This window comes from Vreelandella nigrificans, assembly GCF_002374315.1.
GTDB classification, from domain to species: Bacteria; Pseudomonadota; Gammaproteobacteria; order Pseudomonadales; family Halomonadaceae; genus Vreelandella; species Vreelandella nigrificans.
On record NZ_NWUX01000005.1, the window covers coordinates 173,015 to 215,865 of the forward strand.

The following is a 42,851-nucleotide window of genomic DNA, read 5'->3' on the forward strand; positions in this document are numbered from 1 at the left end:
GACCCCGACGGCTACACCTTGCTGCTAGCCCGCGTGGGCATGGCACTGTCGCCAGCGGTAAACGAAAACAACAGTGTTGATTGGGATGAGTACACCTTTATCAGCCCGCTTGAAGCCACACCGATGATTCTTGCCGTCGCCGATGACTCCCCCTATGAGAGCGTGGAAGATTTGCTGGCAGGCATCGAAAACGACCCTGGTGCGATGAGCTATGCAGCCTCTGGGGCGACCGCTATTGATGGCTTTACTGTTCAGTCGCTATTGGCTGACGCGGAAATGGACCCACTAACAGCGGCAACGTTGATTCCTTACCGTGGTGGTGGCGAGCTGGCGACGTCGCTACTGGGTGGGCATGTTGATTTTCTTGCCATCGCGGCAGCATCACTGATGCCTCATATCGAGAGCGGTGATATGCGCCCGTTAATGGTGTTCTCACCTGAGCGTATGGAAGCGCTGCCTGAAGTGCCTACTGCTGAAGAGCTGGGTTATGAGCTAGCGGGGCAAGTAATTGGTTGGAGCGCGTTGTATGGCCCGCCAGATCTACCTGAAGACGTCGTGAATACCTGGGCAGAGGTAATGGAACAGGTTGCAGAGGACGAGATGTGGCTCAGTCGTGCTGATGATCGTGGCTCAATTTCCACTATCGGTAGCGTCGATATGGAGGCCTACGCAAAAGAGCAGTATGAGTTTTATCGCACCTTAGCGGAACAGTTTGGCTATCTGGAGTGAGCTAGCGCTAAGCATCTTGTCGCCACTGCATACATCATTTCATCACTGGAGGGGTCATGGGTATAACACGCGGTTTAGTTATTACAGCACTGTTCGGTATCGTTCTGTTTTTACTGATCCCAGCCTATGTGCCCCGCCCACGCTTTATTCCTGGGTTCGCGCCGCCACCCGATATGTGGCCACGCACAGTTTCCATGCTTGGCATGGCGCTAGGGATACTGCTCGTGGGGCTGTCTTTTTCACGCAAAACCGAAGCAATCGCCGACCCTGAAAATGCCAGCGCTATCCGTGGAGATACACCACTTGCCACGCTACTCACTCGCTTCGGTTGGACGATACTTGCCTTTGCGCTCTTTATCGGCTCAGTGATGCTGCTAGGTTTTTTGCTATCGAGCATCTTACTGTTAATGGCGATGTTGCTACTGACAGGTTATTGGCGCCACAAAGTGGTGGCGGCAGCCGTTGCCGTGGCACTTCCGTTGGTTCTCTACCTATTTTTTTCCAGCGCACTCAATACGCGTTTCCCTGTCGGCAGCCTGTTTAGGGCTATCGGTATTTAACCGACCGCGTATAGGACTGACTACTATGCTCAACGACCTGTTGGTTGCCTTCCAGGCGGTTGCCACCATTGAGAATTTTTTGATCATGGCCGCAGGCATTTGGGGTGGCGTGATTATCGGCGCGATACCCGGCATGACCGGCACCATGGCGGTGACGCTGGCGCTGCCGTTTACTTTCTATATGCAGCCGATTCCAAGTATTTTATTACTCGTTGCACTTTATAAGGGTTCAACCTACGGCGGCTCGGTATCCGCGATTTTGATCAAGACACCAGGTACCGCTTCGGCCGCCTGCACCACCCTTGACGGTTACCCATTGGCCCAACAAGGCAAGGCGGGTAAAGCCCTTAACATGGCGCTCTATTCGTCCTGTACCGGGGACTTTATTTCCAACCTCTCGCTGATTTTTATCGCTGCGCCACTGGCGCTTCTCGCGCTGCGTATTGGTCCCCCCGAATATTTCATGCTGATGATATTCGCGCTCACCACCGTGGCTGGGGTTTCAGGGCGTTCGCTGCTACTTGGGCTTGTATCGGCGTGCTTAGGACTGCTGTTAGCCACCGTGGGCGAAGATATGTACGGCTCATTCCGCTTTGATCTAACCGTGGATATGCAGAGCGGTCTTGCCGTTGCGCCCGTGCTTATCGGCCTGTTTGCGATCCCTGAACTGCTTAAGATTATTGTCTTTCGTAACAACCAGAGCCATAAGCCCATGCAGCTGGGCGATAACCGCGTAACGCGAGACGAGCTGCGGCGATCCTTAAAGGCAATGCTCAAAGGCAGCATGATTGGTGTTGTGATGGGCGCCATCCCAGGTATTGGCCCCTCGGCAGCGGCGTTCTCCTCCTACGGGGAAGCGCAGCGTAGCTCAAAGAATCGAGAGAACTTTGGTAAGGGCGAGCTAGAAGGGATCGCGGCATCAGAGTCCGCCAATAATGGTTGCTGTGGCTCTACTATGATTCCTTTATTAGCGCTGGGCGTGCCGGGCGATGTGATTACTGGCGTAATGCTGGGCGCCTTTATGATTCACGGCATGACCCCAGGCCCTATGCTGTTTGAGAACAACCTTAACGAGGTTTACATGCTGTTTATCGGCATGCTGTTCTCGTCTATTTTGCTGTTTGGTGCTGGCAAAGCAACGATGCGCTTTTTCTCGCATATTTCGCGGATTCCTCCCGGCTTAATGGCGCCGATCGTACTTGCGCTCTGCCTATTCGGCATTTTCTCGATCTCCAACAGTATGTATGACGTCATCGTACTGCTGGTGATGGGCGTATTTGGCTTTTTCATGTTCCTGTTCGCCATTCCCGCCGCCCCCTTTTTGATTGCCTTCATTCTTGGCCCGATGTTGGAAGAGAACCTACGTCGCTCCCTTGCACTCTCTCGTGGTGATCCAAGCATCCTGGTGTCGTCGCCTATCACCTGGCTTTTCGCTTCGCTGGCGATATTCGTGGTGGTAGTGACGATTCGTCAGCAGCTTAAGAAGGCCAAAGCCTGAGCCAAAGATTCCCTTATTGCCAAGGATTTAACGCTATGCAAGCTAACGCTCACCCGCAGCTGGAAGCCGCGATATCTCACCTCGCGGATCTGATCGCTTACGACACAACAAGTGCGCACTCTAATCTGGAGCTCATTCGGCATCTTGAGAAGTTCTTCGCTACTCTTGGTGCTGAGGTCACGGTACTGCCGGATAAGAGCGGCGAAAAAGCCAATTTAGTCGCCCGCCTGGGCCCAGCCGACGTAGCCGGCATCGTCCTCTCTGGTCATACCGATGTGGTACCCGCCAATCCAAAAAATTGGCAAAGCGACCCTTTCAACATGGAGCAGCGCGGCAGCCGCTTGTTTGGTCGGGGCACCTGCGACATGAAAGGCTTTGCAGCCTGCGTCATGGCAGCAGCACCAGCTTTTGCCAACGATGAACTGCGGCGCCCGTTCTATTTCTGCTTTTCTCACGATGAAGAGGTGGGCTGCCTGGGAGCGCCCGCCATCGCACGCTACTTGGCTGAGCTTAAGGTACCACCAGCCCTGGCAATTATCGGCGAACCCAGCGAGATGAAGCTGATCAACGGCCAGAAGGGCAAGATTGCAATGCGAGTAACGGTGCGTGGTGAAGGGGGCCACTCGTCCTTCTCCCCTCAACACGTCAATGCGGTGGAGTATGCCTCACGCATTATCACTATGATCGCCGAGCGATCACGACGATATGAACAAGAGGGCCCCTTCGACCAAGACTTTACCGTCCCCCACGCCACAACGCTGACCACCATCATAGAAGGCGGTGTAGCGACCAACGTTACTCCCGACACTTGCAGCTTTATCTTTGAGCTACGCAGCATTGATCAAGAGGCGGCCGCCACAGATATCCAAGGGCTGATCAGCGATATTGAGGCAACCCTACTCCCCGAAATGAAGCGTCAATCAGCAGACTCCGCTATTGAGTGGCAAGCGTTATTTGCCTACCCCGCCATGGGCGATGCCACCGGCTGCGAGACATTTAAACAACTTGAGCCTATTCTTCCCGAGCGTGGCGGCAAGGTTTCGTATGGTTCAGAAGGCGGCGTGTTCGAGATTGATGGTGGTATTCCCTCGGTGATTCTTGGGCCCGGCTCTATTCGCCAAGCCCACAAGCCCGATGAGTTCATAGAAATTGATCAACTTAGCCAGTGCCTAGCATTCTTCGATGAGTTAAATGCTTGGATGAAAGGCTAGCGCCCGTATGGGTGGAGGTGGATTACTTGGCACTCACCCGATGTATATCGCCTTCGCCACTTTCAAAGGCGTCGATATTCGCCAGCGTGGTTTCGGCAATATTGGTTAGCGCCTCGGTAGTGAAGAAAGCCTGATGACCGGTAATCAGCACATTGTGAAAGGTCGTCAGGCGCATAAACTGGTCATCATCAATCACTTTGTGCGATAGATCCTCGAAAAACAGCTGCTCCTCTTCTTCGTATACATCCAGCCCCAGGCGACCAATATGACCACTTTTTAAGCCAGCAATCACCGCTTGGGTGTCAACCACTCGCCCGCGTCCGGTATTAATCAGCATCACCCCCTGTTTCATTTGTGCGATGGCCGCGGCGTTAATCAGGTGATCAGTATCTGGTGTTAACGGGCAGTGCAGAGAAACAATATCGGCCTGGGCATAAAGTGTTTCAAGAGGCACATACTCTACAAACGCCTTAGCCTGTGGGTTAGGGAGTGGGTCATGAGCGAGAATACGACAACCAAAGCCATGCATGATGTCAGCAAAAATCAGCCCAATATGCCCAGTGCCAATCACTCCGACAGTTTTACCATGTAGGTCGAACCCTAGCAGGCCATCAAGTGCAAAATTGCCTTCCCGTACGCGGTTATAAGCGCGGAAGGTCATACGGTTCAGGCTCATCACCAGCGCTACAGCATGCTCAGCAACTGCATGGGGCGAATAAGCAGGCACTCGTGCCACCGTAATCCCCAGCCGCTCGGCCGCTGCTAAGTCAACATGATTAAATCCCGCCGAGCGCAGCGCAACCAGCCGTGTACCGCCTGAATAAAGCTGTTCAAGCACCGCAGCATCTAGGTGATCGTTAACAAAAACGCATACGCCATCAAACCCTTTGGCTAAAGGGGCAGTCTCAACAGTCAGACGCGCATCAAAGAAGCTTAGATCGTGGTGCTTAGCCGCACTGGCACGACTAAGAAAGGTTTGATCGTAAGGTTTGGCGCTAAAAACAGCAATGCGCATAGGGGCTCTCCTGGCGTGTGGTAGATGCTCAGCATAGGCAATACGATCAGCATCTGCCCTGACACAGCGCATATTTGTTATGTGAGGAGCATATGTGGGGAGTATAGAAAGGCGGCGCTAGAAAAAAGAAAGCCGCTCCAAAGGAGCGGCAAAAGACCGTGACTAGCAATGAGAGGGAGAAACCATGACAGGAAACTGGCGGTTTCTGTCGTGGTCTGTGGCGTCTCATCAAACGCCGACCATCACAATATAATCATTCTCATTTACCCCGTCAACACAAATGCGAATACTTTTTATTTATTTTTAAATCAACCCACCAATTTCAGCCAAAAGGGTAGCGTCACCATCGCCATTAACGTCTGTCCGGTAATAATCGCTGCCATTAGCTCAGCATCCCCCCCTAGCTGACGAGCGAGAATATAAGCCGACGTCGCGGTGGGTAACGCAGCAAATAGGAGCGCTACATCGCGGCTAACGCTGTCTAGCCCCAGTAACCACGCCAGCAACAGCACCAATGTGGGCATTAACAGCAATTTAATGGCATTGGTGGCAACAACGCCTCGATCAAAGCGCAGCAGCGCTGCAGGTCGTAGCGCCACACCAACCGCCACTAACCCCAGTGGTAGCGCTGCGCGCCCTAGCAGCTCTACAGTATCCTGACTCCAACCCGGTAGCCCAACCCCAGACAGGTTCAAACCAATCCCCACCAAACAGCCTAGTATTAGCGGGTTTTTCGCTAGCGCTAAGGCGCTTTTACCCAAGCTGGAGCTGCCCAGCGTGCCTGCGGCCACAAAGCTTGCCACACACATCACGTTGACCACCGGCACCATTAACGCCACCGCTACCGCTGCCGTGGTGGCTCCGGCACTGCCATGTAGTGCTGCCGCACCGGCGACACCTACATAGGTGTTAAAGCGCACAGCCCCTTGAAACACCGAGGTAAACGCCGCTGGCGATAACCGCAGCCAAGCACGGAAATACCACAGTACTAGCCCAAAGAAACCCATTGCGACTAGTAGCACCAGGGCTAACCGACCTACTGGCACTTGGCTTACATCCGCCGTAGCGAGCGTGCCCACCAGCATTGCAGGAAACAACACAAAGTAAATTAAGCGCTCCATGTGCGGCCAAAACGTTGTGCTCGGCCAGCGCAAGTAACCAATTACGACGCCTAACAGAATTAACAAAAACAGCGGCCCCAGCGCTCCGCTAATGCTTTCCATGACGGCTCCTTATTAAGTGCGACATCCCAGCACAGCGGACATCTGAGAGATTGCTGTTACCATAAACTAAACTCCCGCCTTACGGCCTGCGTAGCGACTATTTTGCCATGAAGAAACTGCCCACACCTGCCTCCTTTACGGGTTTCCCAGCACTTAAAGTGCTTATCCTTGTGACCTGTTTGGCCCTAGCAGCTTGCGCGTGGTATGTCTTTGCCAACTGGTTACGAGACGATGGTGATGTGATGTGGTTCACCCCTACCCAGGGATGTGATTTACACGCCCAGCCTTGCTCTGCCATGCTAGGCGATAAAGGCCGGATCACACTAACGGTCAGTGCTGACGGCCGCATTGATGCCCTGGAAATTGTGCCACTGGAAGTAATGGTAGAAGGCATCGACGCTGACCAGGTCAGCGTTGACTTTATCGGTAGGGATATGGAGATGGGCTTGCACCGATTCAGTTTAACTGCGGCGGCTCCTGGCCTCTTCCATGGTCAAGGCCAAGTAGGTATTTGCACCCAAGCCGTAATGCCCTGGCGAGCACGTGTCATACTGGAGACCCCAGAGGGCAAGTTAGGCAGCTGGTTCGATTTTGACGTGATTCGGAGTTAACGAATATGGCAGCTAAAACAAACAAACGTAAAGTACTGTGGCTGGGGTTAGGGCTGCTAGTCGCTCTACTGGTGGTTGGTCTTATTGGCCTCTATCAAACAGCCACTAGCACCGACAGTGACGAGCCTGTGGGCGGACCGATTGAAATGCCTTCCACTCAAGGCGATTTCTCGTTAGCCCAGCTTGAGGAAGGTGACATTGCCATCGTCTCGTTTGGTTATACCTACTGCCCTGACGTATGCCCCATCAACCAAGCCGTTAAACGCCAAGCACTTGCCCAGTTAGACGAAACCCAACGTGAACGCGTAGTACCACTGTTGATTACCGTTGATCCCGAGCGCGACACACTTTCGCGTATGGAAGAGTACATGCAGTTTTTCGGGAGCGAATTTATTGGTTTGGTGGGCAGCCAGACACAGCTGGAAGACGTTGCAGCACGCTATGGTGTTATTTGGCGGCGCGTCGAGGCACCTGACTCAGCAATGTCATACACTATCGATCACAGCGCATCACTGTTTCTAGTCAACCGGGAAGGCGAGATTTTACAGCGAGTGCTCTACTCGCCAACGCCCCACGGGCTTATTTCGGCGTTGGAACACGAACTGGCTCGGTAATTCAGGCTGTTTTGTTAAGAGTGTTTCACTCTTGCCGTTCTAGCACCTCCTGCTGCACTAGAGCACTCTGCAGCCTATCCAGCATGGCCATTAAGGCTCTAACCTGAGTGCCTTCGCGGGTATCGTGAAGTGGGCTTAGTTGCCAAGTGCTTTCGGCAAAGCCCCACCAGTCCCAACACCCTTGGGGGTTAGCCATGCTGCTTTTGGCTTGAGGGTATAGTACTAACTGCCCATACTCTTCAGCCCAGTGGTTTAGGCCGCTGTGGCGAATAAAGGTATCACCAATGGCGTCGGCGCTCATTTGACAGCCATGCAATGCTACGGTGACCGGGCAGCCACCCGCCTCGCACACTTCGGGTATAAATACATAGCCAGTATTCGCCAGCCCTTTTACCGCGAATTCTGACTGGTCAAATGCTACCAGTTCACCTTCGCTGGCAGCGGGCTGGCGTTCAGGGTAAAGCCAGCCAAGCATTTCACTTGCCACATCCTCGTTACAGGCTAATACATGGCTGCCACCACCTTGGCGGCAGCCACCCAATGACTGAGGATCGATGGCTGCTTCTCGGGGCAATCGTACAGGCCAGCCATGCCCAGTAGCATCACTACTAACAGCACGAAGCTGATTTGGCGAGCCAAGCCAAGCCTGCCACTGTTCTGCCAGCAGGCTGCCAAGTTCTGGCACGACCACCTCGTCCTCCGCACCATGCCATACAAACGCACGTAACAAGCTTAAATCTTCCTGGCTACCCACCTGCTCTTGGGACGCATAGCGCTCTCTACGCGCATCCAGATCATCGAGGGAGGGTAAGCCACGACGAGTGGTCATACATTGATTAAGCGCTAGGCTTAATGCCCCTTGGGCACAGCCCCAAGGCCCGGCAGCTAATACGCCTACACCGCTAAAGCGCTCTGGCCATGCTACTGCCAGCTGTGCTGCCATGTAGCCGCCTGACGATACACCTACAACGCTGGCCTGGTCGCTGGTAGCGCTTAGCTGAGGCAGCGGTGCAGGCTTTTCAGCGTAGGCTATGCTGGTGACCAGCATAGCAAGCACACCGGCAGAACTACGTATGCCAGGGCTACGCATGGCAAAGCTACGCACAAATGGGGCTGAGCTCATAGGTTACTCGACGCCTAAAAGTTCAACGCGGAAGGTCAGCATTTCATTGGGACCGATGGGGCCTTGGCCACTAGCTCCATAGGCCAGCTCAGCGGGGATATACAGCATCCAGCTATCGCCCACGCTCATTAATTGCAGTGCTTCCTGCCAGCCTTCAATTACCTGGTTTACCTGGAAGCTCACCGATTGGCCACGCTCAAAAGAGCTATCGAACACGGTGCCATCTAGCAGCATGCCTTCGTAGTTAACCTCAACCGTGTCTTCCGGGCCCGGCGTTGCGCCATCGCCAGACTCTAGTACTTCATACTGCAGGCCAGACTCTGTAACAGTGACTTCATCACGCTCAGCGTTCTCAGCTAGAAAAGTGTCTCCTTCTACACGTTTCATCATCGCCAGCTCTTCAGCTTCCCGCTCACGTGCCTGCATGGATTGCTCTTGAAAAGCAACCAGCGCTTCCATCATCTCTTCTTCGCTAAGCGCTAAATCATTACCCTCAAATACGTCACGCATGCCACCTGTAAAGGCATCGATATCAAGATCTTCAATATCGGCCTGCATGCTTTCACCTAAAGTAACGCCTAAGCTATAGGCAAGGCGCTGTTCATCGGTTTCAGGCGTCGCCGCTGCAAATGGAGCGACTAGCAGTAAACTCGTTAGGGCCGCGGAAGAGAGCAGTGCTTTCATGAAAAAAAACCTTATTCAGAGGCGCTGTACGCCAAAAATTTAGTGCCTTAAAGACTAACACCCGCCGCTCCAGGCTGCATTAGCTGAAACGGCAGGTGTTGATCAGACCACAGATACCAAGAGAGGTTTAAGGCCTGTTGATACCAATAGGCCTTAGTACGTTATACCACTAGCGTAGGACAGTGTGCCGCACCCGCTACACGCTGAGAAACGCTGCCAAGCAGCAGGTTTTTCTCACCATTGGTGCCCTGGGCACCAATCACTATCAGGTCACACTCACGTTTATGGGCGAAGCGCACAATGGTACGCGATGGTCGACCGCCTTTAACAAACGCTCTGACCCGAACGCTATCGGCACCCAATTCGATCGCGTGAGCCTTCGCATGCACCGCGATTTCCGTGGCGTATTCTTTCAGTGCGTCATCGGGTATGTCGAGTTTATTTGGCCGCACCATGGAAAGCGATGCCTCCAACAAGCTGTGGTGCTTAAATACACACAGCAAGTAGAGTTCCGCGCCAGTTAGCAGATGCAGCCCAACAGCCTTCTCCAGTGCTCTAATTGCCCCTTTCGAGCCATCCACAGGCACTAAAATGCGATTAAACATGTGCGTTATCCTGGTGGTGGTTTAGCGGAAAGCAAGGTCGCGCAGGAACAGTGCAATCTGCGGATACGCGATAATCAGGCCGGCGGCAGTTACCAGCATAATAATAAAGGGGGGTGTCCCTTTTATTACTTCCCAGTAAGGCCGCTTAAATATCGCAATGGCCGTGAATATATCGCACCCAAAGGGTGGCGTTGCCGAGCCTATCGCAACTTGCAACGTGATCAGCACGCCGACCAATACAGGATCAAGCCCTGAGGCTGCAATTGCAGGCGCAAAAATCGGCGTGAGTACTAAAATCACCACAATGGGATCAACGAACATACAGGCGACAAAAAAAGCAATGGAAATGGCGATCAATACGCCTACCGGACCCGCTTCGTTAATCCCAAAAGTACCTAATATCGCTTGGGGAATTTGAGCAAACGAAATAACCCAAGAGAACCCATTCCCTGCCGCCACCAGAATAAAGACCACCGCAGTAATCAAGCCGGTTGATTTGGCAATGGTGAACATATCCGGAAGCTTTAAAGAACGGAAAATAACAAACTCAAGCAATACCGCGTACAACACACAAGCTGCCGCTGCTTCAGTAGGGCTAAATACTCCGCCGTAGATGCCGCCCACAATCAAAACCGGAAAGCCCAGTGGCCACAGTGCTTTCTGTACCGCTACAGCACGCTCTTTCCAGGTCGCTTTTGGCTCGGTAGGTACCTTATTAACAATGGCATAAATAATGCAGTAGACCGAGAACATCGCCAAAATCAACAACCCCGGTCCAATACCAGCAATAAACAGTTCGGCAATCGAGGTTTGGGAAATAACCCCGTAAATAATCATGCCAATGCTAGGGGGAATCAAAAAGGCAATATCGCTGGAGTTAATAATCAGCGCTAGCGTAAAAGGGTCTTTATAGCCCGCTTTAAGCATGCGTGGACGCAGCGGTGACCCTACAGCAACGACGGTAGCCTGGGTCGAACCAGACACCGCCCCAAACAGCGTACAAGACGTTGCCGTACTGACCGCTAGTCCGCCTTTTATATGCCCAACAAAGGTCATCACCATGTCAATCAGGCGATTTGCTGATTGGCCCCTGGTCATAATATCTGCAGCCAGGATAAACATGGGTACAGCAATGAGTGCGGTAGGACTAATCCCACGCATCATCTGCTGAATCATGGTTTCCATTTGTCCAAGGCCGCCAAAACTCATAAAGAAGCCCACAAAGGCGGCGGTCATCAATGGAATCATCATCGGGAAGCCGAGCAGCAGCAGCACGATCATGATGGTAATTATCGTTGCAGTCATGTGTCGTTCCTCGCGGCCTACACTTCCGTTTCGGTATCTTTATAGCCATCTACAACATGGGTCGAGAGATAGACATCCTTCGATATCATGTTGGTATAAGCTGTCATCAGGTACTGAATTCCCGTTACGGCAAACCCAACCGGCACCCATACATACATCCACCAAGCAGGAATACCGGTAGAAGGAAGACTGCGTCCACGCCCCATAATGGTTGTGATGTAACCCACCGAGTAGTAGCACAACACAAACATCACCAACGACGTGAACAGGCAAATAAAAATCATCAGCCAGCGACGACCGCCCGTGGGCAGCGCATCATAAATTGCTGACATACGAATATGCCGCCCGTGGCGTGCGGCATAGCCGATCCCGGCAAAGGTAACCAACACGATTAACATGCGGTTTACTTCCTCGGAAAAGTGCAGACTTTCCCCGAATACAAACCGCCCAATAACGTTAGCCACCGTATTAATTGCCATTAAGATAATACCGGTTGCAAGAATGACCGCTTCACCTTTGCTGATCCAGGTGTCAATCACCCCAAGCGGCCCCGGTAACATGGAGCGATAGTTTTTTTCAACAACATCGTCTTCGCTCATATCCATCGCAATTGCTCCTCTTGGCACCCATTGGGCTCTTCATCACTGTAGCGGCTATCAAAGCGATATCATTCAACGCTGATTGGCCGCACAGAGGATTAATGAAAAAGGGGCAGCCTGCGGCTACCCCTTATTAAGCTCAACGCTAACCAATATGATTAATCGTTGTTGACCGCTTCCAGGTCTTGTTTGAACTGCTCAAGTAGCGCGGCACCACGCTCGCCTGTCATTTCGACAAAGCGCTCTTCTACTTGCGGAGCACGGTCACGGAAGGCTTGAATCTGCTCTTCGTCAAGGCGGGTCACAGTAACGTCGTCAGACGCTTCCTGGATTTTTGCCAGCGACTCGTCTGCTAAGCCCGAGATATGCTCAATGATATGCTCGTACGCAGCTTCGGTAGCATCGCGTACCAATTGCTGGTCATCTTCAGACAAGCCTTCATAAAAGTCCTGGTTAGCCATCATCGCGGTAGTGAACCAGCCATGGCCAGTGAATACCAAGTTGGGCGATACTTCGTAAAGACCACCTGACTCTATCCAGAAAATCGGATTCTCCTGACCCTGCAAAATATTTGTTTGCAGGCCACCATAAACCTCACCCCAGGGTAGCGGCGTTGGGCTAGCACCAAAGGCACGGTACGTTTCTGCCAGCAGCGGGTTGGTCATGGTGCGGATATTTTTACCGCGCAGTTCTTCAGGCGACGTAATTGGTTCATTAACCGTCAGTACCATTTCACCTTCCGGATACATCTTCAGCAGCTCTAAGCCCTGCTCAGCATAAAGTTCTGGGAAAGTTTCATGGATAGCGGTGCTGGTGTTAAAAAACTCGATGACAGTTTCTTCATCGGTTGGCAGCAAGTAGGGTACGAAGAAGATTTGTGCTTCGGGAATCAGCGCCCCGGTGAAGCCTGGAGATTGGTTAACGAACTGGAGAATGCCCGCTTGGGTCTGCTCCATAATATCGTCTGACTCACCTAACTCACCGAAACGGTATACCTGAACGGTGTGATCAGAATTCTCTTCGACATACTCTTTGAATGCCATGGCGAAGACATCTTGCACATCGCCTTCGTACTCTTCGTGAGCGTAACGCCAATTGTCCGCCTGTGCAGCGGCGGTCATACCCAGCAGTAGTGCGCCTACGCTAGCCGTCGTCATTAACTTAGTGGTTAGTGAGCGAGTCGAAAAAGATTTGCTTGCCTTCATGCAGAGTTCCCCTTGCAGTGGTAAGCGCGCTATGCGAGTGCGCCAGAATCTAATTTTTGTATAACGCGAGCTGTATTCTGCTGTTGTGCCATCCGCTAACATACAGAAATGTTTCTGATATGCGTGGTTTATAAACTTAGTTCATAAAGCTTGTTCATAGAACCTGTTCATAAGACTTGCTCATAAAACCTGTCCGTAAAAACCTGCTCATAAAAACGTGTTCTTAAAGCTCATTCGAAGCCAGCCCATAAAAACTTGTTTATAAACAATCTTTATAAAAAATCGTGCATAAACACACTTATAACTGTGAATTAGCGAGCGAAAATAGATCGCCAATACGCGTTATTCAAAAATAGCTTAATTTTAGGCTAGCGTGATGGACTCAAGTGGTCAAGCTGGCAAGCCAGCACCTCAAAAGCGCGTAGCACGCTTTCGCGCGAGCGTTGCTCACTTTCCACATGAGTGTCAAATAGCGCATTAAAAAGCGTATCGTGCAGCCATTTGTCTACATCGTGCAGCCTAGGCTCTATATTTATTAACCGCCGATCATGCTCTGAGGCTTGCCAAGCCCACGCTTGCCAGCGTTGAAGATTTTCACGCTCTGCTTGCAGCTCAGCCTGCTGAATAGTTTTTCGCAGTGCAGCAATTGGGCCACTTTCTGCCGCCAGTGGCTTTAACTCACGGCGCAGTTGGCGCAGGGCCTCAGTTACCTGCTGCTGCCAGCCTAAACGCTCTTCGCGTATGACTCCCAATGCATCAGGGGCTGCTTGTATACCATGCTGATAAAGCCAGCAGTGGAACAGCAGCTCACATACATCAAGGCCAGCATCATCCTGCAATGTCAGGCAGGCGTGTTCAACGCCTGGCTTGGCATAGAGTTCCAGCGCAAAATCCCACAGTGAAGTCTGCCGCAAGCGCTGCAATCGGTTAGAATCGAGCATTGATTTACCCATTTTTTCGGGAGAAAGCATGATCGCACTGCGCCAAGTCGCCCTGCAACGGGGCACACAAACGCTACTCGATAGCGCAGACCTTACGCTACATAACGGCGTCAAGGCAGGCATTATTGGGGCAAACGGTGCCGGTAAGTCGAGCCTGTTTAAACTGCTGCTAGGAGAGCTGGGGCCTGACCAGGGCGACATTGAAATGAGTGGTGGTCAGCGTATAGCCCATATGGCCCAAGAAGTAGACGCCCTTGACCGCCCCATTGTCGAATATGTTTTGGACGGCGACCTTGCGCTGCGCCAAGCACAAAGTGATCTGCTTGCCGCCCGTGAAGCGGACGACGCCCACCGCGAAGCCGAACTACACGGGCTAATCGAGACCCTGGATGGCTATAGTGCTGAATCACGAGCAGCCCAGCTGCTCGTGGGACTTGGCTTTGTGCAAGCCGACCTGACCCGGCCACTATCAGACTTTTCTGGTGGTTGGCGCATGCGGGTAAACCTAGCCCGCACGCTGTTTATGCCCTCAGACTTACTGCTGCTTGACGAGCCAACCAACCACCTGGACCTGGATGCTTTGCTATGGCTAGAGCAGTGGCTAACCCGCTACCCAGGCACACTCTTGCTGATCTCCCACGATCGGGATTTCTTAGATGCGGTGTGTGATCATATTGTGCATATGCATCACAAAACCCTGGAGCTATATCGCGGTAATTACTCACGTTTTGAGCGCACCCGTGCCGAGAAGCTCGCCCTACAGCAGGCTGAAGCCGCCAAACAGCAGGCACGCCGCGAGGAAATTGAACGTTTTATTGCACGTTTTCGTGCCCAGGCAACGAAAGCTAAACAGGCGCAAAGCCGTGTAAAAATGCTGGAGCGTATGGGTGAGATTGCGGTAGCACACACGGATTCTCCATTTCACTTCTCCCTGCCTGCTGCCGACAAAACATCCCATCCGCTACTGGTGCTAGATCAAGCTACCCTTGGTTACCGTAGCGACGCGGGCGAAATCGCTCAGCTGGAGAAGGTCAATATCACGCTGCTGCCCGGTAGCCGCATTGGTCTGTTAGGCCCCAATGGAGCGGGCAAATCGACGCTGATCAAGTCACTGACCGGTGAGCTTGCGCTGCTAAACGGCAAGCGTGTCCCAGGTGAGCATTTAGCGATTGGTTACTTTGCCCAACATCAGTTAGAAGGGCTTGATGTCACTACGACACCATTTGTCCACGTACAGCGGCTCTCTCCGACGGCTAGCGATCAGGATATTCGCAACTTCCTGGGCGGCTTTGGATTTAAAGGCGACGATGCCTTTGGCAACGTAGCCACCTTCTCTGGCGGTGAAAAAGCACGCTTGGCACTGGCACTGGTCGCTTGGCAAAAACCTAACCTGCTGCTACTCGATGAGCCCACTAACCACTTGGATCTAGAGATGCGCGAAGCGCTAACTGAAGCGCTTGCCGGATTTGAGGGCACGGTAATTCTGGTCTCCCACGACCGTCACCTGCTACGCGCCACGGTGGATGAGTTTTGGCGGGTTGCTGACCACCGTGTAGAGCCTTTCGACGGTGATTTAGACGACTATCGCGTGTGGTTAAAGGCCCGCTTGGAAGAGAGCCGCCGGGATGTGCGCAGCGAAAAAAGCGAGCGCCAGGGGCAGCAGCCCAGCGGTGACCGTAAAGCCGCCCGTAAGGCCGCTGCGGAGCTGCGCGAAAAACTGCGCCCATTAAAAAAGCAGCGCGACCAAGCTGAAAAAGCCATGGAAAATGCACAACAGGCACTTGAAGATGTAGAAGCAGTACTCGCTGACCCAGCGTTATACACTGACAGTGCACGAAAGGCCGAGCTGACCCAAGCACTTGCCCAGCAAGCCGAGATTAAGGCCCGCCTAGATCGTACGGAGCAAGCTTGGCTTGCCGCCGAAGAAGCGCTAGAGGCCATGGAAGCCGAGCTGCTGGCAAACGAGAACGCATGACTGCGGGCATCAGCCCTTAGCTTTCCAGCAAAAAAGTGACCGGCCCGTCGTTAACCAGCGCTACCTGCATGTCAGCGCCAAACCGGCCGGTCGCCACTTGAGGCCACGCTGCGTAGGCTCGGCTAACCAAGTACTCAAACAGTCGCTCGCCATCTGCAGGCGGTGCGGCACTGGAAAAGCTGGGGCGCAGCCCTTTGCGGGTATCAGCGACCAATGTGAACTGGGAAACCAACAAAAGCCCCCCTTCAGCCTGCTGCAGGTTGTGGTTCATCTTATCGTCAGCGTCGCTAAATACGCGGTAATTCAGCAGTTTGTGAAGCAGTTTATCGGCATCTGTCTCGCTATCGCTCTTCTCCACCCCTACCAGCGCCAGCAACCCGTGGTTAATTTCGCCAACCACCTCGCCTTTTACGGTGACACTGGCATTTTTTACCCGCTGAATTAATGCTTTCACACTTGCCCCTTGGGATGTTTTCTATAGTGGGCACAGTGTAATCGTCGTCAGGCGATTCAACCAAAACTCGTCGCTAGACTAGTGGGGCAAAAGCATATGACAGAAGCCTTCTTCTAGCAGGCGCTCGACATATCACTGTCTCACCAGGCACGGCACAACATCAAATCGCAATGGGGTTCATTAAGCAGCATCTCGGCTAACTGACTGGTGTGATGTGGCTGGCCGCGGCTGCCCACCATGACTAGGTCAGGAGAGTGGCGCTTCATATAGTCATGTAATACATCGCAAGGCTGGCCTTGCTCCAGCACTAGCTCTACCTCAGGCACGCCGTCAAGCTCACGCATCAAGCCCTCTACCTCGCTATCAAGCGCTTCACGCAAGCGAGTTACTTCATGGTCGCGCCACTGGGCGTAGTAGGTTTGCGAACCTAACTCCCGCTCGCCAGGTAGGCTCCATGCATGCAGTAGTGTCAACTTGGCCTCAGGAAAACGCACCAATGCCTCTTTTAGGGTTTGACGAGCGGCAAGTGAAAAATCTATCGGCACCAGAATATGCTGCCACGGCTGAGTGGGAAGGTAAGACGCTACCACTACAGGGCAAGGAGCGCTGCGCAACACTCGCATGACAGTGGTGCCCGAAAGCAGGTCTTTTTGGCCGCGCTTACGGTGCATCCCCATAATAATCAGCGAGGCATGACGTTCATGGGCTTCTCTGACGATCTCCACATGAGGAGAGCCCACTAACGTCTGAATCATCAGCGCCGGGGCCTCTAGGGCATAATCCTCGCGTAGGTCCGTCAGCGTTGCGCTAATGTCTTCGCTGACGGCACGTTCAACCTCGTGGAGCACACGATGGGGCAAGTAAGGGTCGAGCACATGCAAAATATCAAGGTGGGCGCCCTGGGCGTAGGCAAGGCGCAGGGCGCGGGCGAAGGCGGCACGGTTATCCTGGGAGAGGTCGGTGGCAAATAGCAGGGTCTGAGACATAACACAACTCCTTGGCCGAGCACTCGGCACAGTCGTGAAGCAAGCAGCACTCTTCAGCATGGTGCCCGAATGCGCATACCGCAAGCAGTCTCGCCTTTCTATTGTGCAATGCAGACCTATTCGCTGAGCCAGGTCAACCTATTGCCATGGGCAGCGCTTACTGCTGCCAGCTGGTTACCACCATGCATGAAAATGATGGACCGGGCCACGGCCTTTGCCAACGCTTAACCGCGTGCTCGCTTCTAAGGCCGCATGCAGCCACCTTTTTGCCTCACTAATCGCCTCAATAGGCGCATCAGCGGCAGCGTCCTCAGGTAGCGCTGCCAAGCAAGCGGCAATCGCTGAAGAGAGCGCACAGCCCGTGCCATGCAGGTTTTCAGTCGCAATACGTGATGCAGGCAGCCATGTATGGGCATTGGGCGATGCTAATAAATCGGGACAGGTTGCGCCCCGCAAATGTCCACCTTTGAGTACCACATAAGGGGCGCCCAGTTGCGTTAGCCCTGGCAACATGGCTTCCATCTCATCCAGCGAGGTAGGCGCCTGGCAGCCCAGCAGCACAGCAGCCTCAGGCAGATTAGGGGTAATCACGTCTGCTAACGGCACCAGAATATCGCGCACCGCACGAATACCTGCATCGTCTACCAAAATATCACCGCTTTTTGCCACCATCACTGGGTCCAGTACAATCCAGCGTGGCCGGTGCTTGCTCAATACCTCCGCAATCACCTCAGCAACATCACGGCTAGCTACCATGCCGATTTTTACAGCATCTATGCTGACATCACCCAGCAGGTGCTCTAGCTGCTCACGTATCACCTGAGGTGGCACCGGATAGACGGATGCCACGCCACAGGTATTTTGCGCAATGACAGCAGTAATCACGTTGGTGCCGTAGACCCCCAACGCTGAGAAAGTTTTTAAATCGCCCTGCAGACCTGCTCCACCAGAAGGATCGGAGCCTGCGATAGTCAGTACATTGGCAACGTGCGTCATACCGCTTCCTCTTTACAACACTGATGGTAGCCAGGTGGCGAGTCCTGGGAAAAAGGCCAGTGCCAACAGCATGCTTAACTGTAGAAGAATAAAGGGGATCACCCCTTTATAAATGGCCGAGGTAGGCACGCTCTGGGGGGTTACGCCACGCAAATAGAACAGCGCAAAGCCAAATGGCGGAGTCAAAAACGAGGTCTGCAGATTCACCGCAATCATGATGCCAAGCCAAATGGGGTCGACGCCCATGGCCAGTAATACCGGTCCGACAATCGGTACAACAACGAAAGTAATTTCAATAAAATCAAGAATAAAGCCCAGCAGGAAAATTACCAGCATGACCACGAGCGTAGCGCCTACCACCCCGCCGGGCATGGATTCAAACAGATCGGTAACAAGCTCTTCGCCCCCATAGGCACGGAAGACTAGCGAGAAGAGCGCCGCCCCAATCAAAATCAGAAATACCATGCTGGTAACTTGCGCAGTCGAATACAGCACCTCTTTCAGCATAGTGAGGTTCAGGCGGCGGTTAGCCGCAGCCAAAAGCAGCGCACCAAACGCACCTACAGCTGACGCTTCGGTGGGCGTGGCAAACCCACCTAAAATGGAGCCTAAAACGGCGACGATAAGCAGTACGGGGGGTAATAAACCTTTTAATAGCAGCGGCCAAATGCTGCCAGTATGGCCCAACTCCGCTTTCAAGGCGGCACGGTCTGCTGCAGGTGCTGCTGAGGGCTTCAGCCAAGCCACTATTAACAGGTAGATGATATATGCAATGACCAGCAGCAACCCGGGAACCAAGGCACCAATAAACAAGTCGCCAATAGAGAGCGTTTTTGGACTCCATACCCCCATCGACAGCTGCGCCTGCTGGTAAGCATTAGACAGCACATCGCCCAGCAGAACGAGCGCAATAGAGGGTGGAATAATCTGCCCTAAGGTGCCTGTTGCACAGATAGTTCCAGTGGCCAAAGAAGGAGAATAGCCGCGTTTCAACATGGTAGGTAGCGATAGCAGTCCCATCGTTACCACAGTCGCGCCCACAATACCGGTGGAGGCTGCCAACAGCATGCCTACAATCACTACTGCGATACCTAGCCCGCCCCGCAGTGCGCCGAATGCCATTGCCATCGCATCAAGCAGCGTTTCCGCTACGCGGGACTTCTCTAGTAGCACTCCCATCAAAACAAACAGCGGCACAGCCAACAGCGTTTGGTTGGTCATAATGCCGTAAAGCCGGTTAGGCATTGCGTTCATCATACGGGATTCAAAAGGCACTGCGACGCCCATGGACTGCAGCATTAAGCCAAAACCTGCAAACGCTAATGCGGTACCCGCCAACGCTAACGCCACCGGATAGCCAAGCATAAGGACCGCACACACGGTGGCAAACAGCACCAGTGGCATAAATTCCAGTAAGGTAGCCAGCACTAGAGAACCTCCTCATGTTCGTGGGAGGCGTTGGATAGCTTGCCGCGAATAATGAGTGTCTGGCGCATCAACTGCGCAACCGCCTGCAGCAGAAGTAGCCCAACCATAACTAGAATCAGCGTTTTTAAGAGGAATACGCCCGGAATACCACCATCGGGTGAACGCTCCATCACGGCCCAACTGCTGCGCACATAGCTAAAACTGCTAATCGCAATAAATAGCGCTACGGGAATAAGCAGGAAGAGCGTACCTAGCAGGTCAACCCAAGCACGGCCACGCTCTGAGAAGCGTCGATAAAAAATGTCGACCCGTACATGGCCATCACGCTTAAGTGTCCAGGCCGCACCCAGCATGAAAACAGCGGCATGCATATACATAACCGACTCTTGCATCACAATACTGTTGATACCTATGAAGTAGCGCATCACCACAACAGCGAATTGAATCACCATCATGATAATCACTAACCAGGCAATGGCCCGGCCTACCCCTTCGGTCAAGCAGTCGAGCCAACGCAATAGACGTGGCTCCTGGGCATTTGCGCACATTGGCGATGTCCTGCATTAATAAAACGGCCCAGAATCATCGCTGATTCTAGGCCAGACGTCATCCCCTTAACACATGATTCGTCGCCAAGCAGTAATTTATACGCTGATTAGTCGTATTAACCCTTGTGGGCTAAACGTGCAGCCTCTGCGTCGGCTAAAGAATTCAGGCAAGCACTGGGAAGCGGTAAATCTACGGCAATCGGCAAGTGGTCAGAGAACAAGTGATCCAGCACGCGTACTTCAGCGGCTTCGAGTGTTTGTGAGAGCAAAATATGATCCAGCGCTCGACGTGGCTGCCAGGAAGGATAGCTTAACAGCGGTTTGACAGGGTGTAGCGGCAACGAGGTACTAAAGCGCGCGTGGGCATGCAACTGCTCAGGCGTACAATTCAAATCCCCCATCACTACCACATGACGAAGCGGCTCGATAATGTCGCTCAGGTAGTTAAGCTGACGCACACGTCCACGATGACTCAACGCCAAATGGGCCACAAAGATGTGCAGTGCGTCTGGCCCATCGCCATAGCGCACATGTATCGCGCCACGACCAGGCAACGCTCCTGGTAAACGGTGCTCTTCAATACGGCTAGGCACTAAACGGGAAAGCAGGCCGTTACTGTGCTGGGCAAGACGCCCAAGATTACGGTTCAACTGCTGGAAGTAGTGGGGAAACCCCGCCTGGCAAGCGAGGAATTCCACTTGGTTAATACTGCCAGAGCGGAAGCTTCCACCATCGACTTCCTGCAGCCCAACAACATCAAACTGACCGAGCACCTCCCCCATCATCGCCAGCCGTTTTAAGCGCTGTGGATGGGGCAAAAAATGCTGCCAGCTACGGGTCACGTAGTGGTGATAAGCAGAGGTTTGAATACCTACCTGCAAATTAAATGTCAGTAGCTTCAAATGGCCCTCATCCAATAGCGATTTCCCACTATTGGAAGCGAGGCCACCTGTTAAGCCGCCTACATGACCTTTCTCTAACACTGTTATTCTGCACGCTCACTGCGTACACGCTCGATTAAAGCCTCCGCAACTTGAGGCATGTTTTCAAGGCTACCTGCCGTGCTGGGAGTGATCACATAGCGACCATCTACCACTAGCGCAGGAACCCCCATCAAACGCATTTCTCGCATGCGGCTGTGCGCTTTATTGACTTCACTACGTACGCTGAATGAACCCAGCGCTTGTTTTGCCTCTTCTTTCGAAACACCGTAGTCAGCAAAAAACGCTGCAATGTCATCTGCATCGGTTAGCGAGCGGCCATCTTCATGAATGGCCTCGAAAAAATCTGCATGCAGCTTTTCTTCAATTCCTAGCGACTGGGCAGCATAAAAGGCATTGGCGTGGGTATTCCAATCACCGCCCATGGTGGCAGGCATGTGCACAATGCTGACATCGTCTCCAAGTGTTTCGTACCACTCGCTTACAGGCGTTTGCAGACGGTAGCAGTGCGGGCATCCGAACCAAAACGCTTCGGTCACTTCGATCTGTCCATCATCTACGTTTGTCGCTACGGGGGAGGCAAGGAGCGTGTAGTGCTGACCTTCAACCAATTGCTGAGCATTGACGGTAGCAGCAAGGCCCAGACCAGCCAGCGCAACCATTAACGTTTTAAACATAGCGAGAATTCTCCGAGGATAAGCGAAGGCTGAGACCGTCAACGGAAGCCCGAGGTTCCCCGCTTGGCCAACTTAATGAAACAAAAGGGGGAACCCAAGAGGTTACGCTTAGTGCAAGCCCAACAGATAGTTGGCTACCGCTTCCATATCGTTGTCGCTCATTTTTGCAGCGATATCACGCATGATATTGTTCGCGTCGTTAGCCCGTTCGCCAGCTGCAAAATCCTGCAGGGTGGCGATGGTATACTCTGCATGCTGGCCGGAAAGCGCCGGATAAACCGCGCTGCCAATACCTACGCCGGTCGGTGTATGGCAGGCACTACAGGCAGGAATACCTTTTGCCATATCACCTGCACGGTAAAGCTCTTCACCACGCGCCAGAAGTTCAGCATCTTCGTCACTGGTTTGACCCAAATTGGCGTTTTGCCCAGCGAAGAAGGCAGCCACATCCCAGGCATCCTGATCAGAGTAGCCGTCAACTTGACCAGCCATGGTGGGAACCACACGGTTGCCATCGCGAATATCCATAATCTGCTTGGCAAGATAAGACATCTGCTGTCCTGCCAAGTTAGGAAAAGCACCCGAGGGGCTGATGCCCGTTTGACCATGACAGGCCGCACAGGTTTGGGCCATTTCACGACCAGCGGAAGCATCAGCCTCAGCTTGATAGTCGGTTTGCGCGTGGGCGGTGCCAACGGCACCCATGGTAATTGCCAGGCTTGCCAGTAACTTTCTCATTGCTAGTCCACTATGCCGTTTGATTATTGACTGGTACGCATCCTGGGCGCTGCCCAGGTTCAGCACTTTACCAGGGTCAGCTCCGCCAAAACGAACAACATGTCGTGTTGGTCGCTGCTGGCTAGAGCGCGATGGTACACTAGCGCCCCAGGTCGCAGTTATAAACATCTTGCATTATAACGAATCACCCTAGCGGCGGGAATGCAAGTCCAAGACTGCTTTAGGGGTAATTCGTCGCGGTACCGCTTTTTTTCACGTTAATGTGATGAAAACGGGCCGTTTATACGTTCGTTTTTCAGGATTAAGTCCATGACTACCCCCCATAATAGCCTAGTCACTCGGCTGAACTACCCCACTGCTCGCTTTATCATCAGTGCACCAACGCTTGCGCTTTGTCCTGATGATACCGGTGCGGAAGTAGCCTTTGCCGGGCGCTCCAACGCGGGAAAATCGAGCGCGATTAACGCGCTGACCCAGCAGACCGCGCTGGCTCGCACCTCGAAAACACCGGGCCGCACCCAGCTGATTAACTTTTTTAGCGTAATGAACGATGAGTCGCGACGCTTGGTCGATTTACCTGGCTACGGTTACGCCAAAGTGCCTGAATCAGTCAAACTAGAGTGGCAAAAGCACTTAGCAGAGTATCTTCGCAACCGCTTTAGCCTACGCGGCCTAGTACTGCTAATGGACGTGCGTCACCCACTCACCGAGTTCGACCAAATGATGCTCAACTATGCTGACCAGCGTGCAATGCCGGTGCATATTCTGCTCACTAAGTCCGACAAGCTTAAAAAGGGCCCGGCCAGTGCTGCGTTGCAAAAAGTTCGATCGCGCCTCAAAGAGTGGGAGGACTTAGTCTCGGTACAGCTTTTTTCCTCGCTTAAACGCGACGGCGTAGACACACTTTCTCAAAAGCTGGACCAGTGGCTGCATACCCCGGTCCAGCCAGAGCAAGACCAGCCTTCCGCTTAAGCTGCTCACAGCCACAGCGCTTAACTGCGCTTTTCCAGCCACTCAATTAGGCTGGGCAGTTCTTTAATATGAGCAATGCGGTGGACACGCGCAGGTAGCGCCTGATCACCGCGCTCGGCTACCCAAGCGGCATGCATCCCCAATTGCTGGGCTGGTAGCACATCTTCTTGCCAAGAGTCGCCCACATGCATGGCACGGTTCGGTACCACATTAAGCCGCTCAAGAGCGGTAAGAAATGGCTTGGGATCTGGCTTGGGCGCTAGCAACTCACCTGCTGCAATCGCAACAGGAAAGTAGCTGGCCAAGGGTTGGCGCTTCAAGTGAATATTGCCGTTCGTAATCGCGGCCAAGTGGTACCGTTCAGCTAAGGTGGCCAGTAACCCAGCAGCTTCAGGGTGAGGCGTTACCTGCACCCGTAAACGGTGAAATTCGTTCATTGCGCCAGCTGCCCAAAGCAGTGCTGCACTGCGCGCCAGGCCCTGCGACTCTAGTTGTGCCTCAAGCGCTCGTAACCGTAACCAGGTAAAGTCTCCACGCCGCTCAGGTACTCGCTGCGCCCACTGCTGGCGACGGTGCAAATAATCCGTCACGCCCTGTTCATAGTTCAGTGTTAACGGTGACTCCTGACGTGCTTCACGCCACACCGCCAGTGCCTCTAACAGCCAACGATAGTGCCCCTCTTCGGTTTTTAACATTACCCCTTGGTTATCCCAAAGCGTGTCATCAAGATCAAAGGTAATCGCTTGCAAAGAGGACATGGCTAGCTCCGGGTAGGGCGGCGTTTAGCACGTGGGTGAGCGGCGTCGTAACTTTCAGCTAAGTGCTGCCAATCGAGCCGCGTATACACCTGGGTAGTGGATAAATTGGCGTGGCCAAGCAGTTCCTGGACCGCGCGCAGATCCTGGCTAGATTCCAAGAGATGGCTAGCAAATGAGTGGCGCAGGCGATGGGGATGCAAATGCTCAGGTAGGCCGCGCTCAATAGAGAGCAGCGCTAAGCGCTTTTGAATAGCCCGATGCCCCAGGCGCTTACCGCGCTGACCGACGAATAGCGCTAACTCACCAGCAGGCGCTAACCCTTCGCGGCAGGTAAGCCAGACTGTCAACGCCTGATGAGCGCGGCTACCCACCGGCACTTGACGGGGTTTACTGCCTTTACCCATCACTCGTACATGGTTAGCGGTTAAGTGGTCTAAATCCAGCGCCGCCAACTCTGCCAAGCGCAAGCCGCTGGAATAAAACAGCTCCAACATGGCTTGATCACGTACCGCTAGTGGCGAGCCATCGTGAGGAGTATCCAAAAAGCGCGCCAAGGCGTCTACATCTACCGGTCTGGGCAGGTGGCTTGGCTGTTTGGGGGTGCGCAGCAGGCTCACAGGGTTATCCGCCAGCACGCCCTGTTTAACCAAGAAGTCAGCAAAGCGCGAGAGCGCAGCGCGCCTGCGTGCCAAGCTTCTAGGTGCCAAACCACGGCTGCGCTCCGCACCTAAAAATGCCCTTAGAAAAGGCGCATCCAACGCGCAGGGGTCAGTGACACTCCGCTGTTCCGTAAAGCGGCAAAGTGCAGCCAAATCCTGGCGATAGGCTGCTACCGTGGCGGGGCTTGCGTGAGCTGCCAGCGCCGCTAAATAGCACTCAACCTGCTCTGCCAATAGCATGTCAGGCACGGGACTCAAGCCGCATCAAAAGTCGCGCGACGATATCTCCCAGGTACTCGGTAAACAGCGTATCCATGCTGGCGCGGTAGCATTCAGGGTCGGGACTGGCTAGCAGTAAATACCCCAGCGGCTCCCCTGCCGAAAGGCGTGAGATTGCGCAGGAACCTGCTTTACGAGGCACCTTGGTATGAGGCAGTAGGCACTTCCAGTCGCTAACACTCAGTTTGGCACAGCGGCTAGTGCGACCATCCAACAACGCTGCTAAGCGAGCGCTGGCATGCTGATCCAGCACATGGCGCGGAGGCTGGGGAGGTGTCGGCTCACTATCACTTAGCGTCGCGGGGCACCATAGCGCCATAGAGGGAGTATCGAAGTGCTCACTTAACTGGGTTGCTAACGTTTGAGCCAGCGTATCGCGATCTTGCGCTTCTACCAGCGCTAGCAGTGTTTCTCTTAAGCGACGGTACTGGGCCTCGTTATGCCGAGCTGTTTCTAGCAAGTGTTCAAGGCGCCCTTCGGCTTTTTCAGCGCGCTCGCGTAAGTCCATAACCAGCCGTTCAAGCAGAGATACGGCGCCATCGATATGTGGATGCGGTACTTTGAGCTGCTGTAATAACCCTTCCCTACCGACAAAAAAATCGGGATGACGGGCTAACCAGAACGCCACTTGATCAGGGTCGAGCGTCTTGCGCGGCTCAGGGGCTTGAGACATCGCCGTTCTCCTCGAATTAGGTGAGTGCTACACGACCATCAAAGACCCGCGTAGCAGGCCCTACCATAACTAACGATGCTTCAGGATCAGGCCACTCAATGCTGAGCTGGCCACCAGGCAAATGTACCGTAACGGGGCTTTTCAACAGCCCCTGACGGATACCGCTAGCCACAGCGGCACAGGCTCCGGTACCACAAGCAAGGGTCTCGCCACTACCACGCTCGAACACTCGCAAGCGGATCTCACTGGGCGATACTACTTGCATAAAGCCTACGTTGACCCGTTTGGCAAAGCGTGGATGCGCTTCAATTAATGGACCTAGCCGCTCAACCGGTGCGGTGGCTACATCGTCAACCTGGAGTACAGCATGGGGGTTGCCCATGGAGATAGCACCGATATGCAACGTTTCCCCCGCTACTTCCAGCGCATGTAGCGGCTGATCGCCAGGAGCTTCAAAGGGTAATGTGGCAGGATTAAAGCGCGGCTTGCCCATATCCACGCGCACCAATCCATCGTGTTGCACATGCAGAACCAGCGGACCACCAGCAGTTTCCACGTGGATTTCATGCTTATGGGTCAGGCGCTGATCACGTACAAAGCGAGCAAAACAGCGCGCACCGTTACCACAGTTCTCCACTTCACTACCATCTGCGTTGTAGATACGGTAGCGAAAATCCATATCCGGATCTCGAGGCGGCTCTACGATCAGTAGCTGATCAAAGCCAATACCAAAACGGCGATCCGCCAGTTGGCGAATCTGCTCATCTAGCAACTTTGCACGTTGGGTAACTAGATCAACGACCATAAAGTCATTACCCAAGCCATGCATTTTGGTGAAGTGGAGCAGCATCAATGCCTCCCTTCAGGTAGCAGCGCCTCACCAGCCCACAGGCTCTCCAAGCTTTCTCGAGCGCGTACTACGTGATAAGTGCTGCCATCCACCATGATCTCTGGAGGGCGCGGGCGACTGTTATAGTTTGATGCCATCACAAAGCCATAAGCCCCTGCTGAGCGCACTGCCAGCAGGTCACCTTCTGCGATAGCCAACTCGCGCTCTTTACCCAGGAAGTCGCCGGTTTCACATACTGGACCAACCACATCGTAAACCGCTTGCTGACGACTCTGACGCGTATCCACTGGCACAATGGCCTGCCACGCCTGGTACAGAGCTGGGCGGATTAGGTCATTCATAGCGGCGTCAACAATCGCAAAGTTCTTGGTTTCGCCAGGCTTTAAGAACTCCACTCGGGTCAGCATCACGCCAGCATTAGCGGCTATCGAACGGCCCGGTTCAAACAGCAGGGTTAGCGTCTCACCGCCGCTCCAGCGCGAGAGGCGCGCCAGCAACTGGCTGGCATAATCAAACGGCTGGGGTGGTTTTTCATCGCGGTAAGGCACACCCAAGCCACCGCCTAAATCGAGATGGTCGATTTCAATACCACGCTCACGCAACCGCTCCATCAGTACTAAAAGCCGCTCTAGAGCATCCAAAAACGGAGCAGTTTCAGTCAACTGGGAACCGATATGGCAATCAAGCCCGGTCACGCGCAGGTTGGGAAGACTAGCAGCCAATTGGTAAACATCCAGCGCATCATCCACTGGAATACCAAACTTATTGTCTTTCAACCCGGTGGAGATATACGGGTGGGTACCAGCATCCACATCGGGATTGACCCGCAGTGAAACCGGTGCAATTTTACCCAGCTCTCCCGCCACACGATTCAAACGCTCAAGCTCGGGGCGAGACTCGACGTTGAAGCACTTAATGCCCACCTCTAACGCCCGCGCCATCTCTTGAGGCTGCTTGGCGACGCCTGAGAAAACCACTTTTGACGGCGCGCCACCAGCCTTCAGCACACGCTCCAGTTCGCCCGCCGAGACGATATCAAACCCTGCGCCTAGTTTTGCCAGCAGCCCCAAAACAGCGATATTGGAGTTGGCTTTTACTGCATAGCAAATCAGGTGCGGGTGGCTACCTAACGCTTCGGTATAGGCACGGAAATGGCGCTCAAGTGTAGCCTTTGAGTAGACGTAGCACGGTGTGCCCATCTCAGCGGCCACCTGGGTGAGCGGTACGTCTTCGGCAAACAAAACGCCGTCACGGTAATTAAAGTGATCCATTAACCCTCCTGAACAGCGGCCGCATTAGCAGTGAACGCATTATCGTCTGGTAAATAGAGCGGCCCTTTCTGGCCACAACCTACTAACAGCAGTGCGGCCAGCAACACCGCACTGGCCTTAGTCACATAACACTTCATGCAGCACCTTTAAGTGTTGCCAGTGCTTCGCGGGCACGACTTGCTGCAGCGCGCACTTGGTCAGGCGCAGTGCCGCCGATGTGGTTACGGGCTGCCACGGAGCCTTCCAAGGTCAATACCTCGAACACGTCCTGCTCGATAATGGTGGAGAACTGCTGCAGCTCCTCCAGGGTCATTTCTGAAAGATCTTTCTTGGTTTTCAGTCCATAAGCCACTGACAGGCCAACAATTTCGTGAGCATCACGGAAGGCAACACCTTTACGCACGAGATAATCCGCGAGATCCGTGGCGGTCGAGAAACCGCGCCGAGCCGCTTCATACATGCTCTCTTTCTTCGGCTCGATAGCGGGTACCATATCGGCAAAGGCTTTTAAGCAGTCGCGTACGGTGTCTACCGCATCAAACAGTGGCTCTTTGTCTTCCTGGTTATCTTTGTTGTAGGCCAGCGGCTGCGACTTCATTAGCGTTAGCAGTGCCATTAAATGTCCATATACGCGGCCGGTTTTACCACGTACCAGCTCGGGCACATCAGGGTTTTTCTTCTGCGGCATGATAGAGGAGCCAGTGCAGAAACGGTCAGGCAGATCAATAAAATCAAACTGGGCGCTGGTCCACAACACTAGCTCTTCGCTCATACGCGAAAGGTGCATCATTAAAATGCTGGCAAAGCTGGTGAATTCGATAGCAAAGTCACGATCAGAGACAGCATCCAGGGAGTTTTCTGCCGGACGTTCAAATCCAAGCAGCTCAGCCGTCACGTGGCGGTCAATGGGGTAAGTAGTGCCCGCCAGCGCAGCAGCGCCTAGGGGCAGCACATTGACCCGCTTGCGGCAGTCAAGCAAACGCTCGTGGTCGCGGGCCAACATCTCTTGCCAAGCCAACAGGTGGTGCCCAAAGGTGACCGGCTGTGCTGTTTGCAGGTGGGTAAAGCCAGGCATAATGGTGTCAGCTTCACGGTCGGCAAGCTCAATCATACCTTCACGCAGACGCACCAACTCTGCTTCAATGACGTCGATTTCATCGCGCATAAACAGGCGAATATCGGTGGCGACCTGATCGTTACGCGAACGCCCAGTGTGCAGTTTCTTTCCAGTAATGCCGATTTTATCGGTCAAACGTGCCTCGATGTTCATGTGCACATCTTCAAGCGGTACCGACCAGTTAAATTCCCCCCGCTCGATCTCACCCTGAATCTCGGTCAGACCGTTAAGAATGGCGTCACGCTCTTCGTCACTGAGCACACCCACTCGCGCCAGCATAGTGGCGTGGGCAATGGACCCTCGGATATCCTGGTGTGCCAGGCGCTGGTCAAAATTCACAGACGCAGTGAAGCGTGCGACAAAGGCATCGGTGGGCTCGCTAAAGCGACCGCCCCAGGACTGGTTAGTAGCTTGGCTCATCGGAGGCATATCCTGCTGACAGAACTAATGGAATCGTTAAGCGAAAGTGTACCAGAGTCACTGCACCCAGCGGCATGCCGTTTTTACGACAGTAGTTGCTTCAGAGGTCGACAGCTCTACGGGGCAGGCGTTTTATGCAGTGCTTCGCTTAAATTTAACCGGTTATTTTTACTGTGTGGCCGGGTGCTTTATGATGAGACTTATCACAGTTTGTCGCGCCGTGTCAGCGGCCAAGGGAGAATAACAGTGTCATCCATCACTAAATTGCGCATCGCCACGCGTAAAAGCCAGTTGGCCATGTGGCAGGCCGAGTACGTCCGCGACCGTTTGATGGCGGCACACAACGGCTTGGAAGTCGAGCTAGTACCCCTCTCCACCAAAGGGGATAAGATTCTCGACACGCCACTTTCAAAAATCGGCGGTAAAGGGCTGTTCGTTAAAGAGCTGGAAGACGCCATGTTAGACGGCCGCGCCGATATCGCTGTTCACTCCATGAAAGATGTACCTATGCACTTTCCAGAAGGACTGGGGCTTTCAGTAATTCTAGAAGGCGCTGACCCTACCGATGCGTTTGTTTCTAACCACTATAACAGCATTGATGAGCTGCCTGAGGGAGCACGTATTGGCACAGCCAGCCTACGCCGCGGCCTGCAGATACGCGAAGCACGCTCAGACATTCAAATCCTTAATCTACGCGGTAATGTGCAAACACGACTGGCAAAATTAGATGCCGGTGAATTTGAGGCGATCATTCTTGCCACATCGGGGCTCAAACGTCTGGGACTTGATGAACGTATTGCCCAAGCACTGCCCCCTGAAATTTGTCTTCCTGCCTGTGGTCAAGGGGCACTGGGGATTGAGTGCCGCTTGCACGATCCTGAGCTGATCAGTTTACTGGCACCATTAGATGACCCCGACACGGCAACTCGCGTGCGCGCCGAACGCGCCATGAACACCCGTTTAGAAGGGGGGTGCCAAGTTCCTATCGGCGGTCATGCAGTACTCGATAAAGCCAATGATACAATTTGGCTGCGCGGCTTAGTGGGTAACCCAGAAGGAACCGAAGTGCTACGAGCAGAAGGTAGCGGCTCTATCCATGAGCCTGAAGCACTGGGTATCCGTGTTGCGGAAGACCTGCTTGACCAAGGTGCAGGGGACATCCTGGCTGAGGTTTACGGCAACAACGTATGACCCAGCCGGTACTGATTTGCCGCCCCGGTGAACGTGGCGAGGCCCTTGCCTCCGCGTTACGCACCCAAGGCGCATGGGTAGAGCCACTGGACGTCATGCAACTTGAAGCGCTGCCTGAAGATGCCATACAGCGTCGACTCTGGATGGATATTGATCAGTACCATAAGATAGTCGTGGTCAGCCCCTTTGCTGCCGAATGTTTAAGCGCAGCGCTGGAACGTTATTGGCCACAGCTTCCTGTGGGAATTGATTACTATAGCGTTGGGCGCTCTACCGCTTATACCCTCTACGAACAGTTAGGGGTGCGTGTTCATATTCCTGCACCTTCTAGTGGGGAGGATACTAGCGAGGCATTGTTGTCACTTGCTTCGCTGAAAACGCTTACCCACCAACGAGTGCTGCTGGTAGCAGGTGAAGGCGGCCGCACGCTACTCACCGAGACACTAGAAGCACGTGGCGCAGAAGTAACCCGTGTAGAGGTGTATCGACGTGTGTATCAACCACCGTCGCCGACTATGCAGCAGCGTCTTATTTCAGGCGATTATCGGGCGTTAATCGCTACCAGCGGCGAACTGCTTGAACATCTGGCAAAATGGTGTAATCAAGCAGCGTTGAACCAACCGCTAATCGTTTCCAGTCACCGTTTAGCTAAACTGGCCGGTAAACTGGGTTTTTGTGACCTCAAGGTGGCGTCGGGAGCAACGCCGGCTGCGCTGGTAGCTGCGTTGGATCGGTCCTGCAACCCAAAGGGTGCCGATGTCGATCAAGGAACTTAATAAGGGCTAGCGACAGATGAGCAAACAACTAAATGATCAGGAAGGCGTACGGAAAGCGTCTGCCGATGTATCACAAGATGGCGCTACGCCGAGCGATACTGCCGTGCCCGCCTCTTCAAACAGCGCGCCTGCGGGGCCAGCATCCTCTTCTTACGCGGCTAAGAACAGTCGTTCTCGCCGACGCAATAAAGGCGGCTACACTCCCACACCATCAAACCAGGATTCAGCTAGTACCGCCCCCGTAGCACCAAACGGTAACACGGCCCAAGCCCATGTTGAGCAAAACAGCACTAGTGCTGCGAGTAAAGACAGTACTGCTAGTAAGGATCGCACTGCGCCCAAAGATACTGCTGTAAATAGCACAGCAGCTTCCAGCAGCAGCCCTAAAGGCACCCCACCGCCAACCAGCGGGGGTGGTGGCAGCCACCATTCTGGTAACGGCAGTGGCAGCAAAAGCGGAGTACTGGCAATTGCGTTGGTGGTTATCCTTACGGTGGCCTTGGTGCTGGTTGCGTGGCAAGGCTGGCTGCGCCTGGATAGCCAGCAGCAGCGTTTGGACGAACTCGCCCAACAGGCTGAAAGCAGTGCATCGCAACAGGCCGTCAGTGACCTTGAGTCTCGCATCAACAGCGGAGAAGCGGAACGCAACCAAGCGCTTGATAGCACCATGAGTGAGCTACGTAGCGAGCTTGATAGCTATCGCAGTGATATCGATGGCACCTTGGATCAAGTGCTAGCCCAGCTATCACAGGAGCAGGAAACCGATGAACGCGACTGGCTACATGCCGAAGCCGCCTATCTGCTTCGCTTAGCCAACCAGCGTCTGCAGTTTGAAGGCGATGTTGATGGTGCGGCTGCACTGCTGCGCACTGCCGATGCTCGCTTAGTGGATGCTGACAATCCGGCACTAACGGCAGTACGTCGTGAAATTGCCAATGAACTGGCCGCACTCGACGCCGTACCCCGCATTGATCGTACGGGTATCTATCTTGCACTAAGTGCCCAGCAAGAGCGTATTTCTAGCCTGCGCCTGTCACAAGAAATTGAAGAGCGCGCCGTTACCTCAAGTATCGAACAACCGCCGACCGGAACCTTCCAGAACCAGCTCGCACGGTTTGGCTCCGAACTGAAAGACTTAGTGGTTATTCGTCACCATGACGAAGCCCTGGAAACGTTAATTACCCCAGAGCAAGAGTCCTACCTGCGTCAAAGCCTGCGCTTAGTGCTCGAACAGTCGCAGTTAGCGCTATTAAAAGAAGAGCAGGAGCTCTATGAAGCAAGTATCGATAAAGCGCTAGCGCTACTGAACGGTTACTACGATACCGAGCGGGACGAGACACAACGCGTCATCGGCCGCCTGCAAGAACTGAAGCAAGTTCAGGTACAGCCTGAGTTACCTGATATCAGTGCTTCTCAACAAGCTTTGGCGAGCTTCATCGACAACCGCTTTGAATCGCGTCGCCAAGGCGGAGGTGATGCATGAGAAAACTCATTCTGCTTATCGTCGCGGGTTTAGCAGTGGGTGCCCTATTTGGGCACCTGATGATGGCGGTTCCTGGCTACTGGCTAATTCGTGTAGGTGATACCTCCGTACAGACCTCCTTCTGGTTTGGTCTGGTACTGCTCTTCGCTGCCTTTATCGCCCTGCATTTTGCACTACGTTTACTCAGCGGCATTCTTCGGCCGATGGGACGTTTTCGCAGCTGGAACAGCCGCTCTCGCAATCGCCGCGCGATGAAGCGTACCGTGCACGGTTTAGTTGCCCTGACCGAAGGACGCTGGAAAAAAGCCGAGAAAACGCTGGTGCATGCTGCTGCCGATTCCAGCACGCCGCTGGTGAACTACCTTTCTGCGGCATTAGCGGCCCACTACCAAGGCCACCATGAGAAATCTCAAGAGCATTTGCACCAAGCGCAGCTCACCACCGAAGGGGCTGATAGCGCCATTGGGCTAATGCAGGCACAGCTGATGATTGATCGTCAGCAGCCCGAAGAAGCCCTGGCAATTCTTAACCGCCTGGATAAAAAGCTTCCCAACCACCCGCAGGTGCTCAAGCTTCTTAAGCAAGTACATCTTAGTGTTAACGACTGGGAAGGTCTGCGCCGCCTGATTCCACGTTTGGCCGCACAAAAGCTGATTACCCAGCAAGAGCGTGAACAGCTGGAGTTTAAGGCTTACCGCGAACTCATCGTGTTTGAAGCCAAAAACCCCACTAATATTGAGCGGGTGCGCGGGCTATGGGCTGACATGCCAGACTACCTGCGTGGTAACACAGAGCTGATCGTGCTTTATACCGAAGCACTTCTTCAGTCGAACGAAGAGCCTATCGCCGAGCGGCTCCTTAACCACTCTCTGGATCACCATTGGGACGCCCGCTTAGTAAAGCGTTACGGCTTACTTAACGTAGACGCAGCTCGCCAGTTAGCGAAAGCGGAGAAATGGTTGCAAGAACGCCCCAATGACCCAGAGCTGTTGCTGGCCTGCGGGCGTCTTTCACTGCGCACTGGCAAATGGGAAAAAGCGCTGGAGTACTTCGAAGCCAGCCAACGCCAGCGGCCTAATGGTGAAGTATGTGCTGAGCTTGCCCGCCTATATGCAAGCCTTGGCGAGCATAACAAGAGCCAGCTCTACTACCGCCACAGTGTAGAAATGCTTGCTAAGTCATTGCCTTCGTTGCCTCAACCAAGCGATGCCAATGACAGTAAGCAAAACCCACCCCACAAAGCAGTTAAGAAAAGTGCTTAAAGTCGTTCGATAGCCAGAATCGAAAAAGTACTATCGAAAAAGTACTATCGAAAAAGGGTGCCCATCACACACATGGGCACCCTTTTTTTATCTACGCTAGCACGCCTTACGACGTTTCAAGCTCGCTGTTAGCAGTTGTTAACTCAGACGTACAATGGCCGCAGCGCACTGCTTTAATTGGCACCACCATAAAGCAATAAGGGCAGGGTTTCTCAGTTGGGTCAGCAGGGGCAACGGCCTCTTCTCGCTTTAACCGATTGATAGTGCGCACCAATAGAAAGACCACAAACGCTACTATTGTAAAGCTCACCATCGCATTGATAAATAGCCCCACATTTAGTGTTACCGCCCCCACAGTCTGAGCATCCGAAAGCGTTGCATAAGGCCCCTCAACACCTCCCTCTCTTAGCACGACAAAGAGATTCGAAAAATCGACTCCTCCCACCAGCAAGCCAATTAATGGATTCAGAACGTCAGCAACTAGGCTCTGCACAATTAGCGTAAACGCCCCGCCAATAATGATCCCCACCGCCATATCGATGACGTTACCCTTAACCGCAAACTCACGGAATTCTTGGAAAATTTTTGCCATTTACCAACGCCTCTAACGTTTTTGAGCCAGCCAACAGAGCGACTTCATTCAATTAAAAGCATGGGCGACGGTGCGTTAGGCGGCAAGTAAATTTCTTTAGGTTGGAAGCTGTAGGAGCGGAAGTGCTGCCGGACACGGGTAGCAATGTTTATTGCCTCACCGTTATCACACCACATTCAGCAGAGTGGCTCACTTTGTGCGAGACACTGCCAATCACAACGCTGCCTAAATCACTTAGGCCACGGCTTCCCATCACAATAGTATCGATATTAAATTCATTAGCAGTATCTAAGATTATCCGCACTGGATCGCCCTGGGTAAGTAACCCTTCGATTTGTTGGACTCCTTGCTCACGTGCTGACTTTGCAGCTTGCAGTAATAACTGCTCGCCCGCTTTCTCACGTTCAGCGAGGGTGGTTTCGGCATTAATAGCGCCAATGCCCCATACCAGTGTGGTGGTATACGACAGTGCTTCAGGTACGTGCAATAGATAAAGCGTTGTGGCATTTTCATCTAGTAATTTACAAGCCACTGACAACGCTTGCCTTGCATGCTCAGAGCCATCAATGGGCACAAGAATGCGAGTATACATAGCTGGTTCTCCCCTATTTATCCCGTTGTTTTATTACTAAAGTCTTAGACAATATTTCGCTTACTAACACCTAAATACTGCTAGCGTTGTAATGCCTAATTAAGCTGGCTAAAGACCGTTGCGCTGCCAAATGCTAGCCAGCTTGTAATTATCAGAATCACAAAACAAATATTATTTAAGTAGCCACTCATACCTTGGAGGTATCATGGAACTACGCCACCTGAGGTACTTTTGTGTTGTTGCCGAAGAGCTTAATTTCACCTGTGCTGCCGAACGCTTACATATGTCGCAGCCCCCTCTATCGCGCCAAATTAAGCAGCTAGAGCAAGAAGTCGGTGCAGAGCTATTTGAGAGAACTTCCAGAGGATTACGCCTAACACCTTCAGGTGTATTTTTTCAGCAGCATGCACTACAGATATTAGAGAAAGTGGACGTCACCATTGAGGCAACACGGCACATGGCGCGCAGCAAGCGTGTGCTGTTTGGCATTGGCTTTGTGCCTTCCGTGTTTTATGGGCAGCTTCCCATGCTGGTGCGTGACTTACGGCGAATGGATAATGTTGAACTCACCTTGGCTGAACTTACCACAGTGCAGCAAATTCAAGCGCTCAAAGCAGGCCGCATCGATATGGGATTCGGGCGCTTACGCATTGATGACCCAGACGTAGAGCAGGAGATTCTCTTCGATGAGCCGTTAATTGCAGCGCTATCCAGCGGCCACCCGTTAGAGGGCACGACGCCCAGCTGTGAAGAACTGGCCCGCTATCCACTCATCCTATTTCCGGCTAAACCCCGCCCTAGTCTAGCCGATATGGTACTGGGCATTTTTCGCCGCCAAAGATTAAAAGTTGAAGTAGTACAGGAAGCTAATGAGGTTCAGACAGCGCTTAGCCTTGTCGCTTCAGGTATCGGCATTACGCTGGTTCCAGAACAGGTAAAGCGTGTACAGCGTGACGGCATCACTTACGTAGCATTAGCAGACAAGTCAATTACGGCCCCCGTTATTTGCAGTCGCCGGCGTGGAGAAAAACCCTCCCCGCTTATGCAGGAAGCCAATGCTATTTTAGAAGTGCTCGTCGAAAATCGCCGCACTGGGCGTTACCCCTGAGGGTTCGTGCGAAAACGCCGGTGTAGTAAATTGTAGGCAAGCGCCCCAACGATTACACCCCAGAAGGCAGAGCCGAGCCCTAAAAAACTGATGCCCGACGCTGTGGCAATAAAAGTAATGACTGAGGCTTCCAGGTGGCTCTTTTCTGCGGCAAACGCACTTATATTGCTGGTAATGGCGCCAATCAGCGCTAGACCTGCCAGGACTGCCACAAACTCACCCGGCAACGAGGTGAAGAGCGCCACAATAGTGCCTGCAAAAGTGCCACCAACCAGGTAGAAAACCCCGTTCGCCACACCTGCAACATAGCGCTTATCCGGATCTTCGTGGGCTTCCTTACTGGTACAGATTGCCGCCGTTATCGCGGCGATCACTGTGGTAATCCCGCCGAAAAAAGCCGTAAAAAAAGACGTTAAACTCGTCACAGTTACAATTGGCTTGGCAGCCGTGTTATATCCGAAACTTCGCATAATCGCCATGCCCGGCAGAAACTGTCCGGTAAGACTAACAAGTACCAGCGGGATGGCTAAGCTCAAAGTAGCGTTCCACGTCCACTCGGGGCGAATGAACTGTGGCTCGGCAAGCTGGACAGAAACGCCATCTAAACTGGCGCCTTCGATAAACACAGCCAAAACGATGCCCACCACCAGCAGCAACACCAAGCTGTAGCGCGGGGTTAGTCGTTTAAACAGTAGATAAGCGATGATCATCCCAATCGCTAGCGCTGGCACACTTTCCAACGAAACGAAGACTCCTACCCCAAACTGGAAAAGAATGCCTACCATCATGGCGCTGGCAATGCCGGGTGGAATCATCTGAATAATACGGTCAAAGGAACCCGTAACACCGATCAGGAAAATGATCACCGCTGCCGTCAGATAAGCCCCTACCGCTTCATTGAGTGATAACCCCGGAAACAGAGTCACTAATAGTGCCGTGCCCGGAGCAGACCACGCAGTTACCACTGGAACCTTCAGCCACAGGCTAAGGAAAATACCTGATACGGCTGCACCGATAGAGATGGCCCAGACCCAAGACGTCATCATGGCGCTTGATATTTCAGCACTTTGAGCCGCCTGGAAAAAGATAGCGAGTGGGCCAGAGTAAGAAATCAGTACCGCCACAAAGCCAGCGGTGATCGCTGGAATCGACATCAATAGGTCTTTTTGAAATAGCGTTTGCAATTGCTTATGAAATTGCATGCAACAAATTTCCTAATGTTGTTGAATTTAGCCGTTAATAGCTAACGCTGCCGACAAGGCAACCTCGTCGGCAGCGTATTTGGCAACGCCGAGATAGGTCTCAAGGATCTTAGGATTGTCTTTTAATCCCTGCGAATCACCGCTATAGACCACTTCGCCTTTGACCAGTAGCAGGTGTTTCTCGGCTATATCGAGTAGGTGGTCGATATTTTTATCGACGATAATGGTAGAAATGCCGGTTGCCTTAATTTCACGGATGATCTTCCAAATCTCATCACGGATCAGCGGCGCGAGGCCTTCCGTTGCCTCATCAAGGATCATCAGGTCAGGATTGGTAGTCAGCGCCCGGCCAATCGAGAGCATTTGCTGCTCACCGCCGGATAACAAGGCACCATCGTGGTTAATACGCTGACCCAACCGCGGAAACGTATCCAGAACACGCTCCAGCGTCCAAGGGGTCTCTCCCCGCTCGTTGGGACGCGCTGCCATAATGAGGTGCTCACGCACGCTGATGCCTGGAAAAATACCGCGGCCCTCCGGCACGTAGCCGATACCTTGGCGAATCAACTGCCAGGGGCGCCGCTTGGTTGCCGAGACTCCTTTAATAAAAACCTCGCCACGCCGCGGTGGTACAAAGCCCAGAACCGACTTCAGCGTCGTGGTCTTACCCATTCCGTTACGCCCCATAAGACTCAGCGTCTGGCCGGGCATAAGAGTCAGATCAACTCCATGTAAAATATGGCTCTCACCGTAGTAAGTATGCAACTCGCGCGCGTCAATCAAGGGAGTCATCGTGTTTTCTGCACTCATGCGGTGGCCCCTTTATCATGACGCCCCAAGTAGACATCACGCACCTGTTCGCTGGTACGTATTTGTTCAGTCGGGCCGCTCTCCAACACACAGCCATCAACCATCACAGTAATGCGATCTGCCAAGCGGAACACTGAATCCATATCGTGCTCAATCAGTACCAGCGTGTAGCGGTCTGTTAGACTTGCGAGCAGTTCGGTTACCTGAGCGGTTTCCTCTCGCCCCATACCCGCCATTGGCTCATCGAGCAGCATCAGCGACGGAGCCGTTGCCAGCACCATGGCAATCTGTAGTTGACGCTGCTCGCCATAGCTCATATCTGATGCAGTCGTATAAGCGCGATGGATTAAGTGGCACGTATCTAGCACCTCAAGTGCGCGCTCACTCACCTCTCGTGCAGTTTGCCGTGAACGCCAACTGCCAAACACACCCCCCATATGAATACGCGCGGCTAATTCGCAGTTCTGCAGACAATTAAGACGAGGGAATATGTTGGTCTTTTGATGGCTGCGGCCTATCCCCATGCGCGCAATCTGGCGTGAATTTTTACCCTGAATCGGCTGATTGCGATAAAGCACCTGGCCTTCAGAGGGAGGCATCTCACCAGAAAGCAAATTAATGAGGGTGCTTTTACCCGCGCCGTTAGGGCCCAAAATGGCGTGAATTTCATTGGATTTAACATCAAAATCAACGCCGTTGACTGCCACTAAACCACCGAAGCGTCTGGTTAAACCATGGGTGGCTAATACAATTTCATCGCGCATTGCTCAGTCCTCCTTACTCTGTGTGACGGGTTGAGCAGAGGCAGTTGCAGGCGCATTTTCTGTTTCGTGCGCTTCAGCATTCATGATGCGCTTGCGCTGCCAGGGCGGCGCAATAATCAAGCCAGCAATACCGCGCGGTAGCACCAATACGGCCACGATGATGGTTAGCCCCATTAGTATTGGCCAGTGAGTGGTGGCATGTTCGTAGAGATAAAGCAGAATTTCATAAGCAAAAGCGCCTAAAATAGGGCCAAAGATGGTACCCATTCCGCCCAAAATCAGCATCATCAACACTTCACCTGAGGTGTGCCAACCTAGTTGAGCTGGATTCGCAAAACCGTACTGCATAGCAGCTAACATGCCCGCAATCGCCGCCATCACTCCTGAAATAACAAAGGCAATCAGTTTGTAACCACCGGTGGCGTAACCTAATGCCTGCATACGATGCTCATTGTCATGAATGCCGTCGAGCACTTGCCCGAAATAGGAGCGTGTTAGCCAGCGCAGGAAGAGATAACCGATCAACAGCATGCCCAAACAGAAATAAAAGAAGCTATAAGGGTTATCGAGATCCAGCAGCGTGCTTTCTCCTATCGCCAGGCTGGGGCGGAACATGATGAAAACTCCATCGGTTCCCCCCGCAAATCGGGAAGTGCTAACGAAGTAGTAAAGCATCTGACCAAACGCCAGCGTGGTCATAATAAAGAAGATGCCTTTAGTGCGGATCACTAACACGCCGATTAACAACCCGACACAGGCAGAAATACCCATTACCAGTGGCAGCATCCACCACATTGATGCCGGGCTAAAATCAGGGCTGGCTAATGCCAGTGTATAAGCGCCCAGGCCGAAAAATAGCGCATGCCCCAGGCTCACTAAGCCTAAAACCCCCACCAATAGATCCAGGCTCATCGCAAACAGCGCCAGGATCAGCATAAAAGTCAGTTTCTCCAACATAAAGTTGGCTTGGTTACCAAAGGCGGCTTCCCCCCAAAGAGGAAATGTTGCCACCAAAGCCGTCAATACCAGCATGATGATCGCAACGCGCTTGGGATATCTATGCAACATTTCTTATTCTCCTCACGCGAACAAGCCGCGTGGTTTAACTAGTAGCACGGCCGCCATAATCAGGTAGATCACCATACTGGCGAGACTCGGGATCAAGACAGAACCAAAGGTAGTCGCCATGCCAATAATAATGGCGCCCCAAAACGCTCCTTTAATAGAGCCAATACCGCCAATCACCACGACCACGAAACAGGTAATCAGAATGCTATCGCCCATACCGGGGGTGATAGAGGTAAGCGGCGCGGCGATCATGCCAGCGAAGGCGGTCAGCGCAACGCCAGCACTGAAAATGAGGGTAAAGAGCGTGCGCACATTGATGCCTAAGCCTTCCACCATGTCGCGATTAACCGCTCCAGCGCGAATAATGATGCCTAGCCGCGTATGACGAATAATCCAATAAATAACCCCGGCCAATGCTAAGCAGACCCCCATCACAAATAGCCGGTAGACTGAATAGCGCAGGTTGGACGTCAGTTGAATACTGGAATCAAACGGTGCAGGCACCGATACGCTGTGCACATTGCCGCCCCAAATAATCCGCTGCACTTCGTTGAGCACTAAAATCATGCCAAAGGTAAGCAGGACCTGATAAAGGTGGTCTCGTTTGTAAAGCGTATCGAGAAACAGCCGTTCGATGATGAGGCCCAGTGCAATAGCGATGGGAATAGCAACGACAATTGCCAACCAGAAATTGCCCAGCCGCATGGTCAGGTCGTAAACCAAATAGGCACCGATCATATACATGGCGCCGTGGGCAAGATTGATGATACCCATAATGCCGAAAATCAACGTCAAACCGCTGGCAATCAGAAAAAGCAGCAGGCCGTACTGCAAGCCGTTAAGTAGCTGTACGCTGAAAAATGCGAGATCCATGAGATCCCTCCGAGAATCAGAGTGAGGGGCGGGCGACACCCGCCCCAGAATGCCTAAAAATGCCGTTACATCCGGCAGGCTTCATCGGGTACTTCTAGATTCTCGGCAGCGATACTGATGACTTCGTGTTTGCCGTCGCGGATCTCGCGTAGATAAACGTTTTGAATGGGATGATGTGAGGCCGAGAAGCTTAAGGGCCCACGTGGGCTTGCCAATTGAACATTGGCTAATACATCTATCAGACGTTCTTGATCAGAGGTGTCGCCACCTAATACAGAGAGCGCTTGCACTAGCATCATCCCCGTATCGTAGCCTTGTACCGCATAGGTATCGGGTATTTCACCGTAAGCACTTTCGTAGGCGGCAACGAAGGTTTGATTCTGCTCATTCTCTAGCGTTTCCGCATAGTGAAGTGTGGTCAACACGCCTTCACCCGCATCACCCAAAGCAGCTAAGTTACCTTCCGTAAGAAAGCCTGAACCTAGTAACGGTATGCTCTCCTTCAGGCCCGCCGATGCATAATCCCTGACAAAACCCACTCCGCCACCGCCAGCAAAGAAGGTATACACAGCGTCTGGTGCAAGGCTGGCAATTTGCGTTAGGTAGCTCTGAAATTCAGTGCTTGGGAAAGGCACTAAAATTTGCTCGACAATCTCGCCGCCTTCGGCGGTGAACGCCTCTTCAAAGCCCGCAAGATCTTCTTTGCCACCGGCGTAATCCCAGGTAATGGTGACAATTTCACGATGCCCTTGGTCATAGGCCACCTTGCCCATTGGGTAGCTGTCTTGCCACATGCTAAAAGATGTACGGAAAACGTTTGGCATGCACAGCTCATTCGTCGCGGCGCCTAGCCCCGCATTCGGAATGATCATAATCGCACCAGTTTGTTGAGCGACTCGCAGCATACCCATAGCAACACCGGAGTGTACGGGCCCAATAACGAAGTCCACTTCGTCCCTGTTAACAAGTCGACTCATATTTTGTGGCGCTTTAGAGGGGTCAGCTTCTGAGTCAAGTTGTACGTACTCAACTTCACGCCCACCCAGCTGACCACCCTCTTGTTCAATGGCAAGTTTCAGCCCATTAGTAATGGCTTCACCAAGAGCTGTGTAGGTACCGGAATAAGGCAGCATCAGGCCAAGTTTCACCGGTTCATCATTAGCCATTATGTTTGCTGACATAAGAGCAGTAGCGCTCATCAAAGCTGCTAGGGAGGTCTTTTTAAAGGTTTTCATTATATTTTCACCAGGGTTAAGTTGTTATTGGTTTGGAGTTGGCGCGTTAATACCGCAGTCAGTGACGTCCCTGTCCCATATCTACCGATTACACGTGATAGACGTCGATAACTTGATGGATATAGTCGTTGTTCAACTGCACGACTTTTCTTGTGATCAGTGGGGTCTCGCCCGACACGTCCAGGGTGTAGAAGCTCGTGCCGAAGAAGCTGTCGGTCTTCTTGTAGCGG

45 protein-coding genes (1 of these 45 cut by a window edge) are annotated in these 42,851 nt (G+C 53.0%); 13 read left to right on the top strand and 32 right to left on the bottom strand.

Translation table 11 applies throughout. The features are described 5' to 3' along the window. The 4 genes in view from CPA45_RS08705 to argE are tightly spaced (at most 56 nt apart) and all read left to right on the top strand, a layout consistent with a single transcriptional unit that may run on beyond the window. A protein-coding gene (locus CPA45_RS08705; RefSeq protein WP_096651159.1) for a Bug family tripartite tricarboxylate transporter substrate binding protein crosses the window boundary here: on the top strand, window positions 1-729 show its 3' portion. Its footprint begins 237 nt before the window's first position; 729 of the gene's 966 nt are visible here — the last part of the coding sequence; its start codon lies off the left edge, out of view; its stop codon occupies window positions 727-729. A gap of 56 nt (window positions 730-785) precedes the next feature. Further along, on the top strand, window positions 786-1,289 hold the full coding sequence (locus CPA45_RS08710; protein WP_096651160.1) for a tripartite tricarboxylate transporter TctB family protein: 504 nt from the start codon (window positions 786-788) through the stop codon (window positions 1,287-1,289). A gap of 25 nt (window positions 1,290-1,314) precedes the next feature. Continuing rightward, a complete protein-coding gene (locus CPA45_RS08715; RefSeq protein WP_096651161.1) occupies window positions 1,315-2,787 on the top strand; it encodes a tripartite tricarboxylate transporter permease in 1,473 nt (490 codons plus the stop codon). Between the two features lie 35 nt (window positions 2,788-2,822). Further along, window positions 2,823-3,998 (top strand): acetylornithine deacetylase, encoded by a 1,176-nt coding sequence (gene argE, locus CPA45_RS08720; RefSeq protein WP_096651162.1) that lies wholly within the window; start codon window positions 2,823-2,825, stop codon window positions 3,996-3,998. A gap of 22 nt (window positions 3,999-4,020) precedes the next feature. Here argE and CPA45_RS08725 read toward each other — a convergent pair whose 3' ends face one another. Next, a complete protein-coding gene (locus tag CPA45_RS08725; protein WP_096651163.1) occupies window positions 4,021-5,013 on the bottom strand; it encodes a 2-hydroxyacid dehydrogenase in 993 nt (330 codons plus the stop codon). A gap of 308 nt (window positions 5,014-5,321) precedes the next feature. Next, window positions 5,322-6,236 (bottom strand): AEC family transporter, encoded by a 915-nt coding sequence (locus tag CPA45_RS08730; RefSeq protein WP_096651164.1) that lies wholly within the window; start codon window positions 6,234-6,236, stop codon window positions 5,322-5,324. A gap of 107 nt (window positions 6,237-6,343) precedes the next feature. Between CPA45_RS08730 and CPA45_RS08735 the strand changes: the two genes are divergently transcribed. Together CPA45_RS08735 and CPA45_RS08740 are read left to right on the top strand one after the other, a co-directional pair. Beyond that, complete coding sequence (locus CPA45_RS08735; protein ID WP_096651165.1) at window positions 6,344-6,847, top strand: hypothetical protein; 504 nt, start codon at window positions 6,344-6,346, stop codon at window positions 6,845-6,847. A 5-nt stretch (window positions 6,848-6,852) separates the two neighbouring features. Then, on the top strand, window positions 6,853-7,461 hold the full coding sequence (locus CPA45_RS08740) for an SCO family protein (protein WP_096651166.1): 609 nt from the start codon (window positions 6,853-6,855) through the stop codon (window positions 7,459-7,461). 25 nt (window positions 7,462-7,486) lie between these two features. On the opposite strand, the gene CPA45_RS08745 is transcribed toward CPA45_RS08740, so the two are convergent. From CPA45_RS08745 to CPA45_RS08775, 7 genes are all read right to left on the bottom strand, one after another. Next, window positions 7,487-8,584 carry an alpha/beta hydrolase family protein gene (locus CPA45_RS08745; protein ID WP_422822021.1) on the bottom strand — a complete coding sequence of 366 codons (1,098 nt, stop codon included), beginning with the start codon at window positions 8,582-8,584 and terminating at the stop codon, window positions 7,487-7,489. 3 nt (window positions 8,585-8,587) lie between these two features. Continuing rightward, window positions 8,588-9,268, bottom strand: a complete 681-nt coding sequence (locus CPA45_RS08750) for a BamJ family beta-barrel-assembly machinery protein (RefSeq protein WP_096651167.1) — start codon at window positions 9,266-9,268, stop codon at window positions 8,588-8,590. Between the two features lie 161 nt (window positions 9,269-9,429). Beyond that, a complete protein-coding gene (locus tag CPA45_RS08755; protein ID WP_096651168.1) occupies window positions 9,430-9,873 on the bottom strand; it encodes a universal stress protein in 444 nt (147 codons plus the stop codon). 21 nt (window positions 9,874-9,894) lie between these two features. After that, the gene (locus tag CPA45_RS08760) at window positions 9,895-11,178 is read right to left on the bottom strand and encodes a TRAP transporter large permease (RefSeq protein WP_096651169.1); all 1,284 of its coding nucleotides are present in this window, start codon (window positions 11,176-11,178) and stop codon (window positions 9,895-9,897) included. A 17-nt stretch (window positions 11,179-11,195) separates the two neighbouring features. Then, window positions 11,196-11,783: a TRAP transporter small permease gene (locus CPA45_RS08765; RefSeq protein WP_096651170.1), complete on the bottom strand. Its 588-nt coding sequence runs from the start codon at window positions 11,781-11,783 to the stop codon at window positions 11,196-11,198. 152 nt (window positions 11,784-11,935) lie between these two features. Then, a complete protein-coding gene (locus CPA45_RS08770) occupies window positions 11,936-12,982 on the bottom strand; it encodes a TRAP transporter substrate-binding protein (RefSeq protein ID WP_096651171.1) in 1,047 nt (348 codons plus the stop codon). Window positions 12,983-13,350: 368 nt separating this feature from the next. After that, entirely contained in the window at window positions 13,351-13,923 is a 573-nt protein-coding gene (locus CPA45_RS08775; RefSeq protein ID WP_096651212.1) for a TIGR02444 family protein, read from the bottom strand. A gap of 28 nt (window positions 13,924-13,951) precedes the next feature. Between CPA45_RS08775 and CPA45_RS08780 the strand changes: the two genes are divergently transcribed. After that, the gene (locus tag CPA45_RS08780) at window positions 13,952-15,898 is read left to right on the top strand and encodes an ABC-F family ATP-binding cassette domain-containing protein (protein ID WP_096651172.1); all 1,947 of its coding nucleotides are present in this window, start codon (window positions 13,952-13,954) and stop codon (window positions 15,896-15,898) included. A 16-nt stretch (window positions 15,899-15,914) separates the two neighbouring features. Here CPA45_RS08780 and dtd read toward each other — a convergent pair whose 3' ends face one another. From dtd to CPA45_RS08820, 8 genes are all read right to left on the bottom strand, one after another. Further along, on the bottom strand, window positions 15,915-16,352 hold the full coding sequence (gene dtd, locus CPA45_RS08785; RefSeq protein ID WP_096651173.1) for a D-aminoacyl-tRNA deacylase: 438 nt from the start codon (window positions 16,350-16,352) through the stop codon (window positions 15,915-15,917). A 140-nt stretch (window positions 16,353-16,492) separates the two neighbouring features. Next, the gene (locus CPA45_RS08790; protein ID WP_096651174.1) at window positions 16,493-17,338 is read right to left on the bottom strand and encodes a universal stress protein; all 846 of its coding nucleotides are present in this window, start codon (window positions 17,336-17,338) and stop codon (window positions 16,493-16,495) included. A gap of 174 nt (window positions 17,339-17,512) precedes the next feature. Next, on the bottom strand, window positions 17,513-18,334 hold the full coding sequence (gene thiD, locus CPA45_RS08795) for a bifunctional hydroxymethylpyrimidine kinase/phosphomethylpyrimidine kinase (protein WP_096651175.1): 822 nt from the start codon (window positions 18,332-18,334) through the stop codon (window positions 17,513-17,515). A gap of 12 nt (window positions 18,335-18,346) precedes the next feature. Then, the gene (locus tag CPA45_RS08800) at window positions 18,347-19,762 is read right to left on the bottom strand and encodes a TRAP transporter large permease (protein WP_096651176.1); all 1,416 of its coding nucleotides are present in this window, start codon (window positions 19,760-19,762) and stop codon (window positions 18,347-18,349) included. Then, complete coding sequence (locus tag CPA45_RS08805; RefSeq protein ID WP_096651177.1) at window positions 19,762-20,310, bottom strand: TRAP transporter small permease subunit; 549 nt, start codon at window positions 20,308-20,310, stop codon at window positions 19,762-19,764. The genes CPA45_RS08800 and CPA45_RS08805 overlap by 1 nt, the downstream gene beginning before the upstream one ends. A 116-nt stretch (window positions 20,311-20,426) precedes the next feature. Then, window positions 20,427-21,212, bottom strand: coding sequence for an endonuclease/exonuclease/phosphatase family protein (locus tag CPA45_RS08810; RefSeq protein ID WP_340640159.1), 786 nt, complete (start codon window positions 21,210-21,212; stop codon window positions 20,427-20,429). Window positions 21,213-21,295: 83 nt separating this feature from the next. Further along, the gene (locus CPA45_RS08815; protein WP_096651179.1) at window positions 21,296-21,928 is read right to left on the bottom strand and encodes a thiol:disulfide interchange protein DsbA/DsbL; all 633 of its coding nucleotides are present in this window, start codon (window positions 21,926-21,928) and stop codon (window positions 21,296-21,298) included. Between the two features lie 108 nt (window positions 21,929-22,036). Then, window positions 22,037-22,666: a c-type cytochrome gene (locus CPA45_RS08820; RefSeq protein ID WP_096651213.1), complete on the bottom strand. Its 630-nt coding sequence runs from the start codon at window positions 22,664-22,666 to the stop codon at window positions 22,037-22,039. Between the two features lie 309 nt (window positions 22,667-22,975). Here CPA45_RS08820 and yihA point away from each other — a divergent pair, with 309 nt between their 5' ends. After that, entirely contained in the window at window positions 22,976-23,638 is a 663-nt protein-coding gene (yihA, locus tag CPA45_RS08825) for a ribosome biogenesis GTP-binding protein YihA/YsxC (RefSeq protein ID WP_096651180.1), read from the top strand. A gap of 20 nt (window positions 23,639-23,658) precedes the next feature. Here yihA and CPA45_RS08830 read toward each other — a convergent pair whose 3' ends face one another. The 7 genes from CPA45_RS08830 to argH are packed head-to-tail and all read right to left on the bottom strand — an operon-like array spanning window position 23,659 to window position 29,665. Next, complete coding sequence (locus CPA45_RS08830; protein WP_096651181.1) at window positions 23,659-24,396, bottom strand: HAD family hydrolase; 738 nt, start codon at window positions 24,394-24,396, stop codon at window positions 23,659-23,661. A 2-nt stretch (window positions 24,397-24,398) separates the two neighbouring features. Continuing rightward, entirely contained in the window at window positions 24,399-25,295 is an 897-nt protein-coding gene (locus CPA45_RS08835) for a tyrosine recombinase XerC (protein WP_096651182.1), read from the bottom strand. A 1-nt stretch (window position 25,296) separates the two neighbouring features. Then, window positions 25,297-26,007 carry a DUF484 family protein gene (locus tag CPA45_RS08840; protein ID WP_096651183.1) on the bottom strand — a complete coding sequence of 237 codons (711 nt, stop codon included), beginning with the start codon at window positions 26,005-26,007 and terminating at the stop codon, window positions 25,297-25,299. 16 nt (window positions 26,008-26,023) lie between these two features. Further along, complete coding sequence (dapF, locus tag CPA45_RS08845; protein WP_096651184.1) at window positions 26,024-26,857, bottom strand: diaminopimelate epimerase; 834 nt, start codon at window positions 26,855-26,857, stop codon at window positions 26,024-26,026. Next, window positions 26,857-28,128 carry a diaminopimelate decarboxylase gene (gene lysA / locus CPA45_RS08850; RefSeq protein WP_096651185.1) on the bottom strand — a complete coding sequence of 424 codons (1,272 nt, stop codon included), beginning with the start codon at window positions 28,126-28,128 and terminating at the stop codon, window positions 26,857-26,859. Before lysA ends, dapF begins: the two co-directional genes overlap by 1 nt. Next, window positions 28,128-28,265 (bottom strand): LPS translocon maturation chaperone LptM, encoded by a 138-nt coding sequence (lptM, locus tag CPA45_RS08855; protein WP_096651186.1) that lies wholly within the window; start codon window positions 28,263-28,265, stop codon window positions 28,128-28,130. Before lptM ends, lysA begins: the two co-directional genes overlap by 1 nt. Continuing rightward, window positions 28,262-29,665, bottom strand: a complete 1,404-nt coding sequence (argH, locus tag CPA45_RS08860; RefSeq protein WP_096651187.1) for an argininosuccinate lyase — start codon at window positions 29,663-29,665, stop codon at window positions 28,262-28,264. Before argH ends, lptM begins: the two co-directional genes overlap by 4 nt. Before the next feature lie 246 nt (window positions 29,666-29,911). Here argH and hemC point away from each other — a divergent pair, with 246 nt between their 5' ends. Genes hemC through CPA45_RS08880 form a run of 4 tightly spaced genes read left to right on the top strand, consistent with a single transcriptional unit; the run spans window position 29,912 to window position 34,377 of the window. Continuing rightward, window positions 29,912-30,856: a hydroxymethylbilane synthase gene (hemC, locus tag CPA45_RS08865; RefSeq protein WP_096651188.1), complete on the top strand. Its 945-nt coding sequence runs from the start codon at window positions 29,912-29,914 to the stop codon at window positions 30,854-30,856. After that, entirely contained in the window at window positions 30,853-31,632 is a 780-nt protein-coding gene (locus CPA45_RS08870; protein WP_096651189.1) for a uroporphyrinogen-III synthase, read from the top strand. Before hemC ends, CPA45_RS08870 begins: the two co-directional genes overlap by 4 nt. A gap of 16 nt (window positions 31,633-31,648) precedes the next feature. Further along, window positions 31,649-33,115, top strand: coding sequence for a uroporphyrinogen-III C-methyltransferase (locus tag CPA45_RS08875; protein ID WP_096651190.1), 1,467 nt, complete (start codon window positions 31,649-31,651; stop codon window positions 33,113-33,115). Then, complete coding sequence (locus CPA45_RS08880) at window positions 33,112-34,377, top strand: heme biosynthesis HemY N-terminal domain-containing protein (RefSeq protein WP_096651191.1); 1,266 nt, start codon at window positions 33,112-33,114, stop codon at window positions 34,375-34,377. The genes CPA45_RS08875 and CPA45_RS08880 overlap by 4 nt, the downstream gene beginning before the upstream one ends. Window positions 34,378-34,483: 106 nt before the next feature. Here CPA45_RS08880 and mscL read toward each other — a convergent pair whose 3' ends face one another. Together mscL and CPA45_RS08890 are read right to left on the bottom strand one after the other, a co-directional pair. Then, window positions 34,484-34,969: a large conductance mechanosensitive channel protein MscL gene (gene mscL, locus CPA45_RS08885; RefSeq protein WP_096651192.1), complete on the bottom strand. Its 486-nt coding sequence runs from the start codon at window positions 34,967-34,969 to the stop codon at window positions 34,484-34,486. Between the two features lie 148 nt (window positions 34,970-35,117). Beyond that, window positions 35,118-35,561: a universal stress protein gene (locus CPA45_RS08890; RefSeq protein WP_096651193.1), complete on the bottom strand. Its 444-nt coding sequence runs from the start codon at window positions 35,559-35,561 to the stop codon at window positions 35,118-35,120. A 205-nt stretch (window positions 35,562-35,766) separates the two neighbouring features. On the opposite strand from CPA45_RS08890, the gene CPA45_RS08895 reads away from it, so the two are divergent. Further along, complete coding sequence (locus CPA45_RS08895) at window positions 35,767-36,669, top strand: LysR family transcriptional regulator (protein ID WP_096651194.1); 903 nt, start codon at window positions 35,767-35,769, stop codon at window positions 36,667-36,669. Here CPA45_RS08895 and CPA45_RS08900 read toward each other — a convergent pair. The 6 genes from CPA45_RS08900 to CPA45_RS08925 all read right to left on the bottom strand — a co-directional run bounded on the left by CPA45_RS08900 (window position 36,660) and on the right by CPA45_RS08925 (window position 42,552). Continuing rightward, complete coding sequence (locus CPA45_RS08900) at window positions 36,660-37,871, bottom strand: benzoate/H(+) symporter BenE family transporter (RefSeq protein ID WP_279628807.1); 1,212 nt, start codon at window positions 37,869-37,871, stop codon at window positions 36,660-36,662. The genes CPA45_RS08895 and CPA45_RS08900 overlap by 10 nt on opposite strands. 27 nt (window positions 37,872-37,898) lie before the next feature. Next, on the bottom strand, window positions 37,899-38,681 hold the full coding sequence (locus CPA45_RS08905; RefSeq protein WP_244287556.1) for an ABC transporter ATP-binding protein: 783 nt from the start codon (window positions 38,679-38,681) through the stop codon (window positions 37,899-37,901). Continuing rightward, window positions 38,678-39,445 carry an ABC transporter ATP-binding protein gene (locus tag CPA45_RS08910; protein ID WP_096651195.1) on the bottom strand — a complete coding sequence of 256 codons (768 nt, stop codon included), beginning with the start codon at window positions 39,443-39,445 and terminating at the stop codon, window positions 38,678-38,680. Before CPA45_RS08910 ends, CPA45_RS08905 begins: the two co-directional genes overlap by 4 nt. Window positions 39,446-39,448: 3 nt before the next feature. Continuing rightward, entirely contained in the window at window positions 39,449-40,513 is a 1,065-nt protein-coding gene (locus CPA45_RS08915; RefSeq protein WP_244287557.1) for a branched-chain amino acid ABC transporter permease, read from the bottom strand. A gap of 12 nt (window positions 40,514-40,525) precedes the next feature. Beyond that, a complete protein-coding gene (locus tag CPA45_RS08920) occupies window positions 40,526-41,386 on the bottom strand; it encodes a branched-chain amino acid ABC transporter permease (RefSeq protein ID WP_096651196.1) in 861 nt (286 codons plus the stop codon). Window positions 41,387-41,451: 65 nt separating this feature from the next. Continuing rightward, complete coding sequence (locus tag CPA45_RS08925; RefSeq protein WP_422822022.1) at window positions 41,452-42,552, bottom strand: ABC transporter substrate-binding protein; 1,101 nt, start codon at window positions 42,550-42,552, stop codon at window positions 41,452-41,454. Window positions 42,553-42,851: the final 299 nt, after the last annotated feature.

Bases quoted from the DNA above. Each gene is read 5' to 3' on its own strand.
- CPA45_RS08780 (WP_096651172.1), top strand. From the start codon at position 13,952: ATGATCGCACTGCGCCAAGTCGCCCTGCAACGGGGCACACAAACGCTA.
- CPA45_RS08735 (WP_096651165.1), top strand. From the start codon at position 6,344: ATGAAGAAACTGCCCACACCTGCCTCCTTTACGGGTTTCCCAGCACTT.
- CPA45_RS08915 (WP_244287557.1), bottom strand. From the start codon at position 40,513: ATGTTGCATAGATATCCCAAGCGCGTTGCGATCATCATGCTGGTATTG.
- CPA45_RS08920 (WP_096651196.1), bottom strand. From the start codon at position 41,386: ATGGATCTCGCATTTTTCAGCGTACAGCTACTTAACGGCTTGCAGTAC.
- CPA45_RS08830 (WP_096651181.1), bottom strand. From the start codon at position 24,396: ATGTCCTCTTTGCAAGCGATTACCTTTGATCTTGATGACACGCTTTGG.
- dapF (WP_096651184.1), bottom strand. From the start codon at position 26,857: ATGCTGCTCCACTTCACCAAAATGCATGGCTTGGGTAATGACTTTATG.
- CPA45_RS08900 (WP_279628807.1), bottom strand. From the start codon at position 37,871: ATGCAATTTCATAAGCAATTGCAAACGCTATTTCAAAAAGACCTATTG.
- CPA45_RS08910 (WP_096651195.1), bottom strand. From the start codon at position 39,445: ATGCGCGATGAAATTGTATTAGCCACCCATGGTTTAACCAGACGCTTC.
- CPA45_RS08740 (WP_096651166.1), top strand. From the start codon at position 6,853: ATGGCAGCTAAAACAAACAAACGTAAAGTACTGTGGCTGGGGTTAGGG.
- CPA45_RS08815 (WP_096651179.1), bottom strand. From the start codon at position 21,928: ATGTTTAAAACGTTAATGGTTGCGCTGGCTGGTCTGGGCCTTGCTGCT.
- CPA45_RS08760 (WP_096651169.1), bottom strand. From the start codon at position 11,178: ATGACTGCAACGATAATTACCATCATGATCGTGCTGCTGCTGCTCGGC.
- lptM (WP_096651186.1), bottom strand. From the start codon at position 28,265: ATGAAGTGTTATGTGACTAAGGCCAGTGCGGTGTTGCTGGCCGCACTG.
- CPA45_RS08925 (WP_422822022.1), bottom strand. From the start codon at position 42,552: ATGGCTAATGATGAACCGGTGAAACTTGGCCTGATGCTGCCTTATTCC.
- CPA45_RS08770 (WP_096651171.1), bottom strand. From the start codon at position 12,982: ATGAAGGCAAGCAAATCTTTTTCGACTCGCTCACTAACCACTAAGTTA.
- CPA45_RS08805 (WP_096651177.1), bottom strand. From the start codon at position 20,310: ATGTGCGCAAATGCCCAGGAGCCACGTCTATTGCGTTGGCTCGACTGC.
- mscL (WP_096651192.1), bottom strand. From the start codon at position 34,969: ATGGCAAAAATTTTCCAAGAATTCCGTGAGTTTGCGGTTAAGGGTAAC.
- CPA45_RS08750 (WP_096651167.1), bottom strand. From the start codon at position 9,268: ATGAAAGCACTGCTCTCTTCCGCGGCCCTAACGAGTTTACTGCTAGTC.
- CPA45_RS08790 (WP_096651174.1), bottom strand. From the start codon at position 17,338: ATGTCTCAGACCCTGCTATTTGCCACCGACCTCTCCCAGGATAACCGT.
- CPA45_RS08775 (WP_096651212.1), bottom strand. From the start codon at position 13,923: ATGCTCGATTCTAACCGATTGCAGCGCTTGCGGCAGACTTCACTGTGG.
- CPA45_RS08840 (WP_096651183.1), bottom strand. From the start codon at position 26,007: ATGTCTCAAGCCCCTGAGCCGCGCAAGACGCTCGACCCTGATCAAGTG.
- CPA45_RS08715 (WP_096651161.1), top strand. From the start codon at position 1,315: ATGCTCAACGACCTGTTGGTTGCCTTCCAGGCGGTTGCCACCATTGAG.
- CPA45_RS08765 (WP_096651170.1), bottom strand. From the start codon at position 11,783: ATGGATATGAGCGAAGACGATGTTGTTGAAAAAAACTATCGCTCCATG.
- argE (WP_096651162.1), top strand. From the start codon at position 2,823: ATGCAAGCTAACGCTCACCCGCAGCTGGAAGCCGCGATATCTCACCTC.
- lysA (WP_096651185.1), bottom strand. From the start codon at position 28,128: ATGGATCACTTTAATTACCGTGACGGCGTTTTGTTTGCCGAAGACGTA.
- CPA45_RS08905 (WP_244287556.1), bottom strand. From the start codon at position 38,681: ATGAGTGCAGAAAACACGATGACTCCCTTGATTGACGCGCGCGAGTTG.
- CPA45_RS08730 (WP_096651164.1), bottom strand. From the start codon at position 6,236: ATGGAAAGCATTAGCGGAGCGCTGGGGCCGCTGTTTTTGTTAATTCTG.
- CPA45_RS08890 (WP_096651193.1), bottom strand. From the start codon at position 35,561: ATGTATACTCGCATTCTTGTGCCCATTGATGGCTCTGAGCATGCAAGG.
- CPA45_RS08755 (WP_096651168.1), bottom strand. From the start codon at position 9,873: ATGTTTAATCGCATTTTAGTGCCTGTGGATGGCTCGAAAGGGGCAATT.
- CPA45_RS08745 (WP_422822021.1), bottom strand. From the start codon at position 8,584: ATGAGCTCAGCCCCATTTGTGCGTAGCTTTGCCATGCGTAGCCCTGGC.
- CPA45_RS08880 (WP_096651191.1), top strand. From the start codon at position 33,112: ATGAGAAAACTCATTCTGCTTATCGTCGCGGGTTTAGCAGTGGGTGCC.
- yihA (WP_096651180.1), top strand. From the start codon at position 22,976: ATGACTACCCCCCATAATAGCCTAGTCACTCGGCTGAACTACCCCACT.
- argH (WP_096651187.1), bottom strand. From the start codon at position 29,665: ATGAGCCAAGCTACTAACCAGTCCTGGGGCGGTCGCTTTAGCGAGCCC.
- CPA45_RS08820 (WP_096651213.1), bottom strand. From the start codon at position 22,666: ATGAGAAAGTTACTGGCAAGCCTGGCAATTACCATGGGTGCCGTTGGC.
- CPA45_RS08725 (WP_096651163.1), bottom strand. From the start codon at position 5,013: ATGCGCATTGCTGTTTTTAGCGCCAAACCTTACGATCAAACCTTTCTT.
- CPA45_RS08835 (WP_096651182.1), bottom strand. From the start codon at position 25,295: ATGCTATTGGCAGAGCAGGTTGAGTGCTATTTAGCGGCGCTGGCAGCT.
- CPA45_RS08870 (WP_096651189.1), top strand. From the start codon at position 30,853: ATGACCCAGCCGGTACTGATTTGCCGCCCCGGTGAACGTGGCGAGGCC.
- thiD (WP_096651175.1), bottom strand. From the start codon at position 18,334: ATGACGCACGTTGCCAATGTACTGACTATCGCAGGCTCCGATCCTTCT.
- CPA45_RS08875 (WP_096651190.1), top strand. From the start codon at position 31,649: ATGAGCAAACAACTAAATGATCAGGAAGGCGTACGGAAAGCGTCTGCC.
- CPA45_RS08895 (WP_096651194.1), top strand. From the start codon at position 35,767: ATGGAACTACGCCACCTGAGGTACTTTTGTGTTGTTGCCGAAGAGCTT.
- CPA45_RS08710 (WP_096651160.1), top strand. From the start codon at position 786: ATGGGTATAACACGCGGTTTAGTTATTACAGCACTGTTCGGTATCGTT.